The following is a 57,671-nucleotide window of genomic DNA, read 5'->3' as shown; positions in this document are numbered from 1 at the left end:
GCACCCACACCCCAGCCGCCCGGGTCCCTCAGCTCCCGACGACCCGCAGGGACAGCCACAGTCCCACCACCGCCGGGACCAGCGCGGCCGGTACCGCGAGCAGACCCAGCCGGGTGAACTCCCCGAGTCCGGCCCGGTGCCCGCCCTGCTGCGCGATCCGCCGCCACAGCAGCGTCGCCAGGGACCCGGCGTACGTCAGGTTGGGGCCGATGTTCACGCCGAGCAGCACGGCGAGGACGGCACCGGGCCCGGCCCCGGCGGTCAGCGGCAGCAGGACCAGCACCGCGGGCAGGTTGTTGATGAGGTTGGCGAGGACGGCGGCCAGCGCCGCGACGCCCAGCAGCGCGGGCAGCCCCGCCCCGTCGGGCAGCACCCGGTGCAGCGCGCCGGCGAGCCCGTTGTCGACCACCGCCCGGACGACGATGCCGAGCGCGAGCACGAACGCGCAGAAGGCGGGGGCCGCCGCCCGCACCACGGTGAGCGGAGTGGCCCGCCGCCGCAGCAGCGCCCGGCCGGCGAGCACCAGGGCACCCGCGAGGGCCGCCCAGGCCGGTGTGACGCCGACCGCCGAGGCCACCACGAACCCGGCCAGCGTGCAGCCCACGGTCACCAGGGCGAACAGCGGCACCGCGGGGGCCTCGCCGGCCTCGGCCTGCTGGACGGGCGCCGTCAGATCCGGGTCGAAGAACCGCCGGAACACCAGGTACTCGGCGCCGATCGCCACCAGCCACGGCAGCGTCATCAGCGCGGCGAACCGGGTGAAGCTCAGCCCGCTCGCCTCGAACGCCAGCAGGTTGGTGAGGTTGGACACGGGCAGCAGCAGCGAGGCCGTGTTCGACAGGTGCGCGCACGCGTACAGGTGGGGCTTGGCGCTGACGCCCATCCGGGTCGCGGTGGCGAGCACCACCGGTGTCAGCAGCACCACCGTGGCGTCCAGGCTCAGCACGGCCGTGATCACCGAGGCCAGCGCGAACACGGCGGTCAGCAGCCGTACCGGCCGCCCGGCCGCCCACCGGGCCGTCCACGCCCCGCACGCGGTGAAGAGGCCCTCGACGTCGCAGAAGTGGGCGAGCACCAGTACCGCCGCCAGGAAGCCGACCACCGGCCCGAGCCGTTCGGCCTCCTCCCGCGCGTGCTCCAGCGGGATCGCCCCGGTGGCGATCACCACCCCGGCGGCAGGGACGGCCAGCACGGCTTCCGGCAGTCCGCGCGGGCGGAGCACGGCCCACAGGAGGACGGCGACCAGCAGGACGACGGACAGGACTTCGGCGAGCGGGGTGTTCAGAACGGGTCCTCCGGGACGTGATCATGCCGTGCCGGCCCATCAAACCAGGCGCTGGTAAGAGCTTCACGAGAGCCCCGGCGCAGCGGACCCCGCGGGGCCGGTCACGCGGCACCCCGGAGCGGGGCGCGGGGCGCTCACTCCTCGTCGAGCAGCCCGATCTCCGCCCAGATCGTCTTGCCCTCGGCGGTGTGCCGGCTGCCCCAGCGCTGGGTGAGCTGGGCGACCAGCAGCAGGCCGCGCCCGCCCTCGTCCCAGGTCTTGGCGCGCCGCAGGTGCGGTGCCGTGGGGCTGGTGTCGGACACCTCGCAGATCAGCGTCGCCGCGTCGTGGATGAGCCGGAGCCGGATGGGCGGGGCGCCGTACCGGATGGCGTTGGTGACCAGCTCGCTCACCACCAGCTCGGCCGTGAAGGAGGCCTCGGCCAGCGCCCAGCGGTCGAGCTGGTCCAGCACCTGCTTGCGGACCGGGGAGACCAGCGACGGGTCGGCGGGAATGTCCCAGGTCGCCACCTGGGAGGCGGGCAGCCCCCGGGTGCGGGCCAGCAGCAGGGCCACGTCGTCGGCGGCGCCGCCCGGCGGGAGCAGGGCGTGCAGGACCCGGTCGCAGGTCTCCTCCAGTGAGCCGGAGGCGGGGGTCAGGGCCTCGCACAGCAGGGCGTGACTGGCGTCGACCTCCCGCTCGCGGCTCTCGATCAGCCCGTCGGTGTAGAACGCCAGCACGCTGCCCTCGCGCAGGTCGATCTCGACGCTCTCGAACGGCAGGCCGCCCAGGCCGAGCGGGGGCCCCGAGGGCAGGTCCAGCTGCCGGGCCGGACCGCCCGGCCGGACCAGGACGGGCGGCGGGTGCCCGGCCCGGGCGAGCGTGCAGCACCGCGAGACCGGGTCGTACACCGCGTACAGACAGCTCGCGCCGACCTCTCCGGGACTGCTCTCGCCGCCGGACTCCTGCGACAGCCGGACCACCAGGTCGTCGAGGTGGGTGAGCAGCTCGTCGGGGGGCAGGTCGATGTCGGCGAGGGTGCGCACGGCGGTGCGTAGCCGGCCCATGGTGGCCGAGGCCTGGATGCCGTGCCCGACGACGTCACCGACGACCATGGCGACCCGCATCCCGGACAGCGGGATCACGTCGAACCAGTCGCCGCCCACCCCCGACCGGGCGGCGGGCAGATACCGGGAGGCCGCCTCGACCGCGGCGGTGCTGGGCAGCGTCCGGGGCAGCAGGCTGCGCTGGAGGGCGACGGTCGTCTCCCGCTCGCGGGAGTAGCGGCGCGCGTTGTCGATGCAGACGGCGGCGCGCGCGGTGACGTCCTCGGCGAGCAGGACGTCGTCGTGGGTGAAGCCGTCGGGGTTGCGGAAGCGGGTGAACACCGCGACCCCGAGCGTGGTGCCGCGTGCCTGGAGCGGCACGGACATCGTGCAGTGGACGCCGTACTCCTGGACCCGGCGCGACCGCGTCTCGTCCCAGGCCAGCCACTGGTCGAGATCGCCGGTGGGCACCGAGGCGACGATCGTGTGGCCCGCGACGAGCGAGTCGGCCTGCGGGGAGGCGGCCGGGTAGACGTCGACCTGCCCCGGCTTGGCCACGGCCTCGGGGCTGCCCGGGGTGATCGACTGGTGCGCGGCGCGGCGCAGACTGACCGGGGCGGTCAGCGGGCCGTGGGGCTCCCCGCCGTACTCCTGCGGGTCGAGCAGGTCGACGCTGACGAAGTCGGCGAGCGCGGGCACGCACACGTCCGCCAGCTCCTGCGCCGTACGGGTGACGTCGAGGGTGGTGCCGATGCGCACGCTGGCCTCGTTGACCAGCTGGAGCCGCTCGCGCGCCTGGTACTGCTCGGTGAAGTCGTGCGCGGTCACGCACACGCCCCGCACCCGGCCGCCGCCGTCGGTGAGCGGCGCCAGGCGGGCCAGCCAGGCGTGCGCGCGGCTCTCGCCGCCGGCCTTCATGTACGTCTGCATGTCGTGCGGCCGGCCGGTGGCGAGCACGTGCCGGATGTGGCGTTCGAGCTCGGCGTGGGGCGCCTGGCCGCCGACCTCGGTGGGCCGCAGGCCGCGCAGCCGGGAGGCCGGCAGGGCGAGCAGGTCGGCCATCGCGTCGTTGATGCCGCGCAGCCGCAGCCGCTCGTCGAAGATCATCGTCGCGCAGGGTGACTGCGTCAGGGCCGTGCGGACCAGCGGATCCTCGACGAGGTCGTGGCCGGAGTCCTCCAGCGGGGTGACGGCGAGCCAGTCGCCGGGGCCGCCGTCCTCGGGCGGCCTGCGGTGGGCGAGCACCCACACGGCCACACTGTGCCCGTCGCGGTGGCGGAGCGTGAGCGTGCCGCTCCAACGGGCGTCGACCGGGGCGGGCGGCGAGCCGGCGCCGCCGTCGGCCAGCAAATCGGCGGCCGGACGTCCCACGACCTCGGCGGCCGTGTGGCCGAGCAGGCGGCGGGCGCCCTCGCTCCACTCTGTGAGCGTGCCGTCGGCGTCGATGACGGCCCGGGCCGCCGCGGCATCGTCGAACGGATCGTCCGGGCTCATCGTCGTCACTCCATTGCGCACACTCTCGGTGAACGGCCGCGCCACTGGCGTTCCAGCCTAGTGCGTCGGAGTCCCGCGCGTGCCGTTACCCCCGTGAGGAGGGGTGGTCCCGGCCCCCTCTCCGGCATTCGCCGGGGAGCACCGCAGGGGACGTCCGGGGCGAAGGACGCTGCCGCACCCTTGACGGGCGCATGTGACACACCGACAGAATCTGTTTGGTCACGATCAGTTGTGAGTACTTCTGGGCCCTACTGAGGGAGAGCCGCCCATGTCGGTCACTCGGAGATCGGTACTGCTCGCTTCCGCCGCCGCCCCCGCCGCCGGAGCGCTGGTGGGCGCCCCGGCGGCGTGGTCCGCCGAGGCGACGCACGGCGCGTCCGGCCGCCAGATCGTCCCGCTGCGTGACGGCTGGCGCTTCGCACTGGTCAATCCGGGTGGCATCACCGACCCGACCGGCGCCTACGCCGACGCCGCCGCCCCCGGTCACGACGACTCGGCGTGGCGCCAGGTCGCCGTCCCGCACGACTGGAGCATCGAGCAGACTCCCACCACCGAGCACGGCACGACCAGCGGCACCGGCTTCCTGCCCGGCGGCCTCGGCTGGTACCGCATCGCCTTCACCCTGCCGCCGAGCCTCGCCGGAAAGCGGATCTCGGTGGAGTTCGACGGCGTCTACATGGACTCCTACGTCTACTGCAACGGCGAGGAGGCGGGCCGCCACCCCTACGGCTACACCGGTTTCGCCCTCGACCTCACCGACCTGCTGCACACCGACGGCCGGACACGGAACGTGATCGCCGTCAAGGTCCAGAACCAGCTCCCCAGCAGCCGCTGGTACTCCGGCAGCGGCATCTACCGCGAGGCCCGCCTGGTCGTCACCGAGCCGGTGCACGTCGCGCGCTGGGGCACCCGCGTCACCACTCCGGAGATCACCGCTGAGCGGGGGGTCGTCCGGGTCGAGACCTCCGTCGTGAACGCCTCGGGCACCGGCACGGACGTGGAGGTCGTCTCCCGGATCGTCGCCCCGAACGGCCGCACGGTCGCCCGTACGTCCTCCACGGCCGCGGTCACCGACCGCACGACCGCGACCCACGAACTGACCGTCGCCCGCCCGAAGCGGTGGGACTTCGGCGCCCCGCACCGCTACACCCTGCACACCGAGCTGCGGGTCGGCGGCCGCACCACCGACACCTACCGCACGGTCTTCGGCTTCCGCACCTTCCGCTTCGACCCCGACGAGGGCTTCCACCTCAACGGCACCTACCACAAGATCAAGGGCGTCGACCTGCACCACGACCTCGGCGCGCTCGGCGCCGCCGTCAGCATCGACGCGGTCCGCCGGCAGCTGGAGATCATGCGGTCGATGGGCGTCAACGCCCTGCGCACCTCCCACAACCCGCCCGCGCCCGAGGTGATCCAGGTCTGCGAGGAGCTGGGCATCGTCATGCTGGTCGAGGCCTTCGACTGCTGGCGCACCGGGAAGAACCGGTACGACTACGGCCGCTTCTTCGACGCGTGGGCCGACCAGGACACCACCGAGATGGTCCTCGCGGCCCGCAACTCGCCCGCCGTGCTGATGTGGTCCATCGGCAACGAGGTCCCCGACTCCACCTCCACCGCCGGCCTCGCCATGGCCGACCGCATCATCGACGCGATCAGGGCCGCCGACCCCACCCGCCCGATCGTCATCGGCTCCGACAAATACCGCCGCCTGCCCGCCCGGGGCTCCGCCGCCGACCTGATGCTGGCCAAGCTGGACGGCCTGGGCCTGAACTACAACACCGCCAAGTCGGTGGACGCCCTGCACGCCGCGTACCCGCACCTGTTCCTCTTCGAGTCCGAGTCGTCCTCCGAGACGTCCACGCGCGGCACCTACCAGGAGCCCGAGCATCTCAACACCGGCGAGAACCACACGCCCGGCAGGCGCGCCACCTCGTCGTACGACAACAACCTCGCCTCCTGGACGATGAGCGGGGAGTACGGCCACAAGAAGGACCGGGACCGCAAGTGGTTCGCCGGGCAGTTCCTGTGGTCGGGCATCGACTACATCGGCGAGCCGACGCCGTACGACGTCTTCCCGGTGAAGGCCTCCTTCTTCGGCGCGGTCGACACCGCCGGCTTCCCGAAGGACATGTACTACCTGTTCCGGAGCCAGTGGACCAGCGAGCCGATGGTCCACCTGCTGCCCATGACCTGGAACCACGCCGAGGGCGACACCGTGGAGGTGTGGGCGTACTCCAACGTCGACACCGTCGAGCTGTTCCTCAACGGCAGGTCGCTGGGCGTGCGGCGGTTCGACACCAAGAAGACCGTCGACGGCCGGGAGTACCTGGAGACCACCGAGGCCACCGGTGACGACAAGACCTTCACCGACGGGCCCTACCCGGGCAGCTACACCAGCCCCAACGGCAGCGCCGGCAAGCTGCACCTGACGTGGCGGGTGCCGTTCGCGCCGGGCGAGCTGAAGGCCGTGGCCCGCAGGGACGGCAAGGCGGTCGCGACCGATGTGCTGCGCACCGCCGGAGCCCCCTGGGCGGTACGCCTCACGCCCGACCGCACGGCCCTCGCGGCCGATGGGCGTTCGCTGGTGTTCGTGACCGCCGAGGTCGTCGACCGGCGCGGGGTGGTGGTGCCCGACGCCGGGCACCTGATCTCCTTCGACGTGGCGGGCGGCTCGCTCGCCGGGCTCGACAACGGCCGGCAGGAGAGCGCCGAGCGCTACCAGGCCACCACGCGCACCGCCTTCCACGGCAAGGCGCTCGCCATCGTCCGCTCGGGCACGAGGACGGGCACGGTCAAGGTGACCGCCCGGGCCGAGGGGCTGCGCACGGGCACCGCGACCGTCCGCGCCACCCCGGCCGCCGACCGGGCGACGACCCCGCCGCCCGTGTTCCGGCCCGAGCACCCGGCACCTGTCACCTACCCGCACGCCGACGCCGGCTTCTCCGGCCGCCCGGACACCCTGCCCGCCGCCATGCTCGACGGCGACCCGGCCACCGGCTGGTCCAACGGTTTCCACAAGCAGGCCACCGCCCTGCTGCCCGCCTTCGACGGGGCCCGCACCGAGGACTGGGTGTCGGTCGACTACGGGCGCAGCCGCCGCTTCGACCGGGTCGACGTCTTCTTCACGGTGGACGCCACCCACAGCCTCCCCGCGAAGATCGAGACAGAGGTGTGGGACGGCCGGGCGTGGCGGCCGGTCCAGGACGCGCGCACCGACTGGGCCACCGCCTCCGACGCGCCGACCGTCGTCACCTTCCGCGCCGTGCGCGGCTCCCGGATCCGGCTCACCCTGACCAGCCGGTACCCCGACGAGGCCCGTGGCGCGATCCGCGTCAGCCGGCTGGAGGCGCCGGCCGCCTGAGCCGGCGCGGCGCGGCCGGCGGTCCGGGCGGGACGACGTGGGGCGACGGGCGGGGAAGAGGCGCCAACCCGTCCCGTCCGGACCGTTGACGCGGTGTCACATCTGCCACAAGCATGTCCTGCGTCCGCATCTGGGAGCGCTCCCACGCATGCCCCCGAGCGCGACCCGCACTCCCGCACCGAGGAGCCCAGACGTGAAAAGACGCAGTACCGCCCTGCTGTCCCTGACAGCTCTCTTGGCCACCGGCCTCGTCGCCCTCCCCGCCGCCCCGGCCGGGGCCGACGAGGTCGAGCAGGTCAAGAACGGCACCTTCGACACCACCACCGACCCCTGGTGGACCACGAGCAACGTCACCGGAGGCCTGTCCGACGGCAAGCTCTGCGCCGACGTCCCCGGCGGCACCGCCAACCGCTGGGACGCCGCCGTCGGGCAGAACGACATCACCCTGGTGAAGGGGGAGTCGTACCGCTTCTCGTTCAGCGCGACCGGCTCACCGGCCGGGCACGTGGTGCGGGCGATCGTCGGCCTGTCGGCGGCGCCGTACGACACCTACTACGAGGTGACTCCCCAGCTCAGCGTCTCCGGCGACAGGTACACCTACACCTTCACCTCGCCCGTCGACACCGCCCAGGGCCAGGTCGGCTTCCAGCTCGGCGGCAGCGCCGACCCGTGGCGGTTCTGCCTGGACGACGTCTCGCTGCTCGGCGGGGTGCCGCCCGAGCAGTACGAACCGGACACCGGGCCCCGGGTCCGCGTCAACCAGGTCGCCTACCTGCCCGCCGGGCCGAAGAACGCCACCCTGGTCACCGACGCCACGGCGAAGCTGCCCTGGCAGCTGAAGAACGCCGAGGGGGCGGTGGTCGCGCGGGGCTGGAGCGTGCCACGCGGGGTCGACGGCTCCTCCGGGCAGAACGTCCACTCCATCGACTTCGGCGCCTACCGCAAGCGCGGCACGGGCTTCACCCTGGTCGCCGACGGCGAGACCAGTCGCCCCTTCGACATCGGCACCCGCGCCTACGAGCGGCTGCGCCTGGACGCGGCGAAGTACTACTACACCCAGCGCAGCGGCACGCCGATCCGCGAGGAGCTGCGCCCCGGCTACGGCCGCCCGGCCGGACACGTGGGCGTCGCCCCCAACCGCGGCGACACGGACGTGCCCTGCCGGCCGGGTGAGTGCGACTACCGGCTGGACGTCTCCGGCGGCTGGTACGACGCCGGAGACCACGGCAAGTACGTCGTCAACGGCGGCATCTCCACCTGGGAGGTGCTCAGCACCTACGAACGCGCCCTGCACACCCGCACCGGGCAGCCCGGCAAGCTCGGCGACGGCAGCCTGAACATCCCGGAGAGCGGCAACAAGGTCCCGGACATCCTGGACGAGGCCCGCTGGGAGCTGGAGTTCCTGCTGAGGATGCAGGTGCCGGACGGCAAGCCGCTGGCCGGCATGGCCCACCACAAGATCCACGACGCGCAGTGGACCGGGCTGCCGCTGATGCCGCACGACGACCCGCAGCCGCGTGAGCTGCACCCGCCGACCACCGCCGCCACCCTCAACCTGGCCGCGACGGCGGCGCAGGCGGCCCGCCTGTACAAGCCGTACGACAAGGCCTTCGCGGCGAAGACGCTGGCCGCCGCGCGCAAGGCGTGGACGGCGGCCCTGGCCCACCCCGGCATCCTCGCCGACCCCGACGACGGCATCGGCGGCGGCGCCTACCCCGACAGCACCGTCACGGACGAGTTCTACTGGGCGGCGGCCGAGCTGTATCTGACCACGGGCGAGAAGGAGTTCGAGCAGTACGTCCTGAACTCCCCGGTGCACACCGCCGACATCTTCGGCCCGCTCGGCTTCGACTGGGCCCGCACGGCCGCCGCCGGACGTCTCGACCTGGCCCTGGTGCCGAGCAGGCTGCCCGGCCGGGACAAGGTCCGCGCCTCCGTCGTCCAGGGCGCCGGCCGCTACCTGGCGACCCTCAAGGCCCACCCGTACGGCATGCCGTACGCACCCGAGGACAACGTCTACGACTGGGGCTCCAACCACCAGGTCCTCAACAACGCGGTCGTCCTCGCCACCGCCTACGACCTCACCGGCGCTGCGAAGTACCGGGACGGCGCCCTGCAGTCCATGGACTACATCCTGGGCCGCAACGCGCTGAACATCTCGTACGTCACCGGCTACGGCGAGGTCAACGCGCACCGTCAGCACAGCCGCTGGTATGCCCGCCAGCTCGACCCGGCGCTGCCGGACCCGCCGGACGGCACGCTGGCCGGCGGGCCGAACTCCGGCATCCAGGACCCGCTGGCGCAGGCGAAACTGAAGGGCTGTGTCGGCCAGTTCTGCTACATCGACGACATCCAGTCGTGGGCGACCAACGAGCACACGATCAACTGGAACGCCGCCCTGACCCGCATGGCCGCCTTCGTGGCGGACCAGGCGTAGGGGAGAGCGTCAAGCGGTTCCACCGGGCCGCTCGGGAGTGCCACCGCGCCCTCCCGGGCGGCCCTGTGCTGTGCACGGCGGGACCGGCCGGACGGCGACCGTCGGCGGTCCCCGTGTGACGCGCCTCTCACCGGAGCCAGGCTGCCCGGGATGGGCCGGTACCACCGGAAGGCATATCTGACCTGGGGGTATTTACGAGTGAGTACCCGAGCGGTACCGTGAGGGCATGCCTGCTCTCAACGTGGAGTTCAGCGACCGCGAGCTGGAGGACCTGCGGCAGATCGCCAAGGAGCGCGGTACGTCCATGAAGGCGCTCGTGCGGGAGGCCGCCGCGGCCGACATAGCCCGCCACCGGGCGCTGCAGGAAGGCGCGGAGGCCTTCCGGCGGTTCTTCGCCTCCCATGCCGAGGAGTTCGCCGCCGCCTTCCCCGACGACGAACCGGCCGGCAAGGGCCAGGGGCGGGCCGCCTGACCGATGGCACCCGTCATCCATATCGACGTGCCCTGGCTGCTCCAGCGTCATGAGGAGGTCCTGCCGGACCAGCCCACCGTCAACGACTTCTCCGCGCTGGTCGCCGCCGTCGCCCGGCACCGCGTCGACCCGCCCCGCCTCGGCGTGGACTCCGACCCGGCCTGGCGGGCCGCCGCGCTGCTGCACACCCTCGCGGTGCTCCGCCCGCTGCCGTCGGCCAACGCCCGCTTCGCCTGCGCGACCGCGGTGGCGTACATGTTCGTCAGCGGTGTCGGCATCGACCCGCCCTACGGTGCCCTCGTCGACCTGGCCCGCGATCTGATGTCCGGTACGACGGACGTCTACGGGGCCGCGGACCGGCTGCGCGCCTGGCAGATCTGAGAAGCGACGGCCCCCCCGGGGCCGCCGGCCGAGGGCGGGAGGAACGGGGCCGGCGGCCCATGGCGCGCAGGAGAGCCGCCGTCCCGCACGCTGGCCTTTTGAGAAGGGCCACGCCCAGTGCACTACGCCGGCGCGTGCGCCGGGAGCGTGCGCGGCGCACCGGGTAGGGGCGTGCGATTCACACGGGGTGCGTGACAGGTCGAAAGCGCATACGAGAGGCGCTGGTTTGTCTGGTGACTGACTTTCTGTCAAAGGCGCGCAGGTTGCCCGATTGCCTTGTTGGCCGTGTGGGGGTTGTGCGAGAGTGAATCACCCGTGCGGGGGGAATGGCCGGGTGTCGCACGCGCGTTGATGAACCGGCTCCGATTCGCCGCCGGCGAATTCCTGCCCCCGCGCCCCGCCGAAAGAGGTCCGCGACCGGGACCGCTTTTCGGCGACAGAACTTCCGTGTGTCACGTGCGCGTGGGAAGGAAACCTCTCAGTGCCCACCCCCCACCCCCCTCGTCCGCCGTATCCCCCGCCCGGCGGGGATCCGGGGGAATCGGACGAAGCCCTCGCCGCCCGGCTCAGAGGCCGCCCGGACAGTGAGGCCGCCGCCCACTCCGTCGCGTTACTGATGTCGCGGCACTGGCAGCCGGTGTACGACTACGCCGTCATCTGCCTCGCCTCGTCGGCGCAGGTCGCCGCCATGGTCACCTCCACGGCCTTCCACCGGACCCTCAACCGGCTCGCCTTCGGCGAGTCCGCCGTCGCGCTGCGCCCGGCGCTCCTGGTGACCCTGCGCGACACGGTCCAGGAGTGGGCCGCGGACGACCGAATAGCCGCTGTTCTGCCGGAGTTGCACAAACCCGCCGGCGGGCGGGGTATGCGGGCGGCGAAGTCGATGACGCCCGAAAACCGCGCGCTGGCCCAGCTGTCATTCCAGGCGCTTCCCGCGGCCGCGCGCTGTTTGCTCTGGCATGCCGCAGTGGAGGCCGAACCGATAACCGTCCCGGCCGGTCTGCTGGGCATGGACACCGACACCGCGTCGGCCGTCCTCGAACAAGCGCGTGACGCATTCCGTCAGGGTTGTGTACACGCCCATCGGGAACTCGCGCCGACCAAGGACTGCCGCTTCCACAACCGTCTCCTCGACGTCCCGATCCGCCGGGGCGGTGCCCTGCTCCCGGACGTCCAGGACCATCTGGGGGAGTGCGGCCACTGCCGGAACGCGGCCGAGCAGCTGAGCCACTTCGAGGGCGGGCTGGGCCCGCTGATCGCCGAAGCGGTGCTCGGCTGGGGCGCCCGCCGCTATCTCGACTCCCGCCCGGGCCGTGCCCCGCGCGCCGGCCGCCGCGGCGGACGCCGCAGGGGCGGACCGCCCGGCGATCCCCGCCCCCGGCTCCTGTCCCGCGTCCCCGCGCCCGGCCGCCGCACCACGGGCGGCGTCCGCATCCCTCAGGTGCTGCGTTCCTCGCGCGCGCTGCTGTCGGGCGTCGGGGCCGTCTCCGCCGGGGTGCTCGCCACCGTGCTGATCGTCAGCGGCTCCTCGCAGGGCGGCTCGGGCGCCGACCCGACCGGCTCCACCAGCGCGGTCGGCGGCAGCGGGGCCGCACCGCCCGGCGCGACCGCGACCGGACCCGGAACGGCCGGGCTCCCGACGGCGGCGGCGCCGACCCGGCTGCGCAACGAGGCCACCGGCCTGTGCCTGGACGTCCGGGGCGAGACCAAGGAGGGCACGGCCGCGCGGTCGGCGGCGTGCTCGTCGGCGTGGACCCAGCAGTGGACGTACGAGGAGGACGGCCTGCTGCGCAGCGTGGCCGATCCCGGGCTGTGCCTGGACTCCCACAAGGACGCGGGCGTGGTCGTCCTCGGCACCTGTGCCGCCGCGGACGGCGAACGCGGTGACGACGTGCGCTACGACCTCACCGTGCAGGGCGAGCTGCTGCCCCGCTGGGACGAGCGGCTCGCCCTCGCCCCCACCGCCGACGCCCCGGACTCCGACCTCGTCGTCAAGGTCCGCGACCGCTCCGCCACCCAGCGCTGGCGGGCGGAGCCGGTGGCGACGGCCGAGGGCTCCCTGTCCATCGCGGGCACCGGCGCGCCGCCCGCACGCGACGCGGAGCCGTCCGACCTCTAGGCCGCCAGGGAGGAGGGCCGGGGGGTGCCCCGGCCCTCACCCGGTGCCCTCACCCGGTGCCCTCGACGAGGTCCGCCCGGCCGAGCGTGGCCGCGGTGGCGTGACCCGACAGGGCGAGGGTGAGGTCGAGCTCGGCGAGGAGACAGCGGATCACGTGCTCGACGCCCGCCTGGCCGTCCAGGGCGAGGCCGTAGACGTACGGCCGTCCCACGAGGACCGCCCGGGCGCCGAGGGCGAGGGCCTTGGCGATGTCGGCGCCGGTGCGCACGCCGCTGTCGAACAGGACGGTGAGCCGCTCGCCGACGGCGTCCACGACACCGGGCAGCGCGTCGGCCGCCGCGACGGCGCCGGCCACCTGACGGCCGCCGTGGTTGGACACGATCACCCCGTCCATCCCGGCGTCGGCGGCCAGGCGGGCGTCGTCCGGGTGCATCACACCCTTCAGGACGATCGGGCCGTCCCAGTTCTCGCGCAGGAACGCCAGGTCCGGCCAGGTCTTGGCCGGGTCCGCGAACATCCCCACGAAGTGCGCCACCGCCGCGTCCGGGTCCTCGTGCACCGGCTTGTCCAGGCCCGCCCGGAAGGCCGGGTCGGAGAAGTAGTTGGCGGTGCCCACCCCGTGCAGGAACGGCAGGTACGCCTGGTCGAGATCGCGCGGGCGCCACGCCAGCAACGGCGTGTCCAGTGTGACGACGAGCACCGTGTACCCGGCGGCCCGCGCCCGGGTCAGGAAGCTCCGGGCGACCTCGGGGTCCTTGGGCCAGTACAGCTGGAACCAGCGCTCTGCGTCGCCCATCGCCTCGGCGACCTGCTCCATCGGTGTGCTGGACGCCGAGGAGAGCACGTACGGCACGCCCTGCGCGGCGGCGGCCCGGGCGGCGGCGGACTCGGCGTCCGGATGCATGATCGACAGCACTCCGACGGGTGCCAGGGCCAGTGGCGCGGGCAGGGCGCGGCCCAGCACCTCCACCGACAGGTCGCGCTCGTGCACGTCCCGCAGCATCCGCGGCACGATGCGGCGCCGCTCCAGCGCCGCCCGGTTGGCGCGGGCCGTGCTGCCGTCGCCCGCGCTGCCCGCCACGTAACCGACCGGGCCGGGCCCGAGCCGCCGTTCGGTGAGTTCCTCCAGCCGGGTCAGATCGGTGGGCAGCCGCGGCACGGCCCCCGTCGTCCCGTTGAGGTAGATCTCGTACTGGAAGTCCGCCCAGTGCCTGGTCATCGGTACGTCCCGCCTCCCGTCGTCGCGCCCGCTCCGGTCGACCCGACGGTACCGACCGCTCTCTAGCCGTCCTCCTCCTCGGCGCCGTGCGCGGCGTCCTGCGGAGCGTCCGCGTCCGGGCCCTGGGCGCGGACCCGCTGGACGTGTTCGAGGGATTCCCGCAGTTCGGTGAGCCAGTCGTCGGTGTGGCGCTGCACCAGCCGCACGCACCAGGCCAGCGCGTCGCTGCGGCTGCGGGCCACACCGCCGGCGATGAGCGTGTCGAGGACCTGCCGCTCGGGCTGGCGCAGCCGGGTCATGACCGGGGCGGCCACGTGGGTGAACAGGGCCCGCTGCCCACCGCACTCCACGCCCCAGGACACCTTGCGCCGGAAGGCGTGCTCGGCCTCGCGGGCCACGGCCATCCGTGTCTCGCGGGTGCGTTCGCGGAACTCCTGGATCCGGCCCTGGACCGCCGCCTCCCGCTCGGCGGCCGAGGCATCCTTGGCCGGCCGCGGTTCGGGAATGCGGCCGATCACGGTGATCTCCTCGCGGTCGACCGTGAGCTCGGTCAGCTCCTCGAAGAGGTCGTCGGGGAGGCGGCCGGTGAACCAGCCGCGCAGCTTCTCTCGCTGTTCTGCCGTAATCATGTAATGACGATTACTCGTCCCGAGCATGAACACAAGAGGTCTCGAAGCAGTCACCGACGGGCGGAAGCGGAATGTTTCAGGCCTATTGCCGAACCTGTGTGTTCTGGCCATGTGGCCACATCGTGCGCCCGGCGGGGGCTCAGTTACGGGCTTTCCCCGCCCGGGCTCCCTGACTTCACGCCACTGATTCAATACGGAACGTTACTGAAACCCATGGGGTCGATGTGTGTTTCCGCGGCGGACTCGGCAGACTCGCGCTCGCCGGCCCGGCACCGACCGAGCACGGACCGGCGCCTGTCGAAACGAGCGGAAGGATGCACACAATGCGGAACACCGCGCGCTGGGCCACGACCCTCGGCCTCACGGCCGCCGCCGTCTGCGCACCCCTGGCGGGGACCGCGCTCGCCGCCCCGGGAAGTGCCCCCTCCGCGCTCTACGCCCCCTCGGCCCTGGTGCTCACCGTGGGCCACGGCGAGAGCGCCGCCACCGCCACCCCGGAACGCGCGGTCACGTTGACCTGTGCCCCCAAGCCCTCCGGCAGCCACCCGGCCGCCGCGCAGGCCTGCGCCGAACTCAGCGATGTGGGCGGCGAGTTCGACGCCCTGGGTGCCAGGGACGACGTGATGTGCACCAGGGAGTACGACCCCGTGGTCGTCACCGTCGACGGCGTCTGGCAGGGCCAGCGCGTCTCCTACGAGCGCACCTTCTCCAACGAGTGCGTGAAGAACGCCCACAGCTGGAGCGTCTTCGCGTTCTGAGACCGGGATCGCAGGGTTCCCGCGCAAGAAGCGCCCCGTGACTGGGGAGTGCGAGGCGCGGCGACGGGAACCGGCGGTCTCGTCGAGGGGGCCGGCGGGCGGAGTGGGGCCGCCCGCCGGCCTCCGGGCTCCACCGTCACACCCGGTCACCAGGGGCGCGGCGGTTCAGCTCCGGTCGCGGTGGCTGGTGTCGCACCACGGGTAGCGGCGGCTGCGGCGGCAGGTGCACAGCGCCACCTTGAAGCGGTCGGAGCGGACGGTCGTACCGTCCTCGAGCTCCACCTCCACCGGGCCCTCCACCAGCAGGGGGCCCTTGCGCCGGACGGTGATCCGGCGCGGGACGTCAGACGGGGAGTTCGGCACGGACGACCACCAGCTCTTCCTCGTTCCGGGCGGCGGGCAGCAGCCCCCGCTCCCGCAGCCACCGCTCCCGGCCGCGCAGGACGGGACCGAACGCGATCCGCCGGCGGCGGGTCACCGCGGCCTTCAGTCCAGCCGCGCGCAGCCGCTGGAGCGTCAGGTCGGGGTCGCTGAGCTCGGACTGCACCAGCAGCAGGACGCCGCCGGGCCGCAGCAGGGCGGGCGCCTCCCGGCAGATCCGGTCCAGCACCAGCCGGCCGTCCTGGCCCGCGTCCCAGGCCCGCGCCGCGCCCCGCGGCCGGCCGCCGGTGTCCGGGGAGGGCACGTAGGGCGGGTTGGCCAGGATCACGTCGAAGGTCTGGCCCCGCACGGGAGCGAACAGGTTCCCGTGCCGGATGCGCAGCGGCAGCCGGGCGCGCAGGGCGTTGAGGCGGGCGGCCCACACCGCGCGCCACGACACGTCCACCGCGGTCACCCGCGCGCCGAGCCGCGCGGCCCGCAGCGCCAGCGCGCCGCTCCCGGTGCCCACGTCGAGCACCTTCGCGCCGGGCGGCAGTGGCTCCTCGGCCAGGGCGCCGGCCAGCAGTTCGGTGTCCTCCTGCGGGGCGTACACGCCCGGCGGTATCAGCCACAACATGGAATCCAGCTACCCCGGCATTCAGGATGTATGGGCCATTTCGGGAGTCAGCGGGGTGCGCAGGGAGGACCGGCCCGCGCGCCAGTCGGCGAGCAGGCGGGCGGCGAGGCGGTCCTCGACGAACACGGTGGCGTCGATACCGAAGGCCACGTCCGGCGCCAGGTGCGGCTCGGCCTCCAGCAGCCCGCCGATGACGTCGTGGCGCACCACCTGCTCGTGCACCGCGTCGGCCTCCACATGCTCGTCGTAGAAGTGCTCGGCGGCGGGCCCGGCGCCGGTGCGTCGCATCGCCTCGGCGAGCCGCCGGGACCCGGGGGAGGAGGTGATCTCGACCGCCGCGAAGTGCCCCACCAGGGCCCCGCGCAGCGCCCGGTGCAGACCGAACAGCGACATGAGGTTCACCGTGACCAGCGCCTCGGCCGACGCCGCGTCCAGGTAGCGGCCGTACGTCGTGTCCAGCCCGAGGTCCGTCATCAGGTCGGCGAACAGCTGGGCGTGCAGCCGGTCGGGCCGGCCGCCGCCGTACTCGTCGAACTCGACCGCGGCCATCGCGGCCTTGGCCCGTCCCCACAGCCGCGGCAGCACCCAGGCGTGCGGGTCGGCCTCCTTCAGGTGGTACAGGGAGCGCTGGGCCGCGTACTCGCGCAGCTGCCACAGCTCGCCCTCGTCCCGCAGGAAGTGGGTGACGCCGGTGCCCTCGACGGGCTCGACCAGCAGGCCGGAGAGCGCGTCGGGCACGCTGTCGTGGACCCGGGCGTCGGCGCGCAGCGCGGACAGGAAGTGGTGCTCCAGTGCCGCGCGGACCCGCAGCAGGTCCGGGTCCCACTCGCGCTCCGGGGCGACGCCCGCGAAGCCGCGGTAGTGCAGCTCGTAGCAGAGGTACAGGGCCAGCTGGACGTCGTCGCCGTAGACGTCCGCCGCGGCGAACTCGGCGGGGCCCGGCAGCGGGCCCGTGCCCAGCAGGTATTCCTTGACGCGTGCGGACAGCGGCCCGCGCGGCGCCGGCAGCCGTGGTCCTTCGTGCTCGTGCTCCATGCGCCGCGGGTACCCCGGGCGCGCCGGACCAGCCGCGCGAGCCTCGCCCACGCTCGCCGTCACTCCCCGTGGGACTCCTGCTGCGCCCGCGTGTTCGGGGTGACGGCCTCGCCGGCCTCGCCCCGGTGGCGGCGCTGCTCGCCGGTGTCCCGGGTGCGCCGCTCCGCCTCCTCGACCTCGTGCAGCACTTCCTCGACGGCCGTCTCGGGCTTCTCGCCGTGGGTCTTGTCGGACACGGTGTCTCCTCCTCGACAGGTGTGGGTGCTCAGCTGGTGGCGGACGCGACGCGCAGCGGTACGGGGTTCGGCGGTGCCTCCTCCTCGTCGAGGCGGCTGACCTGCGCCCACCAGGACGGGCCGTCCTCGATGTGGCGCAGCAGGACGCCCTCGCGGATCGCCCAGGGGCAGATCGTGACCGCCTTCAGCCCGGTCAGCTTCATCGCCGTGTGCCCGACCACCGCGCCGGCCAGGCTCTGCGCGGCCCGGGGTGCGGAGATGCCGGGCAGCCGGGCGCGGTCGACGGCGGGCAGGGCGGCCAGCCGGGCGATGGCCTCCCGCAGGTCACGGCGGTGCAGATCCCGTTCGACGAACGGCCCGTGGCGTCCGGGCGCGGCCCCGCACAGCCGCCCCAGCTGCTGGAAGGTGCGGGAGGTGGCGACCGCGGTGCGCGGGCCCTCCCAGCGGATCCGGGCCGCGACGTCCCGCAGCTGGTGGCGGACCCTGCGGCGCAGCGCGCGCAGCTGCTCGGGCGACGGCGGCTCCAGGCCCCCGTCGAAGAACTCGTGGGTGAGCCGGTGCGCGCCCAGCGGCAGCGAGGCCACGAAGTCGGGCACCCGGCCCCGCCCGAAGGCGACCTCCAGCGAGCCGCCGCCGATGTCCAGCAGCGCCAGCGGCCCCGAGCGCCACCCCATCCAGCGCCGGGCCGCGAGGAACGTCAGCTCGGCCTCGACCTCGCCCGGCAGCGTGCACAGCTCCACGCCGGTGCGGGCCCGGACGGTCCGCAGCACCTCGTCACGGTTGGGGGCGCCCCGCACCACGGCCGTCGCGAACGCCAACGGGTTCGGCGCACCCCACCGGGCGGCGGTCGTGCCCGCCTCGGCGACCGCGTCGACGAGCTGGGCCACGGCGTGATCGGGCAGCGGCCCGCCCGGCCTGACCTGCTCGGACAGCCGAAGCCGCCACTTGGCGGTGTGCACCGGCAGGGGCACACCGCCCTCGGCGTCCGCCACCACGAGTCTGACCGTCTTCGATCCCACGTCCACCACGCTGATTCGCATGCGCGGTGGGTACCCATTTACGCGAGGGAGCAACGGGCCGTATCCGGCCTGCGGCGAGGACGCGCCACCGCACCGGCAGCCGCCGTCAGGCCATCTGCCGCCGCACCAGCTCGTGCAGCCGGCCGCCGGTGTCGGCGAGGAGCTGGGCGGGCGGGCCCTGCTGGACGACCTTGCCGTCCTCCATGACGATCACCCGGTCCGCGTCCAGCACCGTGGACAGGCGGTGCGCGATGACGATGCGGGTCGCGTTGAGGGCCTTGGTGGACTCGATCACCGTGCGCTGCGTCTCGTTGTCCAGGGCGCTGGTCGCCTCGTCGAAGAACAGGATGCGGGGGCGGCGGATCAGCGCCTGGGCGATCATCAGCCGCTGCCGCTGGCCCCCGGAGATCGCGCCGCTGCCGGAGACGATGGTGTGCAGGCCCATCGGCATGCGCTTGATGTCCTCGGCGAGCCCGGCCAGCTCGGCCGCCGCCATCGCCTCCTCCGGCGTGTACGGCTCGGCGCCGCAGATCACGTCAAGGATCGAGCCGGTGAAGGGCTGGGCGTGCTGGAGCACGACCCCGCACTGGCGGCGCACCGCCGACTGGTCGAGGGCGGCCAGGTCCTGCCCGTCGTACAGGACGCTGCCGGACAGCGGGCGGTCGAAGCCGATGAGCAGCCTGAGCAGGGTGGACTTGCCGCAGCCGCTGGGGCCGACGATCGCCACGAACTCGCCCGGCCGCACCGCGAACGACACATCGTCCAGGACGAGCGGGCCGTCGTCGGAATAGCGGAAGGACAGCCGGCGCGCCTCGATCGCCCCGGACAGCGGCCCGGGCCGGGTGCTGCCGCTGCGCACCTCGGGGGTGGCGTCCAGCACCGGCCTGATCTCCTCGAACAGCGGCAGCGCGGCCACCGCCGAGACGAACGCGCCGGTGATCTGGGTGACGGAGGTCAGCACCATCGTCACCGAGGTGTTGAAGGTGAGGAACGCGGCCGCCGACATCGACCCGCGCGCCGGGCCCGCCAGCAGCATGAACATCAGCAGCGTGCACACCGGCAGGTAGACCGCGCCGAGCACGGTGGTGAGGTTCTTGATCCGGCCGACCTTCTGCTGCAGCTCGCGGCTGCGCGCGAACCGGTCCGCCCAGGCGGCGTAGGCGTAGTTCTCGGCCGCCGCCACCCGCAGCTTCGGCAGGCCGCGCAGCGTCTGGAACGCCTGGTTGTTCAGCTTGTTGGTGAGTACCACCAGACGCCGCTGCCAGCGCACCTGCCACAGCCCGAGCCCGAGGAACACGGCGGCGATGACGACCAGCATCCCGACCGCGGCCAGCGCCATCGGCACGCTGAACCACAACAGCAGCCCCAGGTTCATCGCGCCCACCGTCACCGACTGCGCGACCGTGGGGGCGACCCCCGCCAGCAGCCGGCGGATGGCGCTGATGCCCATCGCCGCGCTGGCCAGCTCGCCGGTGGAGCGCTCGGTGAAGAACGTGGTGGGCAGTCTCAGCAGCCGGTCCCACACGGCCGGCTGGAGGGTGGCCTCGATACGGCCCTCCAGACGCAGCAGCGTCAGGTTCTGCAGCAGCATGAACGCCGCCGCCACCACACTGCTGAGGATCACGGCCAGGCAGACCTGCACGATCAGCCCCGTCTGCGCCTTCGGCACGAACTCGCCGAGCACCTTGCCGGTGGCGATCGGCACCAGCGCCCCGATCGCCACCGTCACCAGGCCGCTGATCACCAGGTTGGCCAGATCACCGCGGGTGCCGCGCAGACAGAACCGCAGCAGCCGCAGGGGACCGAGCCGCCGGTCGGGCAGCGGGCGGTAGAACATCACCGCGCGTGGCTCGAACTCGTCGGCGTTGGCCTTCTCGATCGGCGTCTCGCGGCCGGTGGCGGGGTGGACCGCCACATAGCCGCCGCGCCGCCACAGCAGGGCGACGGGCGCCCCGGACAGGGCGCGGCGACCGACCAGCGGTCCGACGTCGTCGCGCCACCAGCGGCCGTCCAGGCGGACGGCCCGGGTCCGCACCCGCGAGGCCAGGGCGATCCGCTCCACCGGGTCGAGCCGCTCCCCGCCGGTACCGGACGGGGCGGGCTCGGCGAGAGTGATCCCGGCCGCCTGGGCGACCAGTCTGCACGCCGCGTACGTCGCGTCGGCGTCGGCCGCGGTCGCCCGGGGGCCGGACCGTTTGCCGATGGACGCCAGCAGCGTCCGGTCGGCCTGGGCGCGCACCGCCTCACCGGCCTTGATGCCCTCGGCCGTGCGGGAGGCGTGGGTGTGTTCCAGCTGCTCGATCCAGCGGTCCAGGGTGGTCAGCAGCCGGTACTGCTGGTCCACCATGGACTGCCACAGCGCCGGGTCCATCAGCAGGTCGGCCGCGGCCTCCGCGCCGTACAGCGAGCCGTACTGCACACTGCCCGGCGGCACCTGCATCCAGAACACGTCGTCGTCGGTGACCTCCTCGGCCCGCTCGGCCAGGGGGGCCTGGAACAGCACCGACAGACTGCGGCCGACACCGAGGGCGAGGGCGTACTCCAGCGGGCTCGTGGCCGGCGGCACGTACTGCGGGTTGCCGTACTCGTCGTACGACCACGTCTGGGTGCCGGCGCCCTGGTACAGCTCGCGCAGCCCGATGCGGTGCACCACGCAGTCCCGCAGGGGGCGCGCGACCAGCGTGTGCTGGGGGCCGGGCACCGGGCCGAGCAGCAGGGAGCCCGCCTCCAGGCGCCCGAGGTGGTGCCACTGGCCCTGCTGTCCGGCGTCCACCGCGAACAGGTCCACGGCACCGGCCGCGACCAGCCACAGCACCTGCGGCCCCGCCAGGTCGAGGCGGGTGAACCCGGCGCAGTCGATCCGGGTGCCGAGCGACCCGAGCGCGCCGAGGACGTAGTCGTCGCTGTGCACGGTCGTCATCTCACCGCTCCCTGACCAGCGCGGCGTACGCGCCGCCGCGCGCCACCAGCTCCTCGTGCCGCCCGCGTTCGACGATCGTGCCGTGCTCCAGGACGACGATCTCGTCGCTGTCGCGCACGGTGCTCAGCCGGTGGGCGATCACCACGCAGGCACAGCCGCGCCTGCGCAGGTTGTCCATGACGACCAGCTCGGTCTCGGCGTCGAGCGCGCTGGTCACCTCGTCGAGGACGAGGATGCTCGGCCGGCGCACCAGGGCCCGCGCGATCTCCAGGCGCTGGCGCTGCCCGCCGGAGAAGTTGCGGCCGTCCTGCTCGACCCTGCTGTGGATGCCGCCCGGCCTGCGCATGATCACGTCGTACAGGGCGGCGTCCCTCAGCGCCTCCACCACCGCGTCGTCCGGGATGGAGGGGTCCCACAGCGCCACGTTGTCGCGGACCGTGCCCTCGAAGAGGAACACCTCCTGGTCGACGAAGGAGACGGAGGCGGCGAGCGCCCCGCGCGGGATGTCCTCGATGCGCTGCCCGTCGATGCGGATGACGCCCTCCCACGGCGTGTACAGACCCGAGATCAGCCGCGACACCGTGGACTTGCCGCTGCCCGAGCCGCCGACCAGCGCGACCTGCTCCCCGGGGCCGACCGTCAGGTCGAAGCCGGTGAGCAGCGGCTTGTCGAGCGGGTTGTAGCCGAAGGTGATGTTCTGCAGCTCCACGTGACCGGCCAGGCGGCGCGTGGAGTCGCCGGAGCCCGGGCGGCCGTAGAGCGGGTCGGCCTGGAAGTTCTCCACGTCCTTCAGCCGGGCCACGTCGGCGGCGAAGTCCTGGATGCGGCCGGCGACGCCGTTGAGGCGGGTCAGCGGCGCGGTGAAACGGGTGACCAGGGCCTGGAACGCCACCAGCAGACCGACCGAGATGTGCCCCTCGACGGCGCGCATCCCGCCGATCCACAGGATCAGGGCGCTGTTGAGGGTCGCCAGCGTCGGCGCGACCACCCCCAGCCACGCGCTCGGCACCCCGAGCCGCTGCTGCTCCTCCAGCGTGGTGGCGTGCTGCCCGGCCCACTTGCGGAAGTAGCCGTCCTCGCCGCCGGTCGCCTTCATCGTCTCGATCAGCTGCAGACCGGTGTAGGCGGTGTTGGTCAGCCGCGCGGTGTCCGCGCGCAGCTTCGCCGTCCGGGTCGCGCGCAGCCGTACGACGACGCGCATCGCCACGATGTTCAGCAGGGCCACGCCGATGCCGACGAAGGTCAGCTGCGGGTCGTAGGTGTAGAGCAGGACGGCGTACAGCACGACGACGACCGCGTCCACGCCCGCCGCCGCGAGGTCACGGGCCAGCGTCTCGGCCACGGCGTCGTTGGACTGCAGCCGCTGCACCAGGTCGGCCGGGCTGCGCTGCGAGAAGAACGTCACCGGAAGCCGCAGCAGGTGCCGCAGGAAGCGGGCGCTGGACAGGGTGGAGGAGATGATCCGGCCGTGCAGCAGATTGGCCTGCTGCAGCCAGGTCAAGGCGACCGTGAGCAGCACGCACGCCGCCATGGACGTGAACAGCACGCCCAGCAGCGAGGTCCGGTTCCCGATGAGGAACTCGTCGATGTAGGTACGGCTGAGCGCGGGCACGGCCGCGCCGACCACCACCAGCAGCAGGCTGGCCAGCACGGCGGCGGGCAGGGTGCCCGCGGTACCGCGCAGCCGGGCGGGCATCGCGCCGAGGACGCCCGGCTTGCGGCCGCCCCGGGTGAAGTCCTCGCCGGGCTCCATGACGAGGACGACACCGGTGAAGCTGCCGTCGAAGTCCTCCATCGGCACGAAACGGCGGCCCTTGCCCGGGTCGTTGATGTACACGCCCCGGCGGCCGAAGCGGCGGCCCATGCCGTCGTAGACGACGTAGTGGTTGAACTCCCAGAACAGGATGGCCGGTGCCTTCACCTCCGCGAGGGCGGCCAGGTCCATCTGCATGCCCTTGGCCGTCAGGCCGTAACTGCGCGCCGCCTTCAGCAGGTTGCTGGCGCGTGAGCCGTCCCGGGAGACGCCGCAGGCGATGCGCAGCTCCTCCAGCGGGACGTGCCGGCCGTAGTGGCCGAGCACCATCGCCAGGGAGGCGGCGCCGCACTCGACGGCCTCCATCTGCAGCACGGTGGGGGTGCGGACGGTCTTCGCGCGGGCCTTGGGCACGGTGCGTTCGGGCGGGGCGGCACGGCGTCTGCCCCGGGTCTGAGGTGCGGTGGTCACGGCAGCAGCCAATCGACGGGGTGCTGGTCGGCCAGCCGGATCGAACCCGTGGCCAGGGTCATGGAGGTCAGCTTGTACGGCGGCCCCTCCGCGGACGACCACCGGTAGCCGCTCTTCGTCCCCGGCGACGTGTCGAGGCTGACGGTGACGGCCACCGGCCTGCCCTTCTCGGTGAACTGCTCGCCCAGCCGGCTGTCCCCGAGGAACGCGCCGATCTGCTGCGCGGACTGCGCCGAGCGGTCCACCGCCTTCACATGGCCGCGCAGCACGCCGTACTCCTGGCTGGGCACCGACTGCACGGTGAGGTCGACGGCGGCGCCGTCGGGGATGGCGGCGGCGTTCTCGGCGGGCACGTACACCGTGGCGTACAGCGGGTCGCCGGCGTGGGCGACCTTCTCGACGGCGGCGACGTCCGCGCCGGTCCGGACGATCTGCCCGACGCTGGCGGCCAGCGCCGAGACCCGGCCCGCGTCCAGGGAACGGACGACCTGCTCGCCCCTGGCCGTACGGACCTTCAGCACGGGGGAGTGGGCGGGCAGCCGCTGCCCCGGCTCGGCGAGGACGGCGGTGACCTGGCCCGCGACGGGGCTCTGCAGCACGTAACTGCCCTGCCCGTGCGTGAGGACGGCGGGCGCGCTGACCGTGGAGGCCACCGAGCCGGTCACCGCCCACACCGAGGCGGCCGCCATCGCGACCACCGTCACGGACAGCACGAGCCAGCCCTGCGGGCGGGCGAAACGCACCGGCAGGTCGAGCTCCTCGGGTGACTGGAGCTTGGCGAGGGCCTGTTGGCGGAACTGCAAGGAACTTCCCTCACCCGTAGAAGACGTCGTGACAGCACGGGAGAATCCCGGAACCGCCGGCTGCGGCTCCGGGACTCAGTGGCGCGTGAGCGCGATCAGAGACCGGCGACCAGGTTGGTGACCGGGGCCGTGTTCAGGCCCGTGGTGCCCTCGACGGTGTCGACGACGGTGCCGACCACGCCGGAAACCGGGGCAATGCTGTCCACCGCGCCAGTAACGGTGTTCACGGCGTTCACGGACAGGCCACCGGAAACGGCGTCGAGCTCGGCGTCGGCGATCTCGACGGTCTCGACCTGGGGGGTGGAGTTCATGATGGAACTTCCCTTCGTATGGATATTTCACAAGGGGGGAGCGGCCCCCTCTGGGGACAGATGGACGGCCGCGACCGCGAGCGCCGGGCGCCCGTCTCCGGAAAGCCCTGGGGTGGCCCCCGCGGTGCGATGGATCAAAGCACGCCGCCGGTCCGCGCTTCCAATCAACCACCCGTCCCACCAGGCAACTTACGTCGCAGCGCACCCGAACCGTGCAGGTCCGCGCACACCTCGGCGCGGAGTTCTTCACAAGCGTCACGGCATCGGCGCACACGCGTTCTTGAATCGCTGTCAGCGAATCCGGCACTCCCTCCCCAAAGGCGTGACCGGCACCGCCGGCTGCCCGGCCGGCCGTGACTCCCGTGACCGGGTTGGGTATTCGATGTGCAGATTCCCTGAAGCCAGGAATCATTTCCGCCCTGGATACGGAAAGTCCCCGCCCGGACGCGGAGTGTGTCAGTCCAGCAGGGCGTACACCGCGCCGGCCCGGGCCGCCAGCTGCCCGGTCCGCTCCGCCGTCAGCGTGATGTCGGCGAACGCCATCCGGCGGCCGAGCTTGGTCAGCACCGCTTCGATCAGGACATCCGAACCGCTCACCGCGCGCTGGAACGACATCGACTGCTGCACCGTCGTCATCGGGCCGTAGCCGCCCCGGGCCGCCGACACCGCGATCACGGTCGCGGTGTCGGCGGCGGCCATCAGCGCCTGCCCCGACAGCCCGCCGCCGTCCCGCGCCAGCCTCTCGGACCAGGGCAGACGCAATGTCGCGCGGTCCTCGCCCACCGCCTCGGCCGACAGCCCCAGGTCGAGCACCCAGGGGGCGAAACGGGCGGACAGGATCGTGTCGGCTTCCGCGGGGGTCATCGTCATATGGGGGATTGTGCCCGCCGATCCCGCGCCGGACGCGGGAGTTGGCCGATTCGCTGTCGCGATCCGCGTGCCCGGAAACGGAATTGAACGCCCCGCGTGGCCCGTGCGTACCAACAGCCATCCAGGCGCCCCCCACAGCTGCCGAACGGCGGCTCACAGACTCCGGTCCCACAGGAGGATGAGAAGTTTGAGTCACAAGCGAATTCCGAAGCGCAAGGCCGCGATCGCGGCGGGCAGCGTGGTGGCGCTCGGCGCGGCCGCGCTCCTGCTCCCCCACGCCAACGCGTCCCAGGACGGCGCGTCGGACGGTACCGCGGCCGCGCCGAAGACCCTGAAGGCGGCCGACGCCTCGGATCTCGCCTCCCGGCTCGCCGGTGTCCTCGGTGACGCCTTCGCCGGCTCCTACTACGACGCCGGCAGCCGGCAGCTCGTCGTCAACGTGGTCCCCGGCGACAACAACAACGTGGTCGTGCAGGCGAAGAAGGCCGGCGCCCAGGTCCGCGAGGTCGACAACAGCCTGGCCGAGCTGGAGGCGGGCGCCCGGACCCTCAAGGCCAAGGCGACCATTCCCGGCACCTCGTGGGCCGTCGACCCGCGCACCAACAAGATCCTGGTGACCGCGGACAGCACCGTCACCGGCGCCAAGTGGGACCGACTTGAGTCCACCGTGCGGAGCCTCGGCTCCGACATGGCGACCATCAAGAAGTCCAAGGGCACCTTCAAGACGTTCGTCTCCGGCGGTGACGCCATCTTCGGCGGCGGCGCGCGCTGCTCGCTGGGCTTCAACGTCACCGCCGCCGACGGCTCGCCCGCCTTCCTGACCGCCGGTCACTGCACGGAAGCGGCCCAGGAGTGGTCCGACGCGCAGAACGGCGCGCCGATCGGCACCGTGGACCAGTCGGTCTTCCCCGGCGAGGGCGACTTCGGCCTGGTGAAGTACGACGACCCCGCGACCCAGGCGCCCAGCGAGGTCAACCTCGGCGACCAGACCGTCCAGATCACCGAGGCCGCCGAGGCCACGGTCGGCCAGGAGGTCTTCCGGATGGGCAGCACCACCGGTCTCGCCGACGGCCAGGTGCTCGGCCTCGACGCCACCGTGAACTACCCGGAGGGCACGGTCACCGGCCTGATACAGACCAACGTCTGCGCCGAGCCCGGCGACAGCGGCGGTTCCCTGTTCACCCGGGACGGCCTCGCGATCGGCCTGACCTCCGGCGGCAGCGGCGACTGCACGGCCGGCGGCGAGACCTTCTTCCAGCCGGTCACCACCGCCCTGCAGGCCACCGGCGCCACCCTCGGCGCGGGCGGTGGCGCGGGCGCCGGCGACCAGGCCGGCGGCCAGGAGGCCGGGGCCGGCGACCAGGGCGCCGGGAACGGCCAGGGCGCGGAGGGCGGCCAGGGCGCCGGCAACGGCCAGGGCAATGGTCAGGGTGCCGGCAACGGGCAGGGTGCCGGTGCCGGTGACGAGGCCGGTGCCGGTGACGACGCCGCCGGTGCCGGTGACGACGCCGGCCAGGGCGCCGCGGACGGCTCCGGCCTGACGGTGACCCGCTGACCCTCGTCGGCCGGTGAGGTGAGAACGCCGGCCCGGACCCGGCTGTGGTGGCGGGGCCGGGCCGGTTCACCGGCGCGCACGGCCACCGCCGGCCTTCCGCGGTTCCGGCCGGCGGTGCACGGTCCGGCCCTCCGGCGGGAGGGCCGGACCGTTGCGCTGTCACCACCAGCGGTGCGGTTCACGGGCCCGGCGGGCGGGCCCTGAGCAGCAGCAGCGCGATGTCGTCGATGCGTTCCTCGCCGTCCGTGTCGGGCCGGCTGTGGTGGATGATGTGGTCGGCGAGCTCGTCCAGCGGCAGGTCACCGGCCCCGGCCAGCCGCCGGCTCAGCGCGGCGAGGGCCTCCTCGAAGTCCACCCCGGGCACCTCCACCAGCCCGTCCGTGTACAGGGCGAGCAGACAGCCGGGGCCGAGGTCCACCTCGGTCGTGGGATACGTGGCCGAGGCGTCGATGCCGAGCAGCGGGCCTCCCGCCAGGTCGAGCACCCGCACCCGCCCGTCCGGCTTCCTCAGCAGCGGCGGCGGATGCCCCGCCCGGGCCATCACGGCCCGCCCGCGCGCCGGGTCCAGCCGCAGGTACAGGCAGCTGGCGAACAGGTCGGACCCCAGGTCGAGCAGCAGCCGGTTGGTGCTGCGCATGACCTCCGCGGGCGCCTGACCGACCGCCGTGTACGCGCGCACCGCGGTACGCAGCTGCCCCATCAGCCCGGCCGCCGTCACGTTGTGCCCCTGCACGTCCCCGATCACCGCCGCCGCCAGCCCCTGGGTGGGGACCAGGTCGTAGAAGTCGCCGCCGATGTCCATGCCCTGGGTGGCCGGCAGATAGCGGGCGGCGGCCTCGATGCCCGGCAGCGACGGCAGTGAGTGCGGCAGCAGCGCCTCCTGGAGTCCGTGCGCGAGCCGGTGCTTGGTGTCGTACAGCACGGCCCGCTCCAGCGCCTGCGCGACCAGCCCGGCCAGACTGGTCAGCACCGCCCGTTCCTCCGTCGGGAAGGGATGCGGCTCGGCGTAGGCGAACACGCAGGTGCCCACCGGCCGCCCGGAGGCGATCAGTGGCAGGTACGCCCAGGCGGCGAAGCCGTCCCGGGCGGCCTGCCGCGCCGGATACAGGTGGTCCAGCTGCTCCCGCGACTCGAAGAACGCCGGCACGCCGGTCCGCAGCACCTGTGTCCCCGGGGTCTGCTCGTTCAGCGGCAGCCCGTCGAACCGCTCCACCACCCGCGGATCCGGGTATCCGCGGTGCCCCAGCACCCGCAGCCGGCCCGTGCGCGATCCGAGCACCACCAGCCCCTGACTGCCCACGGCCGGGGCGACCTCGTCCGCGACGAGCTGCACCACGTCGTCCACCCCCACCGCCTCGGTCAGCGCACCGGCCAGGTTCAGCACCTGCGTGATGCTGACCAGGCGGGACGGCGCGCTGCCGGGCACGGGCGCGGCGCGGTTCATCTCCGACACCGCCCGGGCCCGGCTGATGCGGACGCTCAGTCCCGTCGTACTCGGGTACAGGCGGAACGACAGCCACTCACCCGGTGGGCGCAGCGCCACGAACGAGGCGGTGTGCTGGCTGAACAGCGCCGCCCGGTAGCGGTCCTCGTACACCGGGTCGTTCAGCCACGGGACCGACGTCCACAGCTGGGTGCCCAGCAGCCGGCTGACCGGCACGCCCAGCAGCTCGGCCGCCGCGGCGTTGGCGAAGCCCACCCGGCCGTGCAGGTCGAGGGAGCACAGCCCGTACGGCAGCCGCCCCACCATGCGGGCCGCCTCCACCGTGCCGAGCGTGCCGGCCAGGCCGCCGACCAGCGGGCCGCCGACCAGGTCCGGCTCGGGGTGCGGGGCGACGCTGTGCTCCGCGGCCCGCTCCAGCCGCACCGCGAGCCGGTCGCAGGCCGCGGTGAGGTGATCCCGCTCCCGGTCCGACAGCTCCGGCGGGTGCGAGCCCGGCCAGGTCACGAAGACCGCGCCGTAGGTGGTCGTCCGGGTCGCCACCGGCACGGCGGCCAGCGCGAACGGGTACGGCAGCACCACGGCGATGCGCGGATAGCGGCGCGCCATGTCCTCCTCGCCGCCGACCCAGATCAGCCGCCGCTCACGCACCGCCTCGGCCACCGGGATCGGCGCGTTCAGCCCCACCCGCTCCCAGGGCGCGGCGAAGGCCCGGGGCAGCCCCGCCATCACCGCCATCTCCAGCACCGGCTGGTCCGGCGCCCGCAGGTACACCGCGCCGGAGTGGGCGTGCACGTCGTCCATCATCGCGGCGAGCGCCAGGGACAGCGCCGGGCGTCCGACCGGCCTCCTGGCCGCCGCCGGTGCCTGCGCGGACGACTGCCCCTCGGACACGCCGACCACCTCCTCGCACGGCCGGGCGACGGGTCCCAGGGTCAAATCTCCTCCCAGCCGGCTCGTCGCGCACGGCGAGCCGCAGCGGGCCGTGCCGTGGCCGTCCTGCGGTCACGGACACGCGGGGCACCGGCACCCACGGTGAAGGCGCATCGTGTACCCCCTGTGTCCCGATGCATGCCACCGCAGTCGATGCGCGCCGTGGTGCCCGGGCGCCGCGTGCGCGCCCCCGCGCACCCTGATGGCCGGATCTCCGCGCCCACGGGCGGTCATGGTCACGAACAATGGGGCACGCGCTCAACACCATGAACGGCGTACCGCAGCTGAAGGGGTGGCAGTGATCCGGGTGCTTCTGGTGCACGACGAGTGTCTGGTCCGATCCGTACTGGCGGAATGGCTGCGGCGCGAACCCGACCTGACGGTGGAGGAGACCCCGTGGCGGGGCGCGGCCGGCCGGGTGCGGTCCGTGCGGCCGGACGTCTGCGCCGCGGACCTGGAGTGCTCGGACACCTACGGAATCCCGCCCCTGGGCGACCTGTGCCCGCCGGGCGCGGACGGTGCCTCCCCCCGGCTGCTCGTGCTGGCCGGTGCGAACCGGCCAGGCCTGCTGAGACGGGCGGTGGAGGCAGGGGCGCTCGGCTACGTGGACAAGGAGGGTTCCCCGGAGAACCTGGTGCGCGGCATACGCCGCGTCGCCCAGAAGGAACGTTTCGTCAGCGACTCGCTGGGCTTCGCCTTCCTCCAGGCCGCCGAGATGCCGCTGACGCGCCGGGAACTGAGCGTGTTATCCCTCGCCGCCAAGGGGGCGTCCATCGCGGAGATCGCCGGAAGCCTCCACCTGTCCCACGGGACGGTGCGCAACTACATGGCGGCCATCACCCGCAAGACCGGCGCCCGCAACCGCATCGACGCGATCCGCATCTCCCAGGGGCAGGGCTGGCTGTGACCGCCCCGGCGGGCGTACGGGTGCCCAGCCGCCGACGAGATCCCGGTACAGGGCCGAGGACCGCATGAGGTCGTCGTGGGTGCCGTACGCCGTGTCCCGCCCGTCCATCACCAGGACCCGGTCCGCGCGGCGGGCCGAGCTGACGCGGTGCGCGACGACCACCAGCGTGCCGCCGGGCCGGGCCGCGAAGGCGCGCTCGGCGCGCGCCTCCGTCCGGGCGTCCAGATGGCAGGTCGCCTCGTCGAGCAGGGCGAGCGGGGCGTACGACAGGTAGGCCCGGGTCAGTGCGATCAGCTGCCGTTCGCCCGCCGACAGCGCGGCCGGGTCCACCGGGGCGCCGGGCCCGCCCAGCCGCTGGAGCAGCGGCGTGAGCCCGACCGCCTCGGCCGCGGCGAGCAGTTCCTCCTCGGGCACGGGGGCGGGGCGCAGGTGGCCCAGGTTCTCGGCGAGGGTGCCGGTGAACACGTACGCCTCCTGCGGGATCAGCACGCGCAGGGCGGCGGCCTCGGGGCCGGGCACCGGGTGCCCGCCGACCCGGATCGTGCCGTGGGCGGGGGTGAGCAGACCGGCGACCAGGGCCGTCAGCGTGGACTTGCCGATGCCGCTGGGGCCGACGACGGCCAGGTGCGTGCCGGGCTCCAGCGTGAGGTCGAGGTCCTGGACGACGGGGGCACTGGCGGGGCCGTAGGCGAAGGTGACGCGGGACAGGGACAGGGCCGGGGGAGCGGGGCAGGGGGCGGGGAGCGGCGCGGGGCTCGCGCAGTCGCTGTGCCGTTCCGGTCCGCTCCCCGCGTCGTCGGCCACCAGGCGGCGCAGCACCACCGCCAGGCGGGAGCCGCTGGTGCCCAGGCCGTGCACCAGGTGCTGCAGGGCCGGCAGGAGCGACTGGGTGACGTAGGCGAGGGCGCCGACCAGGGCGCCGGGGGAGACGCCGTGGGCGAGCAGCCAGGGCGCGGTGACGAGCAGCAGCACGATCGGCAGCTGTCCGCCGAGCGCCAGGGACGCCACCCGCACCACGCCCCAGCGGGCCAGCGAGCGGGCCGCCCGCAGTTCCGCCTCGACCCGCTGCCCGGTGCCGTCGGCGATCCGCGCCTCGGCCCCGGAAGCGGTGATGTCCCGCAGCCCCGGGGCGACGGCGGCCAGCTGCCCGGCGAGGGACTCGTCGGCGACGAGGAACGCCTCCTGGCGGCGGGCCAGCGGGCGCAGGGTCACGGCGAACAGGGCGACTCCGGCCAGCAGCGGCGGCGCGACGACCAGCAGCAGCGGCGGGGCGAGCGAGAACAGCCCGGCCAGCGCGCCGGCGGCGGTGAACAGGAAGGACCGGGAGACCATCACCAGCCCGGCGAAGGTGTCCCGCGCGATCTCCACCTGCTGCGTCAGCCCGGACAGCGTCCCCGCCTCCCCCGTGCGCACCCCACGGGCGACCACCCGGGTCACGAGCCGGTCCCTGAGCGGTTCGACGAGCGCGGCGACGGCCGCGTACACGCGCGCGGTGCCCCACGCGCCGACGAGGACACCGGCACCGGCCACCGCCAGCCAGGCCAGCCCGGTGCCCGGTCGCCCGCGCAGGAAACCGTCGTCGAGGGCGCGGGCCGGGGCGTACCCGAGGAGGAAGGTCTGGGCGCTCTCCAGCACGGACCAGCCGCCCAGCCGCAGCAGGACGAGCCACCGTCGCCGCAGGAACCGCAGGCCGCGCCGGTAAACCGGGCCGGTCACCGCGGCACTCCCGTGCCGAGGACGCCGGCGGTCTCCGCCCCGGCCGCTTCCTCCCCGAACACCGCCCGGTACTCCGGGACCGCCCAGAGCTCCTCGTGCCGGCCCACCGCCCGCACCCGGCCGCCGTCCAGCCAGGCGACGGCGTCCGCCAGGGCGGCGGTGGCGGCGCGGTGGGCGACCAGGAGGCGGGTGCCGCGCGGGCCGTCGCCGAGCAGGGCCCGGGTGATGTGGTGTTCGGTCACCGTGTCGAGGCTGGACAGCGCGTCGTCGAGGATCAGCAGGCGCCCGCCGTGGGCGAACGCGCGGGCCAGGCCCAGCCGTTGGGACTCGCCGCCGGAGCGCGGCGCGTCGGCGAGCGCGGTGGCGTACCCCTTCGGCAGGCGGCGCACGAAGTCGTCCGCGCGGGCCGTGCGGGCCGCCTCCCGGACGCGGGCGGGGCAGGGGCACGGCAGGCCGAGGCCGATGGCGTCCTCGACGGTGTCCCCCAGCAGGCAGGGGCGGGCGAAGGCGTAGGCGACGGCGCGGCGCAGGTCGGCGTGGGTGAGGTCGCGCAGCGGGACGCCGTCGAGCAGCACCTCCCCGCTGTCCGGGTCGGCCAGCCGCCCGGCGAGCGCGGCGAGCAGGGACTTGCCCGCGCCGGAGGGGCCGACGACCGCCAGGGTCGTCCTGCCGGGCACCACGAGGTCGACGCCGTGGAGGACCGTGCGTCCGCCGCGCCGGGCGGTCACGCCGCGCAGTTCCAGCCGGCCGGGCCCCTCGGGCAGCCGCCGCCCGCCGTGCTCGGTCGCGGGTTCGGCGAGCACCTCGCCCAGGCGCCGGGCCGCCGCCCGGGCCCGGGCCAGGCCCGCGAGGTGGCCGACCAGGACGCCGACGCCGGTGGCGAGGACCGCGTACCGGGAGGCCGCGAGCACCTCGCCGACCGACAGGCTCCGCCGGGTCAGCAGCACACCGGCGACGGCGACGACGCCGAGCTGGAGCAGCGGGGCCACCGCGACGGCCTGGCCGGCGGCCCGCCCCTGCACCCGCCACATGCGGTGGCCCGCGCGGGACAGGTCGGGCAGCGGCCGCAGGATCCGGCCGGTCTCCCGGTCCGCCGTACCGGCCGCGCGGATGGTGCGGAACCCCTCGACGGCCTCCGCCAGCGCGGCCGCGATCCTCCCCTGTTCGCGCTGGTAGCGCGCCGCGCAGGCGGAGGTGTCGCGGGCCACGGCACGCAGCAGGAGGGCCAGCACCGGGGCTCCGGTGAGGAAGACGGCCGCGAGCCGCCAGTCGAGCAGGCCGAGCGCCACCACGCCGCCGAGGGGACCGGCGAGCCCGGCGAGCAGCGCGGCGCGGGCGGCGGGGGCCGTGCCGGCCTGGGCGGCGTTGCCGACCAGCCGGGCGACGAGGTCGCCGGAGCCGAACCGGTCGGCGGCCCGGGGACCGACGCCCAGGACGTGCCGGGTCAGCCGGTGGCGCAGCCCTGCGGCGGTACGGGCGTCCACCGTGCCGGTCAGGACCGTCTGCGCCGCGTCGAGCAGGGCGAGCAGCAGCACCAGTGCGGTGCAGTACAGCACCCAGCGGGTCGCCGGGGCGTGCGCCAGCAGCAGGTCCAGGGTCCGGCCCAGCGCGGCCGGCAGCAGCAGCCCGGCCCCGGTCGCGGCGATGCTCACCAGACACAGCGCCACACAGTGCGGCCCGCTGGAGCGGGTGGCGTCGCGCAGCAGCGCGCGGGCGTGCCGGGCCGCCGGGTCGGTGTCGCCTGGCGTCGTCATACGGCCCTTTCGCCTCCGGGATCGGATGCCGTGCACGGACCCCGGGCGGTCCCTCCGCGAGGGAGCGACCGCCCGGGGCCTCGAGGGTGCGCCGTGCGTCAGAGACAGAGCAGAACGCTGGCCGCGCTGATGCAGGACAGCAGGCTGACCGTGCTGTTGCCGCCGGTCATCTGCTCCTCGGACTCCAGGGCCTGCAGGTCGAGAAGTGCCATGGTGTTCCCTTCCTTTCGGTGTCCGTCCGTGATCATCCGTGGGGACGGGGTGGTGGTCACGGCTCCGCCGGATCGCGGAGCGCGTGGGGTGGTGTCACGGCCCCGCCGGTGGCGGAGCCGCGTCTTCAGGGCCGCCGCAGCGGCGGGAGGAACGGCAGGTGGGCGCCGGACGCGGGGTCGAGCGCCGCGCCGAGTGCCAGCAGGCACCCTGCCGTGCCGGTCGCGAGGTCCATGGACAGCCGCATCATCTGATGGCCGGGGAAGGCCAGCCGGCCCTCGTACGCCATCGCGAACCAGCCGAGCCCGGCGATCTGGTCGGCCAGGCGGTCGACGTCGGCGCCCGGCGTGGTCGTGCGGCTCAGGTGCAGGATCATTCCGGCCCGGCCCTGGAACAGCCCGGGCTGGGCGTAGAACCGGGAGGTGGCCGCTGTCAGGACGCCGGCGCGGGCCGCCTCGAACTCCCCACTGACGTCCGGGGCGTGGGCGAGGTGGTCGTCGAGGACCATGCCGAGCCCGGCGCTGCCGTCGCCGAGGTAGGGCAGGGTCCGCCAGCCCTCGTCGACCTCCACGGCACCGTTCTCGCGGGTCACGCAGACCGCCAGGTCGCGGCGCAGTGCCGTGCCGGCCGCCTCGAGCAGCGCCGCGTCGCCGGTCCGTTCGTAGTGCCGCAGCAGGAACAGCGCGGGCCCGCTCGCGCCCCGCAGCAGTCCGGCGCGCCGCCTGGGGGAGTCGGGGGGCGGCTCGGCCAGCCGCCGCACCAGGATCCGGGCGGCCTCGTCGGCGCGCTCCCGCAGAGCGCTCTCGCCGGTGCGGTCGCCCAGATGGCCCAGGACCAGGCCGAGTCCGGCCAGCCCGCCGTGCAGGTCGGAGGAGAGGTTCTGCCAGCGCTCCGCCAGGACGGACTCCACCAGGTCCAGCGCGCGCTGGACGTGACCGAGCCGTTCCAGGACGTACGCCACGCCGGCCAGACCGTCGTACAGGCCGAGCGGCGTGCCGGCCGGGGGCGGTGCGGTCCGGGCCAGCAGCCAGCGCTCGCCCTCCTCGTACCGCTCGGCGCCGACCGCGTCCAGCGCGTACAGCACCCCGGCCGCGCCGTGCGCGAGTCCGAGCCCGCCGCCGTCGGAGAACTGCACGATGTCGCCCGGGAAGAGCCGGTCGGCGCGCTCCGGGGTGGCGGAGGCGAGCAGCGCCTTGACCATCGAGTCGCGGCTGTAGGGCCAGTCACCGGGCTCGACCAGCGAGGAGGGCGCGGCCGGGGCCCGGCCGGACACCTCCCGCGTGATCTCCGCGACCGCCTCGTCCAGCCACGCGCGGGGCACGTCCGGGAACTGCTCGGCGATCACCTCCGCCAGATGGGCCGCCTTGCCCCGGTCCACCACGAACAGCGTGGTGACGGGCAGGAACAGCGCGAGTCTCAGACAGGCCAGGGCGTAGCGGTCGATGTCGGGGCCGCGGCGGTCCGGCGGGGCGAAGAAGCCGGGGTGGGCGACGACCTGGCGGCCGTTGTCCTCGGCGGGCGCCGCCGCCTCGAAGTCGATCAGGAAGACCGACTCCTCGTCGGGGGCGACCATGATGTTGAAGACGTGCAGGTCGTTGAAGACGATCCCGCGCGCGTGCACCGCCGCCACGGCCTCCTCCACCTTGCGGTGGATCCGCAGCGCCCACGCCGTGTAGGCGGCCACCTGCCGCGGGTCGGGGTCCGGGGCGAGCAGCGGGTGCCGCTCGGCGAAGAACGAGTTCAGCGGGCGGCCCTCGACGAAGTCCATCACCAGGAAGCGGTGCCCGCCCAGCTCGAACCAGTCGCGCACCTCCGGCACCACCCCGGTGCCCGCCACCCGCTCCAGCGCCGCCTTCTCCCGCTCCAGCCGGGCGATCGCGTCCGCGCCGTCGGCGGCCAGGCCCGCGTGCGGCCGGCCCTCCTTCAGCACGACCTTCCGGCCGGTGCGCGTGTCGGTCCCCGTGTACACGCCGCCGCCGTTGGAGAAGTGCAGCGCCTTCTCGATGCGGTACGGCAGCTCGCCCACGGTCGTGGTGTTGCGCGCGTCCAAATGCGGCTTGAGGAACTCCGGCAGCGTCACCCACTCGGGCACCTGGAAGGACGGGGTGCGCCGGTCGGGCACGAGTCTGCCCTCGCCGTCGCGTACCGCCGGCACCAGCGAGCCCCGCTCGTCCACGACGAACGAGCGCGCGAAGGCGCCGTAGCGCACGTACAGCGGGCCCTCGCCCCAGCGCAGGTCGGTGAGGATGTAGGGCCCCTCGAACCCCTCCAGCAGCGCGCCCAGCTCGCGCAGCACCTGGTGCAGCTGCTCCTCGCCGTCCGGGTAGACGGTGACGAACTTGCCGCTGCCCTCGCGCGGCGCGTACTTGGTGTTGCGCAGGTGCAGCAGGTGCGGGCCGGGCACGAACTTGAACGGGATGCGGCGCGGTACGCAGTAGTCCCACACGATCGCCGCGACGGCGTCGGCATGGGCCCGGGTGGCCGAGGCGTGGATCTTCCAGCCCTGTGCCGGACCCGGCACCGGCTCGCCGTCCGGGCCGAGCGGCGTCAGCGTCAGCCAGTCGCCGATCCGCGCCGCGTCCCAGCCCTCGGGCACCGGCCGGCGTGCCGTCTCGAACAGCGGCGCCGCCTGCTGCTGCCCCGCGCGGGACAGCCGGTCCGGCGTGTCGTAGAAGTGCCGGTCGGCCAGCGCGTACACCTCGTACCGCTTGTCCATGCGTCCCCCTCCGTGACGGCACCGAGCTTTCCAGCCGGCCGACGGGCCCGGACAGTCACGGCTGTCACGACCTTCCCGTGCGGAACGCATGCGTCAAGAGATGTTCGGTACGTTTCGAGCCGCCGCACGCCGGTGCCTCCACGGAATGCCCACAGAGGCTGCGCAGGTGTCCCATAAGCGCTGTAATGGCCAACGTGGCAAACCAGGGCGCCGAAGGACGCGGCACGCGCACACTGCGTGCCGAAGGTGCCCTCAGAGCGATCACGGCCGATCAGAACTCACCCGAACGGGTGCGCCGCGTCCTCGAACAGGGACTGGTCTTCGCCGGGGCGGCCCTGGTGGCCGTGTACATGCCCGGCGAGGGCGGCGAAACGCTGTGCCTGGTGGAGTCCGCCGGCGTGCCGAGGACGCTGTACGGGGTGCGCGACAGCTATCCCGTCACCGGACGGTCCCCGCTGGCCGAGGCGCACCGCACCGGCCGGCCGGAGTGGCTCGGCCCCGCGGAGCTCGCCGGGGACCCCCATGCGCGCCGCGCCCCCACGGGGGACTTCCACCTCGCGGCCCTGCCCGTGCACGGCGACGGCGACGGCGGCGGCTGCCTGCTGGCGGTGAGCGAACGTCCCGACGGCTTCGACACCGACGCCCGCAAGTGCCTGGAGCTCATCGCCGAGGCCGTCGCCTGCCCCGCCCCGGCCGTCGCCGCCGAGGGCACGGACCTCGAGCCGAACGCCTTCAGCCTCGCCATGGACACCGGCCGCGTCCGGGCCGGCGACGGCCTGCTGGACCTGTTCGGCCTGGACCCGGCCGAGTTCGACGGCCGGGTCGAGACCCTGCTCGGCCTGACCGTGCCGGAGGACCTGCCCTCGCTGATGTCGGTGGTCGAGGCCGACCACATGTCCATCGGCGACCGGGAGCTGGAGTTCCGGGTCCTGCAGCCCGCCGGGCCGCCCCGGTGGCTGCGGCTCAGCGGCCGCCTGGTGCCCGGCGGGGAGGGCCGCCCGGCCCGCCTGGTCGGCACCGTCGCCGACGCCTCCACACTGCGCGCGGACATCACCGACGTGGCCCGGGTGCAGCGTCTGGCCGCCTCCCTCGCCACCGCGGTCACCGTCCGCGACGTCGGCAAGGCCGTGGTCGCCGCGCTGCGCCGGCCGCTGCGGGCCGACCGCATCGCGCTCGCCGAGCTGGAGAGCGAGCGGCTGGTCGTCACCGTCCTCGACCCGCCCGAGCCGGAGTCCTGGCCGGAGCTGTGGCGCAGCGAGTGGCGCACCGAGTGGCCCGACGCGCCCGTACGCGCCATGCCGACGCTCGCGGCCGCCCTGCGCGAGGGCCGCCCGCGCATCTGGCCCGCCGGTGCCCCGCTGGAACCCGCCCTCGCCGACGTCGGCCGCGGCGGCATCGCCGTGCTGCCGCTGCCCGCCGGCAACCGCCTGGCCGGGGTCTGCCTCATCGGCTGGGACACCCCGCACGACTTCGGCGCCGACGAACGCGCCCTGCTCACCGCCTCCGCCGGACTGGCCGGCCAGGCCCTGATGCGGGCCCGGGCCTTCGACGCCGAGCACGAACTGGTCGGCATGCTCCAGCGCCAGCTGCTGCCGCGCCGCCTGCCCCGGCTGCCCGGCGCCAAGGCCGTCGCCCGCTACCTGCCCAGCACCGCCGGGCTGGAGCTGGGCGGCGACTGGTACGACGTCATCCCGCTGCCCGAGAACCACGTCGCCCTCGTCATCGGGGACGTGCAGGGCCACAGCGCGGGCGCCGCCACCCTCATGGGCCAGATGCGCACCGCGCTGCGCGCCTACGCCGCCGAAGGGCACCCGCCGGACGTGGTGGTCTCCCGCGCCAACCGCCTGCTGCTGGACATGGAGACCGACCTCTTCGCCACCTGCGTCTACGTCGACGTCGACCTGGAGGAGGGCTCCGCCTGGTGCGTGCGGGCCGGGCACCTGCCGCCGGTGCTGCGCCACCCGGACGGCAGCACACGGGTCGCCGAGACCGAGGGCGGACCGCCGCTCGGCGTGGTGCGGCAGGCCGACTTCCCGATGAGCCCGCTCAGACTCCAGCCCGGCACGGTCCTCGCTCTCACCACCGACGGCCTCGTCGAGTCCGCCGGGACCGACATCGACGAGGGCATGGCACGCCTCGAACGGGAGCTGTCCGGCTCCGACCCCGGCCGTCTCGGACTCGTCGCCGACGCCCTGCTCGACAGCGCCCCGCGCAGCGACGACATCGCCCTGCTCCTCATGCGCTACGACGGCATGCGGCTGCGCCCGCTGCGGGAGAGCTGGACGGTGTGGCGGGTGCCGCAGGCCGTCGGGCACGCCCGCCGCTTCACCCGGCGCACGCTGCGCGCCTGGGGCGTGCGGGAGGGCCTGGACCCCGTGCTCCTGGTCGTCTCCGAACTCGTCACCAACGCCCTGGTGCACACCGACGGCCCGGTCCGCCTGGACCTGACCCTCCTCGACGACCGGCTGCGCCTCGCGGTCGCCGACGCCTCGCCCCGCACCCCCATCAAGCCGGCCAGCATCGGCTGGGAGGCCACCGGAGGCCGCGGCATCCTCCTCGTCGAGGCGGTGTCCACGGCCTGGGGGACGGTGCCGGCCAGCGGCGGCAAGCAGGTGTGGGCCGAGCTGGTGGTGGGCCGCTGAGCCACCGGGCCGGCCGGCTCCCGCACGCGCGCGTGTGCTCAGCCGAGCCGCTTCAGCAGCTCCTCGGCGAGCGGCGCGGAGGACGCCGGGTTCTGGCCGGTGACCAGGTTGCGGTCGACGACCACGTGCGGCGCCCAGGGCTCACCGGCCCGGACGGTCACGCCGGCCTCGCTCAAACGGTCCTGCAGCAGCCACTTCGCCCGGCCGGCCAGACCGCCCTGGGTCTCCTCCGCGTTGGTGAACGCGGCCACCTCGTAGCCGGCGAAGGCGTTGCTCCCGTCCGCCCGTACGGCGGCCAGCAGCGCCGCCGGACCGTGGCAGACGACACCGAGCGGCTTGCCCGACTCGAGCGCCTCGATGAGCAGCCGCCCGGAGCCGGCGTGCCCGGCGAGGTCCTCCATCGGGCCGTGGCCGCCGGGGTAGAAGACCGCCGCGTAGTCGTCCAGGTCCACGTCCTCCAGCCGGATGGGGTGCTGGAGCTCCGTGAACGACTCCAGCGCCTTCGCGAGCCGGTCGGCGCCCTCCTGGCCGCCGTTCACCTCGGGCGCCAGGGAGGCCCGGTCGACGGTGGGCACCACACCGCCGGGGGTGGCCACGACGACCTCGTGACCGGCGGCCCGGAACGCCTCGTACGGCGCGACGGCCTCCTCGGCCCAGAAGCCGGTGGGGTGCTGCGTGCCATCGGCCAGGGTCCAGTGGTCGGCGCCGGTGACGACGAAGAGGATCTTCGACATGGTGGTGGTTCTCCTCTGCTGTGAACGATGTCTCGAACGTAGGACCACCGACCCCCGCATTTCCAATGACCGAGTCAATGTCTGCCATAGGAATGTCCATAGGAGGGTCCCTGGGCCGGGTGCCCTAGGCTCGGCGGTGTGACGCACCGCGATCCGCCCGGGCCGGCCGGGCAGCCCGACCTCAACCTGCTGCGGACCTTCCTGGCGGTGTACCGGTCCGGGTCGTTCACGGCGGCGGCGCAGGTGCTGGGGCTGTCCCAGCCGACCGTCACCACCCAGATCCGCTCCCTGGAACGGCGTATGCGGCGCGAGCTGTTCGAACGGCTGCCGCGCGGTGTCGCGCCGACCGCCGTCGCCGACGAGCTCGCGGCCCGGATCGCCGCCCCGCTCGACGCGCTCGCCGCGGCCACCGGGCACGGCACGCCCGAAGGCGCCCGGCCCGCGCCCGTCCACCTGGCCGGCCCCGCCGAACTGCTGGCCACCCGGGCCCTGCCCGCGCTGGCCCCGCTCGTGACCCGGGGAGTACGGCTGCGCGTCACCGCCGGCCTGACCGATCCGCTCATGGACGAACTGCGCGCGGGCCGCCACGACCTCGTCATCGCCACGGCCCGGCCCCGCGGCCGCGTGCTGTCCGCGACACCGCTGACGGACGAGGAGTTCGTCCTGGTGGCCGCGCCCGTCTGGGCCGGCCGCCTCAAGGACCGCCTCGCCGCCGACGGCCCCGCCGCGCTGCACGACGTGCCGCTGATCTCCTACGCCGAGGACCTGCCGATCGTCCGCCGCTACTGGCGGCACGTCTTCGGCAGACGCCTGACCGCCCACGCCGCGGTCTCCGTGCCCGACCTCAGGGCCGTGCTCGCCCTGGTCACGGCCGGCGCGGGCTTCAGCGTGCTGCCCCGCTACCTGTGCGCCGACGCCCTGGCCCGCGGTGCCCTGGTCCTCCTCGACGAGCCCGAGGACACCCCCATCAACACCGGCTTCCTGGTGCAACGGCCGGGCATCCCGGACAACCCGCACGTCACCCTCGTACGCGACCGCCTGCTGGAGGCGGCCCGCGCCTGGTGAACCGGGCATCTCCCCGGGGCGCAACCGCAGAACCCCGTCGCCCAGGGGGCCCGCATGCCCGGTGGGCATAGGCGCAACCCGACCCGCCACGTCACAGCGCACCCCCTTCCGCGACCCCGCGCAACGCCTTCTCGTACGGGGTTAGTGGTGCCGCGTTGTGCTGCCGGGCTGTGCAGCGTGTGTCGGCGGATCCTGCCGCGCCGCGCCGGCGGGCCGTGCCGTGCTGTGTCGGCGGGCCGTGCCGCGCTGTCCCGGCGGATCGTGCCGCGCCGTGTCGGCGGGCTGTGCAGCGTGTGTCGGCGGATCCTGCCGCGCCGCGCCAGCGGGCCGTGCCGCGCCGTGTCGGCGGGTCGTGCCGCGCTGTGTCGGCGGACGGGGCACCCCTGTCCGGAGGCCGTGCGAGTCGGCGGCAGCCGGCCGGGCCGGATGATCCGGTCCCAAGGCCGCCGTCCGCGGCCCGTCGGGGCCGCGCCCCGCTGCTCGGACGGAGAGTTCGGACCTGCGCCCAACGGGACCCGGGCTCGGCCTCTATGAGGCCCCCGGCACCACCGCCGGGGCGGGCGCCCGTGGCGCCCCGCCCCGCCGCCCCCCTCGCGGGTTTGTCCGGGCCCCGTACGGGGACCCGACCCCGCAGCGGAAGCAGAAGGAAGATGATCTGTCGTGACCTCACAAACCAGTGAGCAGCCCCTCGTCCGCCGGCCCGAGACGGGCTGGGCGCGAGCCCGCCGGCTGCGGGGCAAGGCCGCCCTGCGGACCTGGCTCCCCGCCGTCGAGGACCGCGGTGCGCCCGCCACCTCCCTCCCCGAACCCGAGGGGCACATCGTCCGGGGCGAGGACTGACCGCCGTCGGCCTCGGCAACCCCGCGTAATCAACAAGTAAACAAGCGTTGTTCCGTTCCGCCGCAGTGCGGCTAAGGTGAGGCAGATGAAGGCTCTCGTGCTCGCCGGCGGCGCCGGAACACGGCTCAGGCCGATCACCCACACCTCGGCCAAACAACTCGTGCCCGTGGCCAACAAGGCCGTGCTCTTCTACGGGCTGGAGTCCCTCGCGGAAGCCGGTATCACCGACGTCGGGATGATCGTCGGCGACACCGCGGCCGAGATCGAGGAAGCCGTCGGCGACGGCTCCAAGTTCGGCCTGAAGGTCACCTACATCCCCCAGGAGAAACCCCTGGGGCTCGCCCACGCGGTGCTGATCGCCCGGGACTACCTGGGCGACGACGACTTCGTGATGTACCTGGGCGACAACTTCATCGTGGGCGGCATCACCGACCTCGTCGAGGAGTTCCGCACGAGCCGCCCCGACGCCCAGATCCTGCTGACCCGCGTCGCCGACCCCCGCGCCTTCGGTGTCGCCGAACTCGACGCCTCCGGCCAGGTCATCGGCCTGGAGGAGAAACCCGAGCGGCCCAAGAGCGACCTCGCCCTGGTCGGCGTCTACCTGTTCACGCCCGTGATCCACGAGGCGGTGCGCGCCATCAAGCCCTCCTGGCGCGGCGAACTGGAGATCACCCACGCCATCCAGCACCTCATCGACTCCCGTGCCGACGTGCGCTGCACGGTCATCGAGGGCTACTGGAAGGACACCGGCAACGTCGGCGACATGCTCGAGGTCAACCGCACGGTCCTCGAAGGCGTCACGCGCCGTATCGACGGCGACGTGGACGAGGGCTCGGAGACCATCGGCCGGGTCGTCGTGGAGGAGGGCGCCCGGGTCGTCAACTCACGCATCGTCGGGCCCGTCGTCATCGGTTCCGGAACCGTCATCGACAACTCCTACGTGGGCCCCTTCACCTCCATCGCGGAGAACTGCCGGATCACCGACAGTGAACTGGAGTTCTCCATCGTGCTGCGGGACTCCTCGATCCTCGGCGTCGGCCGGATCGAGGCCTCGCTGATCGGCCGGCACGTCGAGGTGACACCGGCGCCCAGCGTCCCCAGCGCCCACCGCCTCGTCCTCGGAGACCACAGCAAGGTGCAGATCCATTCATGAACCTCCTCGTCACCGGCGCCGCCGGGTTCATCGGCTCCCACTACGTCCGCATGCTGCTCGACTCCGACGCGCCCGACGCGCCGCGGATCACCGTGCTGGACAAGCTGACCTACGCCGGCACCCTGGAGAACCTCGAACTCGGCCACCCCCGGCTGCAGTTCGTCCAGGGCGACATCTGCGACGCCCCCCTCGTCGACAAGCTGATGGCCGACGCCGACCAGGTGGTGCACTTCGCCGCCGAGTCCCACGTGGACCGCTCCATCGAGGGCGCCGCCGACTTCGTACGCACCAACGTGCTCGGCACCCAGACCCTCCTCGACGGGGCCCTGCGAAACGGCGTGGCGACCTTCGTGCACATCTCCACCGACGAGGTCTACGGCTCCATCGCCGCCGGCTCCTGGCCCGAGACCCACCCGCTGAGCCCCAACTCTCCGTACTCGGCGTCCAAGGCCTCCTCCGACCTGCTCGCGCTGGCCTACCACCGCACCCACGGCCTCGACGTGCGGGTCACCCGGTGCTCCAACAACTACGGCCCGCACCAGTTCCCCGAGAAGGTCATCCCGCTGTTCGTCACCAACCTCCTCGACGGCAGGAAGGTGCCGCTGTACGGGGAAGGCCTCAACGTGCGCGACTGGCTGCACGTCGACGACCACTGCCACGGCATCGAGCTCGTGCGCACCAAGGGCCGCCCGGGCGAGGTGTACAACATCGGCGGCGGCACCGAGCTGAGCAACAGGGAACTGACCGCCCTGCTCCTCCAAGCCTGCGGCGCCACCTGGGACATGGTCGAGCACGTCGAGGACCGCAAGGGACACGACCTTCGCTACTCGGTCGACTGGAGCAAGGCCCGCGACGAACTCGGCTACCGCCCCCGCCACGACTTCGCCACCGGCCTCGCCGAGACCGTCGCCTGGTACCGGGACAACCGCGCCTGGTGGGAGCCCCTGAAGGCGCGCGTCGCCAAGGAGCGCGCATGAGGTGGCTGATCACCGGCGCGGGCGGCATGCTCGGCCGGGACGTCGTCGAGGAGCTGACCCGGCGCGGCGAACACGTCACGGGCCTGGACCGCGCCGCCCTGGACATCACCCGGCCCGGCGCCGCCGCGCGCGCCCTGGCCGAGCACCGCCCCGACCTCGTCGTCAACTGCGCCGCGTACACGGCCGTCGACGACGCCGAGACCGACGAGGCACGCGCACTGGAGATCAACGGCGAGGGCGCCCGGCTGCTGGCCCGTGCCTGCGCCGCGCACGGCGCCCGCCTGGTCCACGTCTCCACCGACTACGTCTTCTCCGGCGACGCCCGCAGCACCCCCTACCCGGAGGACCACCCGCCGGCCCCGCGCACCGCGTACGGCCGCACCAAGCTCGCGGGCGAGCGGGCCGTGCGCGAGGAACTGCCCGAGACGAGCGTGATCCTCAGAACGGCTTGGCTGTACGGGGTGCACGGCAGTAACTTCGTCCGCACGATGATCGGCCTCGAGGCCCGCCGCGACACCGTCGACGTCGTCGACGACCAGCGCGGGCAGCCGACCTGGAGCGCGGACGTGGCCGAGCGGATCGCCGACCTCGGCCCGCGCGTCGGCACCGGCGTGCACGGCGTCCTGCACGCCACCAACTCCGGCGAGGCCACCTGGTACGACCTGGCCCGGGAGGTGTTCCGCCTGATCGGCGCCGACCCGGAGCGGGTGCGGCCCACCACCAGCGCGGCCTTCACCCGGCCCGCGCCGCGCCCCGCCTACAGCGCCCTCGCGCACGACAGGTGGCAGGAGACCGGCCTGCCCCCGCTGCGTGACTGGCGTGCCGCCCTGGACGAAGCACTGCCCCGTATCCGCAAGGAGTCCCCTTCGTGAAACGCCACGAGTTCCTCCGGGAACTGCACAAGGTCAGCGCCAACCGCAACTACCTGGAGATCGGTGTCAACGACGGCCGCAGCCTGCGGCTGTCGCGCGTGCCCAGCATCGCGATCGACCCGGCCTTCAAGGTGGTCACGGAGATCAAGTGCGACGTCCACCTGGTGAAGGCCACCAGTGACGACTTCTTCGCCCGCGAGAACCCGCTGCAGCACCTCAAGGGCGGCCGGCACCCGTTGCGCAACCTGCGCCGCGGCCGCAGCCCCTTGGGCTACTGGCGCCGCACCACGCTCGACCTGTCGTTCATCGACGGCATGCACCTGTTCGAGTACGCGCTGCGCGACTTCATGAACGTGGAGAGGCACTCCGACTGGCACAGCGTGATCGTCTTCGACGACATGCTGCCGCGCAGCGTCGACGAGGCGGCCCGCGACCGGCACACCAACGCCTGGACCGGAGACGTCTACAAGATCATCGAGATTCTGCACCGGTACCGCCCGGACCTGGTGACCGTCCAGGTCGACACCCAGCCCACCGGCCAGCTGGTGGTCTTCGGCGCCGACCCGAAGAACACCGTGCTGCACGACAAGTACGACGAGATCATCGCCGAGTACGAGGTGCCCGACCCGCAGAAGGTGCCCGAGGCGATCCTGGAGCGGGCCGGCGCGGTGCCGCCCGAGGCGTTGCTGCGGGCCGGCTTCTGGCGCGCGCTCGTCCAGGCCCGCAACCGGGGCCTGCCCCGCTCCGTCGGCTGGGAGCCGCTGCGCCGGGCCCTTCAGCAGGTCGGCGTCAGCCGCTGAGCGACGGCGGCCGGGGCGGCCGACGCCGCCCCGGCCGATCCGTCAGTCCTGCCCGCCGCGCAGCTCCTCGGAGTACGCGCGGCACGCCTCGTACGACGGCAGCAGGCCCGCGCGCTCCGCCTCGGCCAGCGTCGGCGCCTGCTGGTCCTTCGCCGACAGCACCGGCGTGATGCCCTCGGGCCACTCGATGCCCAGGGCCGGGTCCAGCGGGTGAATGCCGTGTTCGCGTTCCGGCGCGTACCCCTCCGAACACAGGTACACCACGGTGGCGTCGTCGGTCAGCGCCATGAACGCGTGCCCGAGGCCCTCGGCGAGGAACACCGCGTGCCGGGAGTCCTCGTCGAGCCGTACCGCCTCCCACCGGCCGAAGGTGGGGGAGCCCACCCGGAGGTCGATCGCCACGTCGAGTACGGCGCCGCGCACGCAGGTGACGTACTTGGCCTGCCCGGGCGGCACATCCGCGAAGTGCACCCCGCGCAGCACGCCCCGGCGTGAGATGGAGCAGTTGGCCTGCGCCAGGTGCAGGTCGTAGCCGAGCGCCGCGCGGAAGTCCGTACCGCGGAACCACTCGTGGAAGCTGCCCCGGTCGTCCGGGAAGATCTTGGGCTCCAGCACCCAGACGCCGTCGATTCCCAGGGGTCGCATGCCGTCACCGTCCTCCAGACGACTTCACGCGGGACATCACTTCTCGGCGCGCGGCACCGAGCACGCGCCGCGCCCGGCGCGCCAGCTTCCGCACGGCACCCGGTCGCGGCACCGGCACCACCCGCACCCCGCCGGCCGTGCCGCGCAGCGCGAACGGCAGCGTCACGAAGCGCGGTTCGGCGGCGTCCGGGGCGAGGCACAGCGCGGGCCGCCACACACCGCGGGCCCGGGCGGAGGGCAGCGTCGCCACCAGCAGCGCCCCCGGCCCCTGTGAGGCCGGCGAGAGCGTGCCGGACACGTGCACCGATCTGCCGGACGAGGTGAGCCTGAGCCGTACGCCGGTGTCGCCGGGCACGTGCAGCGGCAGCAGGGCCGTGAGGCGGTCGCCGGAGACGGTCGCGTCGGCGTGCCGGACACCGCCCAGCCCGAGCCGCTTGCCGCCGGCCCCCGCGTCGAGGGAGAGGTTGCCGTGCGGCTCGGTCCAGTACGGCAGGAAGGCCCGGCCGCCGACGACCCCGGCCGGCGGGGTGGGGCGGCTCGCGCGGGGGGCCGGTCCGAGCCGGCACTCCTTGGTCCAGCCGCCCAGCTTGACCCGGACGACGGCGTCCCAGACCCCCTCGCCCGGCAGCGCGGCCGGATCGACGGTGGCCGTCGCCCGCAGCACCAGCCGGACCTGCTCGCCGTCGCCCACGGGAACCGTCTCGCGGGTGAACTGGACCGGCTGGAAGTACTGGGCGGCGCTGGAGCGTTCGCGCAGCAGCAGGTCGGCGGTGGCCTGGCCGAAGCGGACGGCGGTCTGAGCCGTCACCCACGCGATCGCCGCGGGTACGTCCTTGGGGGCGTCCTCCAGCGGGGTGGGGGCCGCCTCGGCGGGGAACGCCAGCGGCTCGCCGGCCGCGGCGTACTCGGCGGTGAAGCCGATCCGCAGCGCGCCGTCCCGCCACTCCACCGTGCCGGGCGCCGCCTTGGGCGCGACGCCGGCCTCCCACTCGGCGAACGCGACCACGTCGTCGTACCGGTCGGCGGCGGTCAGCGCGGCGACGACCTGCTGGGTCGGCTGGAGCCCGGCGGCGACGCCCGGGCCGAACCGCTCGACGACCACCTTGTGGATCTCCGCGAACAGCTCCCTGCGGTAGTCGTCCGGCAGCGTCAGCAGCCGCCGGCCGCGCAGCCGCTCGACCATCTCCACACGCAGCCAGCGGCGGAACAGCTTGTCGCGCAGCGCTCCGGGCTCGGTGTAGCGCTCGACCACGTCGAGGGCCTCGCGCAGGTTGGCGAAGTAGCCGACCGGGTCGAAGCGCTGGAAACCGGCGTTGGAGGCGTCGTCACGGCGGATGTGGTAGTAGCAGACGTAGTCGCTGAGCACCGAGATGTTGTCCGCGCGCAGGAACGCCTCGGTGACGAAGACGTGGTCCTCCAGGCGCCGTCTGCCCTCGGGGAAGCGCAGCCCGATGCGGTCCAGGAAGGCCCGGCGGAACATCTTGTGCGGCGTGAGGCTGTCGATCAGCGGGGCGTTGTCGACGGTGGCGCGCGGATGGTTGCGGCGGAACAGCTCCACCGGCACCCCGCGGTTCTTGCCCGCCATCTTGCCGATGACGACGTCGGCGTCGTTGGCCACGCCGTAGTCGTACATCCGCTCCAGGGCCTCGTCGCCGAGGTAGTCGTCGTTGTCGACGAACATGACGTACTCGCCGCGGGCGGCCTCGATGCCGACGTTGCGGGGCTTGCCCGACCAGCCGGAGTTCTCCTGGTGGATGACCCGCACACGGGGGTCCTCGGCGGCGAGCGCGTCGAGCCGGGCCGGGGTCTCGTCGGTGGAACCGTCGTCGACGAAGATCGCCTCGTACTCGTCGGGCGGCAGCGACTGCCGCTGCAACGAGGAGATGCAGTCCTCGATGTAACTCCCAGGGTTGTAGACCGGGATGATGACGCTGACCTTGACCGGCATCGGAATTCCGGGCCCCTTCGGGTCGCTTGCCGTTGACGTGCAGGTTTGGTGCGCGTTGCCTGATGCTAACCCTGCACGGGGTGGTGATTCACCATTCCACCACCCCCGAGACCGTGCCGTGATCACCACCGGGCGGTACGCGGGGCGGGACAACTGGCCTGGGAACGCGGGCGGGTTGGGCGCCGGACCGGCGACGGCGGCGGCGCGTCTGCCCGGTGGCACCGCGCGTGTGTCCGGAGGCACCGCGTTTGCCCGGCGGCACCGGGCGTATGCCCGGCGGGGTTCCGGGCGCCTCGCGGGATCGGCGGCACTGCGCGTGTGTCCGGCGGCGTCCGGTGGCACCTCGCGGGCCCGGCGTCCGGTGGCACCTCGCGGGTCCGGCGTCCGGTGGCACCGGGCGTAGGCCCGGCGGCGTCCCGCGCACCGCGCGGGCCCGGCGGCACGCGTGTGCGTCCAGCGGGGTTCCGGGCGCCTCGCGGGACCCGTGGCACCGCCCGAGTGCCCGGCGGGGTCCCGGGCGCCTCGCCGGACCCGGGGTGCGACGTGCGGCGCGGACGCGGGCCGAGGCGTTGGGCAGGTGGCAGCAGTCCGGGGCTGTGGGCAGGCCCGGGGGCCAGGCTGGTCCTGCCGTGCGCCCCCGTGCGGGAGGCCCTCATGCCCCTGTCCGCCCTCCGCCGGCCACGCCGTGAGCTGCCGGGACGGCTGCGCACCATCCAGGAGGACCACGTGTGCGCCCTGCTGTGCGGAACCTAGGCTGATGGTGTGCGTCTGCTCCTGATGTCCGACACCCACCTGCCCAAGCGCGCCAAGGAGCTGCCCGGCCCGCTGCTCGCGGAGCTCCCGCGCGCCGACGTCGTCCTGCACGCCGGGGACTGGGTCGACACGGCCACCCTCGACCTGCTGGAGAGCCGCAGCCGCCGCCTCCTGGCCGTGTACGGCAACAACGACGGGCCCGAGCTGCGCGCCCGGCTGCCCGAGGTCGCCCGCGCCGAGCTCGGCGGCCTGCGCTTCGGCGTCGTCCACGAGACGGGCCCCGCCCAGGGCCGCGAGGCACGCTGCGCCGCCCGCTTCCCGGACCTGGACGTGCTGGTGTTCGGCCACAGCCACATCCCCTGGGACACCACCGCCCCCACCGGCCTGCGCCTGCTCAACCCCGGCTCCCCGACCGACCGCCGCCGCCAGCCGTACTGCACGTACATGACCGCCACGGCCGCCGACGGCCGCCTCACCGAGGTGCGGCTGCACCGGCTGCCGCGACGGTAGGCCGGTTCAGGGGGCCGGGGGGTGCACCGCCCCGCGCGTCACGGTCAGCGGGGCGCCGCTGCCGCCCCAGCGCAGCGCGACGATCTCCGCGGCGACGGACACCGCCACCTCCTCGGGCGTCCGGGCCCCGAGGTCCAGCCCGACCGGCGAGCGCAGCCGGGCCAGCTCGTCCTCGCCGAGCCCGGCCTCCCGCAGCCGCTTCATCCGGTCGTCGTGCGTACGGCGGCTGCCCATCGCCCCGATGTACGCGGCCGGTCGGCGCAGCGCCTCCTGGAGCAGCGGCACGTCGAACTTCGGGTCGTGGGTGAGCACGCAGATCACCGTACGGTCGTCCGTGCCGGTCTCACGCAGGTAGCGGTGCGGCCACTCCACGACGACCTCGACCCCCTCGGGGAAGCGCCGGGGTGTGGCGAAGACCGGGCGGGCGTCGCAGACGGTGACGCGGTAGCCGAGGAAGTCGCCGGCGCGGGCCACCGCCGCCGCGTAGTCGATCGCGCCGAACACCAGCATGCGCGGCGGCGGCGCGAACGACTGGAGGAAGACCCCGACCGCGTCCTCGCGGCGCTGGCCGCGCGGCCCGTAGTGCCGCAGCCCCGTGGCCCCGAGCGCCAGCTCACCGCGGGCGTCGGCGGTCACGGCCGCGTCCAGGCCCCGGTTGCCCAGCGTGCCGGTGACCCGGTCGGGCCAGACGGCGAGGGCCGCGCCGCGCGCCGCGGGACCGCCGGTCACGGTGGCCAGGGTCACCGGCTCTGCCGCGGCGACCGACGCGGCGACGGCGCCGAAGGACGGATCGAGCTCGGGCGTCACGGCCCGCACCAGCACGGTGATCTCGCCGCCGCAGGTCAGCCCGGCCGCGAAGGCGTCCTCGTCGCTGTACCCGAACGTCTCCAGCCGGGCCTGGCCGCTCGCCACGACCTCCCGCGCCAGCTCGAACACCGCGCCCTCGACGCACCCCCCGGACACACTGCCCACCACCTCCTCGTCCGGGCCGACGGCCATCGCCGCGCCCGGGTCACGCGGCGCGCTGCGGCTGACGTCCACGACGGTCGCCAGCCCGAACGGCACCCGGGCCGCGTACCAGCGGCCGAGCACCGGGAGAATCTCACGCACGATGCGCTCCTTCGGCCGGGTGCGGGGATGGGTGAGGGCGGTCAGTCAGCGGGTGCCGCTCGGCAGACGGGGTGTGTACCAGTGACCACGTGCGGGGCGGTGGTCACGCACGGCGGGCTCGTTCGGCCGGGCGGTGGCCGGTCGGTTTCCTCCCGACGCGGCGGTCGTGTGTCGCGGCCGCCGGGCCGCGCCGCAGCCGGAGCCATACAGGCGTCCGAGTGCGGGGGGGGGGCGTCGCGCACGGCGCCCGGTGGTCGGGGTGGTGGCCGGTCCGTTCCGTCGCCGCAGGCGGCGTAGTGGCGGTCGGGTCCTGGGTGGCCTGGTGCGCATGACGCGGCGGGCGGCCGCCGGTCCGTTCGGCAGGCGGGGTGTGTGCCAGTGGCCACGTGCGGGGCGGTGGTCACGCACGGCGGGCTCCTCTCGCCGGGTGGTGCCGGGGTGGTGGCGGCCGGGTCCGGGTGGCGTGGCGCGCGTGATCCCGCCGACGGCCGCCCGGCGGGCTTATTCCACCCGGTGGTGCCGGAGTGGTGGGCCGGTCGGTTTCCGTCCGACGCGGCGGGCGTGGTCGCGGTCGGCACAGGGGGAGGTCGGGCGCGCGTGCCCCCGGCGGCCGCCGGGCCGCGCCGCGGCCGGCGTCGTGCCGGCGGCCGGGCACCGGGAGAGCGTCACGCACGGTCCGCTCCTTGCGCACGAGCACGCCCGCCGAGTACCCGCACCCGGCCGGTACACAGTCAGGCGGGCCGTTAATCCGTTGTGCACGCGGCGGCCGGTCTGCTGCACTGCACAGGAGAACGTCGTCGAGTCCCGAGGAGCAGCGATGCGCGCACCGTTCATGTCCCCCCAGGAAGGAACGGCCCACTCTCCGAAGGACATGACGCTTCGTGCACGCACGGCACCCCGTACTCAACCTCGGGATCCTCGCCCATGTCGACGCCGGTAAGACCAGCCTGACCGAGCGGCTGCTGCACTCGGCCGGCGTGATCGACGAGCCCGGCAGCGTCGACGCCGGGAACACCCGCACCGACACCCTCGCGCTGGAGCGGCAGCGCGGCATCACCATCAAGTCCGCCGTCGTCTCCTTCCCCCTCGACGGCCTGACGGTCGACCTCATCGACACCCCCGGCCACCCCGACTTCATCGCCGAGGTGGAGCGGGTGCTCGGCGTGCTCGACGGCGCCGTCCTCGTGGTCTCCGCCGTCGAGGGCGTCCAGGCGCAGACGCGGGTGCTGATGCGGACGCTGCGGCGGCTCGGCATCCCGACCCTGCTGTTCGTCAACAAGATCGACCGCCGCGGGGCGCGGACCGGGCAGGTGCTGCGGTCGATCGCGGCCCGCCTGACCCCGGCGATCGTCCCCATGGGCACGGTCACCGCCCCCGGCACCCATGAGGCCCGCTTCGTCCCCGGCCTCGACGCGGCCGCCGCCCTGGACGTCCTCACCGGCCACGACGACGACCTGCTCGCCGCCTACGTCGAGGACCCCGGCACGCTCACGGACACCCGTCTGCGCGCCGCCCTGGCCGCCCAGACGCGGCAGGCCCTGGCCCACCCGGTCTACCTCGGCTCCGCCCTCACGGGCGAGGGCGTACCGGCCCTGCTGTCCGGCATCCGGGACCTGCTCCCTCGCGCGGACGGTGACCCCGACGGGCCGCTCTCCGGCACCGTCTTCAAGGTCGAACGCGGCCCGGCGGGGGAGAAGATCGCCTACGCCCGCGTCTTCTCCGGCACGCTGCGCGTCCGAGACCGCGTCCCCTACGGCGGGACCGGGCCCCAGGGCCGCAAGGACGGCCGGGTCACCGCGGTCAGCGTCTTCGACCACGGCACCGGCCTGCGCGCCGACGCCGTGCCCGCGGGCCGCATCGCCAGGCTGTGGGGCCTACCCGACATCCGGATCGGTGACGCCCTCGGCGAACCCCGCAAGGCGCCCGAGCGCTTCTTCGCCCCGCCCACCCTCGAGACGGTCGTCGTCCCCGGGCCCGGCGTGACCCGTGCGGCGCTCCACCTCGCCCTCACCCAGCTGGCCGAACAGGACCCGCTGATCGGCCTGCGCCACGACGAGGACCGGCGGGAGACGTCCGTGTTCCTCTACGGCGAGGTGCAGAAGGAGGTCATCCAGGCCACCCTCGCCGACGAGTACGGCCTGGGCGTCACGTTCCGCGAGACGACACCGGTGTGCATCGAACGGCCGGTGGGCAGCGGGGCGGCCGCGGAGTTCATCAAGAAGGACGCCAACCCCTTCCTCGCGACGGTCGGCCTGCGCGTCGATGCGGCCCCGCCCGGCTCGGGCGTGGATTTCCGCCTGGAGGTGGAGCTCGGGGCCATGCCGTACGCCTTCTTCAGGGCGGTCGAGGACACCGTGCGCGAGACCCTCGGCCAGGGCCTGTACGGCTGGCAGGTCACCGACTGCGCCGTCACCATGACCCACTGCGGTTACTGGCCCCGCCAGAGCCACGCCCACCAGGGCTTCGACAAGAGCATGTCCAGCACCGGCGCGGACTTCCGCGGCGTGACCCCGCTGGTCCTCATCGAGGCGCTGCGCCGGGCGGGCACCCGGGTGTACGAGCCGATGCACCGGTTCCGGATCGAGGCCCCGGCGGACACCCTGGGCGCGCTGCTGCCCGTCCTGGCCGGGCTCGGTGCCGTACCGCACACCACCGGGACACGTCACGAGCACGGCGAGGTGGAGGGTTTCGTGCCGGCCGCGCGGGTACACGCGGTGGAGCAGCGCCTGCCCGGACTGACCCGGGGCGAGGGCGAGTGGGAGAGCGCCTTCGACCACTACGCGCCCGTGACGCACGGCGCCCTGCCCCGTCGGCCGCGCACCGACCACAACCCGCTCAACCGCAAGGAGTACCTGCTCAACGTCACCCGCAGAGTGGGCGGTCGAGGTGGCCGAGACTGAACTTACTCGGGAGTCAGAGGGGTTGACGGTGTCCTGAAATCACCGGACTGTAGTGGACATGCCGAATATACGGGTGCGGCTGCTGATTGTTCTGGTTGTCCTCTGTGGATTTCTCACGGCCGGTGGCGGCACGCCCGCCGCCGCCGCGACCCCTCCCGACTCCCTCTGGTTCGACGGCACCCCGGTCACCGTGCGGGACGGCCGCTTCGTCGACGGTCACGGCCGCGAGGTCGTGCTGCGCGGCTACAACGTCTCCGGCGAGACCAAACTCGCCGAGCACCAGGGCCTGCCCTTCGCCTCGGTCGCCGACGCGAGGAAGTCGGCCACCGCGCTGCGCGCCCTCGGCGGGGGCAACACGGTCCGCTTCCTGCTGTCCTGGGCGTACGCCGAGCCGGTGCGCGGCCAGGTGGACACGGCCTACCTGTCCGCCGCCACCGCCCAGCTGAGCGCCTTCCTCGACGCCGGGATCCGCGTCTACCCCGACTTCCACCAGGACCTGTACTCCCGGTACCTCTTCGACGCCGGCAGCTGGTACACCGGCGACGGCGCCCCCGAGTGGGCGGTGGACGCCGGGAACTACCCCGACGAGTCCTGCGGGATCTGCTTCTTCTGGGGCCAGAACATCACCCAGAACGAGGCCGTGAAGCGGGCGACGTACGACTTCTGGCACAACAGGTACGGCGTGCAGGACGCCTTCCTCGTCACCGCCGAGAAGACGATGACGTACCTGCGGCAGCACCTGACGGACACTCAGTTCGCGGGCCTCGTCGGCTTCGACCCCTACAACGAGCCGCACCCGGGCACCCTGGACGACGGCCAGAGCAGCCGCGCCTGGGAGCGGGACGTGCTGTGGCCGTTCTACGAGCGGTTCCGGGCCCGCATGGACGCGGCCGGCTGGCGGGACAAGCCCGCCTTCGTGGAGCCGAACCTCTTCTGGAACGCCAATCTCGACTTCCAGAGGCAGGAGGGCGGCCTGCTGGACGCGGGCACGCTCGGCCCGCGCTATGTGTTCAACACCCACTTCTACGACCAGAAGGCCATCTCCGGCGTCTTCATGCCGGGCAAGGCGGGCGACGGGAGTTACACGGGCGACTTCCGCACGGTCCGCGACCGGGCCGCGGCCGCGCGCACGGCGGCCGTGGTCAGCGAGTTCGGGCACCCGCTGGCGGGCACCGTCGCCGACAAGGCGCCCACCGTGCTCAAGGCCATGTACCAGGCCCTGGACTCCCGCCTGCCCGGGGCGCGTTGGTGGTCGGACCCGGCGGCCTCCGGCCCGGTGCTCTCCGGCACCCAGTGGCAGTGGGACCTCTACCACGGCCGCCACCACGAGCTGATGAACGGCAACCCCGGCAAGGTGCTCACCGAGGGCGACGCCTGGAACGACGAGGACCTGTCGGCCGTACGCCTCGACGACTCGGGACGCCCCGTGCTGCGCCAGGACGCACGCCTCCTGGACCGCCTCTACCCGAGCGCCACGGCCGGGACGACGCTCGCCTTCACCTACGAGGACCGTTCCCGGGACGGCTCGACGACCCTGACCTGGAACCCGGTGCCGAGCTCACTGCCGAACGTGCGCAAGCTGGTGGGCTCCGGGCAGTACGGGCTGCTGCTGTGGCGCTCCGGCGGCGGCCAGGCGCCCACCGAACTGCACCTGCCGGCGTCCTTCCCCGCCTCGGCGACCACGGTCGTCTCCGACCTGGGCGCCGTGCACGCCCCGCCGCCGTACGCGCGTGACACCCGGATCGGGGTCGCCGCCGAACCGGGCGGCACGGGCAGCCGCCGCCTGCTGCTGAGCGCACCGGACGCCGGCGTCACGCACGTCGCGCTGGTGACCAACGGGGCGACGGCGCCCGCGGCCGGGCTGCTGGACGCGGCCCGCGCCGAGCTGTCGGCGTGGGCCGCGCAGAAGGTCAGCTAGCGGACGGACCCGACCAGTTCTCCCGCACATGCCCGAGACGGACGCGCTGGGGGTGGTCGCCGACCGGCACGGACACCGTCTTCTTCCCGGTGGCGAAGTCGATGGCCGTGACCTGGTCGGCGCCGCTCTCGGAGACGACGCAACTCTTGCCGTCGCCGCTGACCGTCGCCCAGTAGGGCTTGGAGGCGGTGACGAGCGGACCCTCCTGGAAGGTCGCGCGGTCGACGACCGTGGCGTAGTCGTCCATCGTGCCCGCCACGCACAGCTTGCGGCCGTCCGGGCTCATCGAGATGCCGTGGTGGCGCGAGTCGTTGACCCAGGTGGTGCGGTCCGTGCTGGTCGCCGGGTTCTTCGGGAGCGTCTTGGTCCGGGTGATCTTGTCGGTGGCGACGTCGTACTCGAAGAAGCCGTTGAAGAACGACACCTGGAAGTACAGCTTGGACTCGTCGGGCGAGAAGGCGGCGGGCCGCACGGCGTCGGAGTAGTCGTCCAGTCCGATCGCGTCCAGACGCTCGCGCATGTCGATCACCTTGACCTGCCGGAACGTCGTCGCGTCCACGACCGTGATGCGCCGGTCGCCCTTCGTCCAGTCCAGCCACGGGGCGTCCAGCGCCGTGTTCACGTCGCCGATGGACATGTTCCAGATGTACTTGCCGTCCCTGGTGAAGACGTTCTCGTGCGGCTTGTCGCCGGTGGCGAACGAACCGAGCTGCTTGCCGGTGGTGATGTCCAGGACGTGCACGGTGTTGGCGGTCGAGGCGGAGACCGCGACCCGGGTGCCGTCGGGGGAGACGGCCATGTGGTCGGAGCGGTAACCGGACACGGGGAAGCGCCAGTTGATGCGCCCGGTGGCGAGGTCGATCGACACCACGTCGGCGAAGCTCGGCCGGGAGACGACCACCGAGGTGCCGTCGGGCGTGGAGTACATGTCGTCGACGAACTGGTCGTGGCCCTCGCCGACGGTGTTGCGGATGGCCATGAAGTAGGCCCACCGGACCGGGTTCGCGTTGATCTCGGCCAGCCGTTCCTCCTTGTCGGGGACGACGTCGATGCGGCCGATCCGCGCGAAGTCGCCCGTGGAGCGGATGACGTCGGCGGTGCCGTCCCAGTTGTTGCCCACGAACAAGACCTCGCGCAGACCGGCGGAGGAGTCCGCGGCGGCCGTGGCGGCGGTGGCGGGGGCGGTCACGGTCAGGACGAGGGCGGCGGCTACGGAGCACAGGTGCCTGGATCTGAAGGCAGGCATGACTGCTCCCTCCTCTGCGATGCGTGAATGTGATCAGGGCATGACAAACAGCCCGATGGGGTGCCGGGATCTGAACAGGTATGCTTTCAGACTCAACTTACTGCAAAGTAAGGAAGGCCGGGCCTTCTCCACAAGACCGCGTGCGGACAAAATCGACCCTGACCGAGGAAGGGAGGGCGGGTGCCGGGCAGACTCAGGGCGCCGACCGGCCGCTACGCCGGAAAGTCGGCCGAGGAGCGGCAGGCCGAACGGCGCCGCCGTTTCCTCGACGCCGCACTGCAGCTGTTCGGCGACAGCCCCGGCTACCGCTGTACCACCGTCGCGGCCCTCAGCGAGGCCGCCGGACTGTCCACGCGCCAGTTCTACGAGGAGTTCCGCAGCCTGGAGGACGTGCTCGCCGCACTGCACCTCCAGGTCAACGCCTGGGCCGAGGAGGCGGTCCGGAAGGCGGCGGCCGGGGCGGCCGGCCTGCCTCTGGTGGAACGCGCAGCCGCGATCTTCCGCGCCTACGCCGGGAACGTCACGGCCGACCCGCGCCGGATCCGCATCACCTTCGTCGAGATCATCGGCGTCAGCCCGCGCCTGGAGGAACAGCGGCTGGAGCGCCGAGCGGGCTGGATCGACCTGATCCGCGCCGAGGCCGACGCGGCGGCCGCACGCGGGGAGGCGGCGCCGCGCGACTACCGCCTCCCCGCCACGGGCTTCATCGGCAGCGTCAACGGCCTGCT

Annotated in this window: 42 protein-coding genes and 1 pseudogene (1 of these 43 cut by a window edge); 19 read left to right on the top strand and 24 right to left on the bottom strand. The window is 73.8% G+C overall.

Annotation, left to right across the window (positions count from 1 at the left end):
- Nucleotides 1–28: 28 nt before the first annotated feature.
- Both AB0K80_RS20500 and AB0K80_RS20495 read right to left on the bottom strand, forming a co-directional pair.
- On the bottom strand, nt 29–1,285 hold the full coding sequence (locus AB0K80_RS20500) for an SLC13 family permease (RefSeq protein ID WP_365671854.1): 1,257 nt from the start codon (nt 1,283–1,285) through the stop codon (nt 29–31).
- Nucleotides 1,286–1,419: 134 nt separating this feature from the next.
- Nucleotides 1,420–3,804, bottom strand: coding sequence for a SpoIIE family protein phosphatase (locus AB0K80_RS20495; RefSeq protein WP_365671577.1), 2,385 nt, complete (start codon nt 3,802–3,804; stop codon nt 1,420–1,422).
- A 268-nt stretch (nt 3,805–4,072) separates the two neighbouring features.
- On the opposite strand from AB0K80_RS20495, the gene AB0K80_RS20490 reads away from it, so the two are divergent.
- From AB0K80_RS20490 to AB0K80_RS20470, 5 genes are all read left to right on the top strand, one after another.
- On the top strand, nt 4,073–7,168 hold the full coding sequence (locus AB0K80_RS20490; RefSeq protein WP_365671576.1) for a glycoside hydrolase family 2 TIM barrel-domain containing protein: 3,096 nt from the start codon (nt 4,073–4,075) through the stop codon (nt 7,166–7,168).
- 193 nt (nt 7,169–7,361) lie between these two features.
- Nucleotides 7,362–9,605 carry a glycoside hydrolase family 9 protein gene (locus AB0K80_RS20485; RefSeq protein WP_365671574.1) on the top strand — a complete coding sequence of 748 codons (2,244 nt, stop codon included), beginning with the start codon at nt 7,362–7,364 and terminating at the stop codon, nt 9,603–9,605.
- Between the two features lie 226 nt (nt 9,606–9,831).
- Nucleotides 9,832–10,077, top strand: a complete 246-nt coding sequence (locus AB0K80_RS20480) for a hypothetical protein (RefSeq protein ID WP_365671572.1) — start codon at nt 9,832–9,834, stop codon at nt 10,075–10,077.
- 3 nt (nt 10,078–10,080) lie between these two features.
- Nucleotides 10,081–10,458, top strand: coding sequence for a toxin Doc (locus AB0K80_RS20475; RefSeq protein ID WP_365671570.1), 378 nt, complete (start codon nt 10,081–10,083; stop codon nt 10,456–10,458).
- Nucleotides 10,459–10,939: 481 nt separating this feature from the next.
- The gene (locus AB0K80_RS20470) at nt 10,940–12,577 is read left to right on the top strand and encodes an RICIN domain-containing protein (protein ID WP_365671568.1); all 1,638 of its coding nucleotides are present in this window, start codon (nt 10,940–10,942) and stop codon (nt 12,575–12,577) included.
- 49 nt (nt 12,578–12,626) lie between these two features.
- On the opposite strand, the gene AB0K80_RS20465 is transcribed toward AB0K80_RS20470, so the two are convergent.
- Together AB0K80_RS20465 and AB0K80_RS20460 are read right to left on the bottom strand one after the other, a co-directional pair.
- Nucleotides 12,627–13,796: a lactate 2-monooxygenase gene (locus tag AB0K80_RS20465; protein ID WP_365671566.1), complete on the bottom strand. Its 1,170-nt coding sequence runs from the start codon at nt 13,794–13,796 to the stop codon at nt 12,627–12,629.
- A 62-nt stretch (nt 13,797–13,858) separates the two neighbouring features.
- The gene (locus AB0K80_RS20460; RefSeq protein ID WP_365671564.1) at nt 13,859–14,425 is read right to left on the bottom strand and encodes a hypothetical protein; all 567 of its coding nucleotides are present in this window, start codon (nt 14,423–14,425) and stop codon (nt 13,859–13,861) included.
- Nucleotides 14,426–14,748: 323 nt separating this feature from the next.
- Here AB0K80_RS20460 and AB0K80_RS20455 point away from each other — a divergent pair, with 323 nt between their 5' ends.
- Nucleotides 14,749–15,183 carry a protease inhibitor gene (locus AB0K80_RS20455; RefSeq protein ID WP_365671562.1) on the top strand — a complete coding sequence of 145 codons (435 nt, stop codon included), beginning with the start codon at nt 14,749–14,751 and terminating at the stop codon, nt 15,181–15,183.
- Between the two features lie 165 nt (nt 15,184–15,348).
- Here the strand turns inward: AB0K80_RS20455 and AB0K80_RS20450 are convergent, their stop codons facing one another.
- From AB0K80_RS20450 to AB0K80_RS20405, 10 genes are all read right to left on the bottom strand, one after another.
- Nucleotides 15,349–15,546, bottom strand: a complete 198-nt coding sequence (locus AB0K80_RS20450) for a CDGSH iron-sulfur domain-containing protein (protein WP_365671560.1) — start codon at nt 15,544–15,546, stop codon at nt 15,349–15,351.
- Nucleotides 15,527–16,180 carry a HemK2/MTQ2 family protein methyltransferase gene (locus tag AB0K80_RS20445; RefSeq protein WP_365671558.1) on the bottom strand — a complete coding sequence of 218 codons (654 nt, stop codon included), beginning with the start codon at nt 16,178–16,180 and terminating at the stop codon, nt 15,527–15,529. The genes AB0K80_RS20450 and AB0K80_RS20445 overlap by 20 nt, the downstream gene beginning before the upstream one ends.
- A gap of 21 nt (nt 16,181–16,201) precedes the next feature.
- A complete protein-coding gene (locus AB0K80_RS20440) occupies nt 16,202–17,215 on the bottom strand; it encodes an iron-containing redox enzyme family protein (RefSeq protein ID WP_365671556.1) in 1,014 nt (337 codons plus the stop codon).
- 59 nt (nt 17,216–17,274) lie between these two features.
- The gene (locus AB0K80_RS20435) at nt 17,275–17,451 is read right to left on the bottom strand and encodes a hypothetical protein (RefSeq protein ID WP_365671554.1); all 177 of its coding nucleotides are present in this window, start codon (nt 17,449–17,451) and stop codon (nt 17,275–17,277) included.
- A gap of 29 nt (nt 17,452–17,480) precedes the next feature.
- On the bottom strand, nt 17,481–18,491 hold the full coding sequence (locus AB0K80_RS20430; protein ID WP_365671552.1) for a Ppx/GppA family phosphatase: 1,011 nt from the start codon (nt 18,489–18,491) through the stop codon (nt 17,481–17,483).
- Nucleotides 18,492–18,576: 85 nt separating this feature from the next.
- Nucleotides 18,577–21,390 carry an NHLP bacteriocin export ABC transporter permease/ATPase subunit gene (locus AB0K80_RS20425; RefSeq protein WP_365671550.1) on the bottom strand — a complete coding sequence of 938 codons (2,814 nt, stop codon included), beginning with the start codon at nt 21,388–21,390 and terminating at the stop codon, nt 18,577–18,579.
- 1 nt (nt 21,391) lies between these two features.
- Complete coding sequence (locus tag AB0K80_RS20420) at nt 21,392–23,614, bottom strand: NHLP family bacteriocin export ABC transporter peptidase/permease/ATPase subunit (protein WP_365671549.1); 2,223 nt, start codon at nt 23,612–23,614, stop codon at nt 21,392–21,394.
- Nucleotides 23,611–24,417, bottom strand: coding sequence for an HlyD family efflux transporter periplasmic adaptor subunit (locus tag AB0K80_RS20415; RefSeq protein WP_365671547.1), 807 nt, complete (start codon nt 24,415–24,417; stop codon nt 23,611–23,613). The genes AB0K80_RS20420 and AB0K80_RS20415 overlap by 4 nt, the downstream gene beginning before the upstream one ends.
- Nucleotides 24,418–24,512: 95 nt before the next feature.
- Entirely contained in the window at nt 24,513–24,728 is a 216-nt protein-coding gene (locus AB0K80_RS20410) for a type A2 lantipeptide (protein ID WP_365671545.1), read from the bottom strand.
- A gap of 456 nt (nt 24,729–25,184) precedes the next feature.
- On the bottom strand, nt 25,185–25,598 hold the full coding sequence (locus tag AB0K80_RS20405) for a PaaI family thioesterase (protein ID WP_365671542.1): 414 nt from the start codon (nt 25,596–25,598) through the stop codon (nt 25,185–25,187).
- A gap of 187 nt (nt 25,599–25,785) precedes the next feature.
- On the opposite strand from AB0K80_RS20405, the gene AB0K80_RS20400 reads away from it, so the two are divergent.
- Nucleotides 25,786–27,153 (top strand): S1 family peptidase, encoded by a 1,368-nt coding sequence (locus AB0K80_RS20400; RefSeq protein WP_365671540.1) that lies wholly within the window; start codon nt 25,786–25,788, stop codon nt 27,151–27,153.
- Between the two features lie 178 nt (nt 27,154–27,331).
- Here AB0K80_RS20400 and AB0K80_RS20395 read toward each other — a convergent pair whose 3' ends face one another.
- Nucleotides 27,332–29,497, bottom strand: coding sequence for a SpoIIE family protein phosphatase (locus tag AB0K80_RS20395; RefSeq protein WP_365671852.1), 2,166 nt, complete (start codon nt 29,495–29,497; stop codon nt 27,332–27,334).
- A 232-nt stretch (nt 29,498–29,729) separates the two neighbouring features.
- Between AB0K80_RS20395 and AB0K80_RS20390 the strand changes: the two are divergent.
- Nucleotides 29,730–30,350 (top strand): annotated as a pseudogene (locus tag AB0K80_RS20390) (response regulator transcription factor); the annotation flags it as partial.
- On the opposite strand, the gene AB0K80_RS20385 reads toward AB0K80_RS20390, so the two are convergent.
- The 4 genes from AB0K80_RS20385 to lanKC form a co-directional block, all read right to left on the bottom strand.
- Nucleotides 30,273–32,150 (bottom strand): ABC transporter ATP-binding protein, encoded by a 1,878-nt coding sequence (locus tag AB0K80_RS20385; protein ID WP_365671538.1) that lies wholly within the window; start codon nt 32,148–32,150, stop codon nt 30,273–30,275. The pseudogene AB0K80_RS20390 and the gene AB0K80_RS20385 overlap by 78 nt on opposite strands.
- Entirely contained in the window at nt 32,147–33,904 is a 1,758-nt protein-coding gene (locus AB0K80_RS20380; RefSeq protein ID WP_365671536.1) for an ABC transporter ATP-binding protein, read from the bottom strand. Before AB0K80_RS20380 ends, AB0K80_RS20385 begins: the two co-directional genes overlap by 4 nt.
- A 98-nt stretch (nt 33,905–34,002) precedes the next feature.
- Nucleotides 34,003–34,116, bottom strand: coding sequence for a SapB/AmfS family lanthipeptide (locus AB0K80_RS20375; protein ID WP_365671534.1), 114 nt, complete (start codon nt 34,114–34,116; stop codon nt 34,003–34,005).
- Nucleotides 34,117–34,241: 125 nt separating this feature from the next.
- Nucleotides 34,242–36,830, bottom strand: coding sequence for a class III lanthionine synthetase LanKC (gene lanKC / locus AB0K80_RS20370; RefSeq protein ID WP_365671533.1), 2,589 nt, complete (start codon nt 36,828–36,830; stop codon nt 34,242–34,244).
- A gap of 185 nt (nt 36,831–37,015) precedes the next feature.
- Between lanKC and AB0K80_RS20365 the strand changes: the two genes are divergently transcribed.
- On the top strand, nt 37,016–39,472 hold the full coding sequence (locus AB0K80_RS20365; RefSeq protein WP_365671531.1) for a SpoIIE family protein phosphatase: 2,457 nt from the start codon (nt 37,016–37,018) through the stop codon (nt 39,470–39,472).
- 38 nt (nt 39,473–39,510) lie between these two features.
- On the opposite strand, the gene AB0K80_RS20360 is transcribed toward AB0K80_RS20365, so the two are convergent.
- Nucleotides 39,511–40,206, bottom strand: coding sequence for a type 1 glutamine amidotransferase domain-containing protein (locus tag AB0K80_RS20360; protein ID WP_365671529.1), 696 nt, complete (start codon nt 40,204–40,206; stop codon nt 39,511–39,513).
- A gap of 138 nt (nt 40,207–40,344) precedes the next feature.
- On the opposite strand from AB0K80_RS20360, the gene AB0K80_RS20355 reads away from it, so the two are divergent.
- The 6 genes from AB0K80_RS20355 to AB0K80_RS20330 all read left to right on the top strand — a co-directional run bounded on the left by AB0K80_RS20355 (nt 40,345) and on the right by AB0K80_RS20330 (nt 45,913).
- The gene (locus tag AB0K80_RS20355; protein WP_365671526.1) at nt 40,345–41,271 is read left to right on the top strand and encodes a LysR family transcriptional regulator; all 927 of its coding nucleotides are present in this window, start codon (nt 40,345–40,347) and stop codon (nt 41,269–41,271) included.
- A gap of 660 nt (nt 41,272–41,931) precedes the next feature.
- On the top strand, nt 41,932–42,111 hold the full coding sequence (locus AB0K80_RS20350; protein ID WP_365671524.1) for a hypothetical protein: 180 nt from the start codon (nt 41,932–41,934) through the stop codon (nt 42,109–42,111).
- 85 nt (nt 42,112–42,196) lie between these two features.
- The gene (locus tag AB0K80_RS20345) at nt 42,197–43,264 is read left to right on the top strand and encodes a glucose-1-phosphate thymidylyltransferase (RefSeq protein WP_365671522.1); all 1,068 of its coding nucleotides are present in this window, start codon (nt 42,197–42,199) and stop codon (nt 43,262–43,264) included.
- A complete protein-coding gene (gene rfbB, locus AB0K80_RS20340; protein ID WP_365671520.1) occupies nt 43,261–44,241 on the top strand; it encodes a dTDP-glucose 4,6-dehydratase in 981 nt (326 codons plus the stop codon). The genes AB0K80_RS20345 and rfbB overlap by 4 nt, the downstream gene beginning before the upstream one ends.
- On the top strand, nt 44,238–45,113 hold the full coding sequence (gene rfbD / locus AB0K80_RS20335) for a dTDP-4-dehydrorhamnose reductase (RefSeq protein ID WP_365671518.1): 876 nt from the start codon (nt 44,238–44,240) through the stop codon (nt 45,111–45,113). Before rfbB ends, rfbD begins: the two co-directional genes overlap by 4 nt.
- On the top strand, nt 45,110–45,913 hold the full coding sequence (locus AB0K80_RS20330; protein WP_365671516.1) for a class I SAM-dependent methyltransferase: 804 nt from the start codon (nt 45,110–45,112) through the stop codon (nt 45,911–45,913). The genes rfbD and AB0K80_RS20330 overlap by 4 nt, the downstream gene beginning before the upstream one ends.
- A 42-nt stretch (nt 45,914–45,955) precedes the next feature.
- Here the strand turns inward: AB0K80_RS20330 and rfbC are convergent, their stop codons facing one another.
- Both rfbC and AB0K80_RS20320 read right to left on the bottom strand, forming a co-directional pair.
- Complete coding sequence (rfbC, locus tag AB0K80_RS20325; protein ID WP_365671515.1) at nt 45,956–46,558, bottom strand: dTDP-4-dehydrorhamnose 3,5-epimerase; 603 nt, start codon at nt 46,556–46,558, stop codon at nt 45,956–45,958.
- Nucleotides 46,559–46,562: 4 nt separating this feature from the next.
- Nucleotides 46,563–48,506, bottom strand: coding sequence for a glycosyltransferase family 2 protein (locus AB0K80_RS20320; protein WP_365671513.1), 1,944 nt, complete (start codon nt 48,504–48,506; stop codon nt 46,563–46,565).
- Between the two features lie 762 nt (nt 48,507–49,268).
- Here AB0K80_RS20320 and AB0K80_RS20315 point away from each other — a divergent pair.
- On the top strand, nt 49,269–49,769 hold the full coding sequence (locus AB0K80_RS20315) for a metallophosphoesterase (protein ID WP_365671511.1): 501 nt from the start codon (nt 49,269–49,271) through the stop codon (nt 49,767–49,769).
- A 6-nt stretch (nt 49,770–49,775) separates the two neighbouring features.
- On the opposite strand, the gene AB0K80_RS20310 is transcribed toward AB0K80_RS20315, so the two are convergent.
- Entirely contained in the window at nt 49,776–50,879 is a 1,104-nt protein-coding gene (locus AB0K80_RS20310; RefSeq protein WP_365671509.1) for an XdhC/CoxI family protein, read from the bottom strand.
- An 881-nt stretch (nt 50,880–51,760) separates the two neighbouring features.
- Between AB0K80_RS20310 and AB0K80_RS20305 the strand changes: the two genes are divergently transcribed.
- Together AB0K80_RS20305 and AB0K80_RS20300 are read left to right on the top strand one after the other, a co-directional pair.
- Nucleotides 51,761–53,779 (top strand): translation factor GTPase family protein, encoded by a 2,019-nt coding sequence (locus tag AB0K80_RS20305; protein WP_365671507.1) that lies wholly within the window; start codon nt 51,761–51,763, stop codon nt 53,777–53,779.
- A gap of 58 nt (nt 53,780–53,837) precedes the next feature.
- Nucleotides 53,838–55,697, top strand: coding sequence for an endoglycosylceramidase (locus tag AB0K80_RS20300; protein WP_365671505.1), 1,860 nt, complete (start codon nt 53,838–53,840; stop codon nt 55,695–55,697).
- Here the strand turns inward: AB0K80_RS20300 and AB0K80_RS20295 are convergent.
- Nucleotides 55,690–56,943, bottom strand: coding sequence for a YncE family protein (locus tag AB0K80_RS20295; RefSeq protein WP_365671503.1), 1,254 nt, complete (start codon nt 56,941–56,943; stop codon nt 55,690–55,692). The two genes, AB0K80_RS20300 and AB0K80_RS20295, sit on opposite strands and share 8 nt — an antisense overlap.
- Nucleotides 56,944–57,123: 180 nt before the next feature.
- Between AB0K80_RS20295 and AB0K80_RS20290 the strand changes: the two genes are divergently transcribed.
- Nucleotides 57,124–57,671, top strand: the 5' portion of a protein-coding gene (locus AB0K80_RS20290; protein WP_365671501.1) for a TetR/AcrR family transcriptional regulator. It continues 118 nt past the right edge of the window; 548 of the gene's 666 nt are visible here — the first part of the coding sequence; the start codon lies at nt 57,124–57,126; its stop codon lies beyond the right edge, outside the window.

The sequence above is a fragment of the Streptomyces sp. NPDC052682 genome, from assembly GCF_040678435.1.
GTDB lineage: Bacteria > Actinomycetota > Actinomycetes > Streptomycetales > Streptomycetaceae > Streptomyces.
This window is presented reverse-complemented; position numbering and strand designations above follow the sequence as displayed.

Coding starts and splice junctions, on each gene's coding strand:
- rfbC (WP_365671515.1), bottom strand. CDS start 46,558: ATGCGACCCCTGGGAATCGACGGCGTCTGGGTGCTGGAGCCCAAGATC.
- AB0K80_RS20410 (WP_365671545.1), bottom strand. CDS start 24,728: ATGAACTCCACCCCCCAGGTCGAGACCGTCGAGATCGCCGACGCCGAG.
- AB0K80_RS20480 (WP_365671572.1), top strand. CDS start 9,832: ATGCCTGCTCTCAACGTGGAGTTCAGCGACCGCGAGCTGGAGGACCTG.
- AB0K80_RS20430 (WP_365671552.1), bottom strand. CDS start 18,491: ATGCGAATCAGCGTGGTGGACGTGGGATCGAAGACGGTCAGACTCGTG.
- rfbD (WP_365671518.1), top strand. CDS start 44,238: ATGAGGTGGCTGATCACCGGCGCGGGCGGCATGCTCGGCCGGGACGTC.
- AB0K80_RS20360 (WP_365671529.1), bottom strand. CDS start 40,206: ATGTCGAAGATCCTCTTCGTCGTCACCGGCGCCGACCACTGGACCCTG.
- AB0K80_RS20380 (WP_365671536.1), bottom strand. CDS start 33,904: ATGACGACGCCAGGCGACACCGACCCGGCGGCCCGGCACGCCCGCGCG.
- AB0K80_RS20460 (WP_365671564.1), bottom strand. CDS start 14,425: ATGATTACGGCAGAACAGCGAGAGAAGCTGCGCGGCTGGTTCACCGGC.
- AB0K80_RS20345 (WP_365671522.1), top strand. CDS start 42,197: ATGAAGGCTCTCGTGCTCGCCGGCGGCGCCGGAACACGGCTCAGGCCG.
- AB0K80_RS20465 (WP_365671566.1), bottom strand. CDS start 13,796: ATGACCAGGCACTGGGCGGACTTCCAGTACGAGATCTACCTCAACGGG.
- lanKC (WP_365671533.1), bottom strand. CDS start 36,830: ATGGACAAGCGGTACGAGGTGTACGCGCTGGCCGACCGGCACTTCTAC.
- AB0K80_RS20300 (WP_365671505.1), top strand. CDS start 53,838: ATGCCGAATATACGGGTGCGGCTGCTGATTGTTCTGGTTGTCCTCTGT.
- AB0K80_RS20365 (WP_365671531.1), top strand. CDS start 37,016: ATGGCCAACGTGGCAAACCAGGGCGCCGAAGGACGCGGCACGCGCACA.
- AB0K80_RS20440 (WP_365671556.1), bottom strand. CDS start 17,215: ATGGAGCACGAGCACGAAGGACCACGGCTGCCGGCGCCGCGCGGGCCG.
- AB0K80_RS20495 (WP_365671577.1), bottom strand. CDS start 3,804: ATGAGCCCGGACGATCCGTTCGACGATGCCGCGGCGGCCCGGGCCGTC.
- AB0K80_RS20490 (WP_365671576.1), top strand. CDS start 4,073: ATGTCGGTCACTCGGAGATCGGTACTGCTCGCTTCCGCCGCCGCCCCC.
- rfbB (WP_365671520.1), top strand. CDS start 43,261: ATGAACCTCCTCGTCACCGGCGCCGCCGGGTTCATCGGCTCCCACTAC.
- AB0K80_RS20375 (WP_365671534.1), bottom strand. CDS start 34,116: ATGGCACTTCTCGACCTGCAGGCCCTGGAGTCCGAGGAGCAGATGACC.
- AB0K80_RS20475 (WP_365671570.1), top strand. CDS start 10,081: ATGGCACCCGTCATCCATATCGACGTGCCCTGGCTGCTCCAGCGTCAT.
- AB0K80_RS20295 (WP_365671503.1), bottom strand. CDS start 56,943: ATGCCTGCCTTCAGATCCAGGCACCTGTGCTCCGTAGCCGCCGCCCTC.
- AB0K80_RS20445 (WP_365671558.1), bottom strand. CDS start 16,180: ATGTTGTGGCTGATACCGCCGGGCGTGTACGCCCCGCAGGAGGACACC.
- AB0K80_RS20405 (WP_365671542.1), bottom strand. CDS start 25,598: ATGACGATGACCCCCGCGGAAGCCGACACGATCCTGTCCGCCCGTTTC.
- AB0K80_RS20455 (WP_365671562.1), top strand. CDS start 14,749: ATGCGGAACACCGCGCGCTGGGCCACGACCCTCGGCCTCACGGCCGCC.
- AB0K80_RS20425 (WP_365671550.1), bottom strand. CDS start 21,390: ATGACGACCGTGCACAGCGACGACTACGTCCTCGGCGCGCTCGGGTCG.
- AB0K80_RS20320 (WP_365671513.1), bottom strand. CDS start 48,506: ATGCCGGTCAAGGTCAGCGTCATCATCCCGGTCTACAACCCTGGGAGT.